The sequence below is a fragment of the Streptomyces sp. NPDC002476 genome (genome assembly GCF_042889785.1).
Lineage (GTDB): Bacteria > Actinomycetota > Actinomycetes > Streptomycetales > Streptomycetaceae > Streptomyces.
This window is the reverse complement of record NZ_JBIARH010000007.1, coordinates 162,763-219,163: the sequence shown is the minus strand read 5'-3', so window position 1 is coordinate 219,163 and position 56,401 is coordinate 162,763. Positions and strand designations below refer to the sequence as shown.

Here is a 56,401-nt window from a genome sequence, read left to right as displayed (position 1 = left end):
GTGCTCCGACCATTGCTTCTTCTCGGTGGGGACGTGCCATTTCCCGCCCCTGCCCGAGCGCACCAGGCCGACCGTGGCCTCGGTCACCGCCGGGAGCGCCATCCCCAGCCGTTCCAGGTCGGCGCGCGTGAGCACTTCGAGGTCACGCCGGGCCATCGGTTCCCCGCTCCTTGAGCTCGTTGTTGTTCTCGTCGCCGTGCTGGCGTCCGTGGAACATCATCGAGGTTCCGCCTTCGGGCAGGTACCAGCCGTCCGCGGCCATGTACGGCGGGATGTAGGCCGGGTTGGTGTCGGTGTTCAGGGGCGAGTCGGCGTCGGTGACGTCGCGGATCACCCGGCGCTGGACCTCCCGGAAGTCGTAGCCGTCGACTTCCCAGGTGATGTCCCGCAGCGCGGCCCGGCCTTCCTCGGGCGTGCCGCCGGTTTCGACCATGGGGTGGGCCTCGATCAGCCCCCCGTACAGGCACAGGACGATCAGGAGCTGGTGGACGCGGTCGGAGAACTCGCCGTATCCGTACCCCTGCCCGCAACCGCAGGACGGGTCGTGGGCGTGGACGTCGAACTCCACCTCGTAGGGCTTGCCGGTCAGCGCGTAGGCGGGAAGGGGCCGGTCCGGGCCGCTGAGGCAGGGGTGGGTGGTGTCGAACAGGTTGATCCAGACCTTGACGGACGTGGCCGCGAAGCCGGTGTACTCGGCTTCCAGGGCCTTCTCCAGGCGCTGGTGGGCCGCGTACGCCTTCTCGTCCACGCTCTTCCAGTCCTCGCCGAGCCGGTGCCCGGCCAGGTGCAGGAACCGGTTGGTCAGCAGGGACAGCTCCTCCAGAGTCGGCAGCGTCCCGCCTGCCCCGCCATCCGCGCTGGACGCGTCTGCGCGCATGGCGGCATCGCCCTGGTGGCCGGTATCGGTGTCGTCGTGAGCTGGCCAGACCTGGGTGAGTTCCTCACCAGGTTCGGCGCGGCGGACGAGCGCGAGGTCGGACAGCGTCATCCCGAAGAAGGAGTGCCCGTCCCACACGCTCAGCCAGGGCACGTCCACCGGGCCGGTGCTGCGCGGGTGGACATCGGTGACCTCGACGCAGACCTGTACCGGCTCGGGGAACTGGGCGCCGGGCCCGTACCACAGGGCCAGCACCCGGGTCCGGGAGCCCAGGAACTGCCGGGCCTGGCGCACCGCGTGCAGGCTGTGGTCCGAGGGGATCCACCAGCCGTCGCGGTCCCAGGCGTGGTCGGCGTCGACCACCAGGGGGCCGCCGGCGTCGTAGAGCGTTTCGGCGGCCTGCTGCCGGGCCTCCTGCCGCAGCGCCGCGCACTGCTCGCCGGCCGGTGCGGTGCTGCCCAGGCCCTCAGCGTCAGCCCCGGTAACCGGCGCGCCATCCCAGACCGGGACACCGGGCGGGGTGAAGGGCAGCGTGCCCAGGATGACGGCGACCTGGTTCGCCCGGTCGATGCCGTGGCTGATCCGCGCGTCCGAGCCGGTGGCGGCCGGGCGCTCGTCGCCGTCCTGCGCTCCGTAGCGGCGCCGGGGGTCGTCGGGCTCCTCGTCCAGGCTGTGCCCGAGCAGCATCGGAAGCAGCTGGTACCGGAGGAGTTCCTCAAGGCCGCTCTCGACGTTGGAGGCGTCCCCGGTGACCGCAAACGGCTTCATGGTCTGCTCAAGGCCATCGCTGAGGGAGTGGACGAGGTGGTAGGGGGTGCGGTGACGGTCCCGCTCGCAGGCCTGCGTGGTCAGGGCCACCGCGTAAGCGATCGCGGCTGGCCACAGCGCGTCCCTCCAGCGCACGTCCGCCTCGCGGCACAGGGTCTTCGCCTCGGTGCGGGCGGTGGGGGCGTGGTGGTCGACGGCGTCGACGAGCGCGGCCAGATTCGCACCGGCGCCCAGGTGCCGGAACATCGGGTGGCGGTCGGCGGGCGGCGGCAGCCAGATCCAGGAGCGGGTCAGCGGCTCGCCCCAGCGTTCCATCACGAACGGCCAGCCACCGCGCTCCCCAAGCGCGCGGTCGAGCCGGGCGCGCAAGTTCGCCCCGCAGGTCAGCGCGAGGACGGCCGCGACCGCGTCCCATCCCGCCGGGGCGGACAGGTCCTCGTGCAGGAGAAGGTCAAGCTGGACGGCGAGGTAGGGCAGGTCGGTGCGGTAGTGCTGGTCGCCGTCGAAGACGCACGCGGGGCACACCGGATCGGCGCTGGGCGAGTTCCCCAGCAGGTGATGCTCGGGATAGCGGTCGCCGCAGATCGGGCACGGCATGGTGGAGCGCTCCTCCATGCCCCGCACCCTGGCCAGCCGGGTCGCCCCGAGCCCGGTGTCCAGGCGCCGCGCGGTGGCACGGACCGGCTCGGTGGAGCAGTCGCCGAGGCCGTCCTCGAAGTCGTCCACGGTCGCGTTCCCGGCCGGGCACATCGCCGTCAGATACAGAGGCTTGCCCAGATCACACTGCCCGGGATCGTCCGGGTCACGCTCCTCACCTCCGTCGTCCGCTTCGTCGGCGCGCCCCACCGACAGGCTCAGCCCGGCGACGGGCCCGGCGTACGCGGTCAGGCCGAAATGCTCCAAGTCGGTCTCATCGCCCGCACCCCAGCCCAGGCGGCGGAACTCCGCGACGAGGGCCTTCAGGTAGTCCTTCGCGAGGACCGGGCCCGGATCCGGCTCGAGTGCGCCCTGCTCGGCGAGGAGGCGTACGGCCTCGGCGCGGCCGGCCTCGTCCAGAACCTTGGGCAGCAGCCCCATCTCGGCGGCGTCGACGACGCGCTGCAGAGCGCGCTGGTAGCCCATCCGCGTCTGCGCGTCGAGGGCCCTGGCGATCTGCCGGCGGTTGTTGGGATGCGTACTGTGCTTCGGTGACACGACAGCTCCTGCGCGCTCTCGGTCCGTGCCGCCCCACCACGACACGAGCCAGAGCGCGTACAGGGGCGGTCACACGATGACTGGAAGCGCCAAGCATTACCACTGCATCACCCTCCAGCGGCAGCTGGATTCGCCAAGGCTCGGAGGTGGGTCCGGGCAAGGCACGTCACGGTGAGGTGCGTTTCCCCTGATGCTACCGGGCGACCAGCCGCCCAAAGACGCGGTACCGCGAGGTGAAGGGCTACAGCCGCGGCCCCGAGGGCGCGCCGCGGTTCGACCGCTCGCAACGCGTACGCGCTGCTGGTGCCCGGCGCCGGCCGAATGGGGACTCTGATGGGTGACTATGACCTTTCCGCAGACCTCCGCCGGAGGCATTCAGCTCCGACGTGCTTGCTTTGCCCTTACGGGCGACGGAACAGCCCACCTCTGATGCCCGCGAAGAAGTCACTGATCTCGGATTGAGCGAAGAACAGGAATCGTCGCTCCTGACCGGCAGGGCTGCAGAACGCAGTGACCGCATGGGGAAGGGCGGCCACACCGATGCTTTCGGGTCCGCCGAACCGCCACGGAGAGAGGCGGAGTTGAGACGTCAGCCATTCGGTGGTGAGGGTGTTCTTGCCGACTGCGGTGACCGGGTCTGTGTCGAGGTGAAGGGGCCTATTGAAGAGGTTCATGGCGACCGCGTCCGCGAACTGACCGAACCCTGTGTCGGACATGATCAAGGGGGTTCGATGAGGGTTGACGGAATCACGCAGAGCGGTGATCTCACGCGGCAGGAGGGCGACCTCGGCGCAGTTCGATCCGCCAGTGCTGGCAGACCGCCATTCAGCCTGGGCGATCTGTCGGGCCAGCCATGCGGGATCGGCGTCGATATGCCGGATGTTGGGGACAGCGCCGCCGACGTGCAGGGTCATGCGTATTCCTCAGCGAGTTGATCTAGGAAAATCAGGGAGTCCTCGACGGAGAGGGCATCGTCCACCATGCGCTCGCTCACGCGCTTGTACTCGGCGACGACATCGGCCTCGTGGATCTGGAGAGCTGCACGTCTGCCTTCGATGGTGATGCTGGTACGGCCTGTCGGGAACGTCATCAGCATGAACGGGCCGTCTATCCCCGTGTGGGCACCGGCTGAGAACGGGATCACCAGGATGGTGATGCCTGGGACGCTCCTCGCCAGGTCGGCGAGGTGCGCGGCCTGCCGGTGCACGCCGACCCGCCCCCCGATCTCCTGCCGGAGCTGGCCCTCGGTGAGGACGGAGGTAATCGCGGGCGGCGGCTGCCGGGAGAGGACCCGTTCGCGCAGTTCAGCGCGCACGCTGACGAACTTCTCGACGTCATCCGCAGTGCTCCAAGCAAGGTCCGCCTCGATGATCGCCCGTTCGGCGAGCGGGTGCTGGAGCAGGCCGTGGGGCGCGGTCGGGGACCAGAGGAAGGCCGCTCTGGCGAGTTCGATGTCGGTGGCGTAGCTGCCGAAGGGGTCATCGGCGTCGCCGGGGAAGCGTTCGTGCCAGTCGTCGCTGTTCGCGCTCACCACCAGTTCCCGCCAGAACTCCTGGGCGGCCGGCTCGGTGACTCCGAGGACTGCAAGGAAGTGGGGGAGCTGCTGGAGGGTGATCTTCTGGTGGCCGGACTCGATCTTGTGGGCGGTGCTCGCCGAGCCGTACCCGAGCTGCTTGGCCGACGTCTCCAGGGACCATCCGAGCTCGACGCGGCGGTGCCGCACTTCGGCGCCCAGCCTCCGGCGTCGAGGGTTGGGTTCTCCGGGCATCGTCACCTCCCAAGCGGTCGGATTGATCGTAGTGGTTCGGTTGCTCCGCGCCCATACAGCTTGGCGTACAGGAAAAATTTTCCAATCGAGAACCCTTGCCAGTGCTCGGCCTGCCGGTCATCATCTTGCGTGCGGTCAGTGTCCGTTGGGACACGGAACGCAATGGCCGGTAGTGCGCCTCCTCTTCGGCATGCCCTCGGCCTGGCTGCTGAGTTTCGGTGCGAACAGGGCTCGTTGACCTGTAATCGGCTCGGTGGCACGGCCGCGCGGACGGTCCGCGACGGTGTTCCGGCGGGGAGGGCAGGGCTGATGGCTGCTGACGTTGTGCACGGTGATCGCGTGGCAGGGGCCACTGGGCGGGATGGCCACGGTGCTCTTCACCTGGACGGCATCTCGTTACACGTCCTGACGCCGAACGCCGAGGTACTCCAGGCCGTCATGGGCATGCTCGTCCCGGCCTGCTCGGTGGCCGAGCCGGCTGCGGCGGTGCAGTGGACGCTGAGGGTGGAAGAGCACCACAGGGGAGCGGGAGCCGGTGCTGGCGGCGATCTGTTCCAGGGCCGGCTGCTCCTCGAACTTCCCTACGGAGGACGCCGCCTGGCGGTAGTGGGCATGGACGGCGGTGTGATGCGTCTGATGGCGGTCTACCGCCGGGGCGCGCTGCCGGTGGTGATGGAGGTCGACGCGCGGCAGCGGGTGACGCGGTTGCTGGTGACGCCGGGCGACGCGGTCGGGCTGCGGTGGGCGGACTACCTGGCGAGGGTGTTCTTCGCGTCCCGTTTGCTGGGATCGGGGTGGCGGATGCTGCATGCCTCGGCGGTCGCCGTCGACGGCAGGGCGCTGGTGTTCCTGGCGGGCAGGCACGGCGGCAAGTCGACGCTCGCTCACCGGGCGGTGCGAAACCTGGGAGCAGGGTTCCTCGCGGACGACCTGGTGCTGATCGGCCCGGACGGGACGGTGGTCGGGTGGCCGACCCGCGTCGCGGTCCCCGCGCAACTCGCCGGTGATTCCGACGGGCGGCGCGAGCGCCGGGTCGTGGCCGGTGTGGTGCGTGAACGGGTGCTGTTCACTCCGGCGCAGCACCGCGCGACGCTCGGCGTCGAGTACTCGCCGCCTGTTCCCCTGGGCGCCGTGGTGATCGTGGAAGGCACCGGAGCGGCTGAGGCGGGCGTCCGGGCGCAGGCCGCGGACGCACAGACGCTAGATCGGGCAGTGGCCGGGGCGGCGGACGTACCGCAGCAACTGCTGTACGTGAGTGATCCGCTGGGGCTGATGGGCGGGCCGCGGCTGGCGGACCAGGCCGCCGGGGCAGCGCCACCCGTGGGGCTGTTGGCGGCGGTACCCGCCGCGGTCCTGCGCGTGGCCGTGGAACAGCTGCCGCAGGCGCCCGTCTGGCAGGCCCTGGAGGGTGTCGTCCCCTGGCTGGGGCGACGCCGATGAACACGATCGGCCGTGGCGTCTACGAGATCGTGAGCGCGGGCCGGAGCCTGGTGGTGGGCGCCGATGTGACGCTGGAGCGGCGGTGGGAGTCGATCGCGCCGCATCTGCCCGGCGTGCTGCCGGCCGGCCTGCGGTCCGGCGCCGGTCCGGTGACGGCTCGACTGCCGGCCGGAGCGGCGGATGGGGACGCGCGCCGGGTGCTGAACGCCCATCTCCATCTGCTGCACCTCTCCCACAGCACGCTGTGCGTGCATGCCGTCGCCCTCCAGCATCCGGGCGACGGCCGGGTCGCGGTGCTGCTCGGCGGGCACGGCGCGGGCAAGACGCTTGCCGCTCTTGCCCTGGCGCGCCGGGACTGGCGGGTGCTGGCCGGTGACGTGGCGCTGGTGGAGTGTTCCTCGCCCGGCGGGCAGCCCCGGGTGCTGGGCGGCACGGCCGCGTTCCTCGCCCGGCGCGGACCGACGCGCCGCTGGTTTCCCGACCTCGAACTAGCGGAAGGCGGCCCCGACCGGGTGGACTTGAGCCTGCTGCCGGGTCTGTGGGAGCCGCTGCCGCTCGACCTGGGCGCTGGAGGGGTCGCGGTCGCGGCAGTGGTGGACGTGGACGGGGACCCGGCTGCCGGGGCGGGGATGGTCGAGGTGCTCGACACGCACACGGCGGCGACTGTCTGGTGGCGGGCCAGCGGTCACCTGCTGGAGCGGCTGCTCGACAACCGCGCCGTCGTGCTGCGTCAGTTGGAAAACGCCGCGGCCGCCTCGCACCGCCTGGAGCGGGTGCGGAACCTGGCCGGCGTGATCCGGCTGCACGCGGTGTGGGGCGCTCCGGAGATGATCGCCGACCGGATCGAGGACCTGGCCCGCACCGGCACACCTGCACAGACCACGGAGGTCAACTGATGCCGGGAGGGAAGTCCGCGCCGCGCCGGTACGCCGGAGCCCGGGTGCGGATCGGCAATGGACGAGCACGTCTCCTGCCCGCAGCTGTGCCCGGACCAGGCCTGGTGGCGGGCCAGTTCAGCGTGATCAGCCCCGGCACCGAGCGCCGGCACCTTGCCGGTCCGGACCGCGAGGCCGGCTACATGACCCTCGGCCGGACCGACGACACCGCGGGCTGGATGCTGGCCCCGGTGCCTCACGGAGCCGCCTTCGACCCGGCCTGCCCCGGGGCGGTGACGGCCCCGCCGGGGATGGAGCCGCGCCTGGTGGCGCTGGCCCGGTTCCAGCAGATGGCGAGCCTGGGCCTTGACCGAGCGCCCGCCGCCGACCTGGATGACACGGTGGTCGTCGGCTCCGGACCGGTCGCGGTGGGCTGTGTGCTCGAGCTGTGCCGCCGCGGCGCCACCCGGATCACGGTGGTGACCTCACGCCGGCACGCCCCGATCGGCCGCGCCCCCGGGGTACGGTGCGTGCCGCCGGACGCTGCAGGGCGCGGGCAGCTGGTCATCGACGCGGCCGGCACTCCGGCATGCGCGGCGGAACTGACCGCGCCCGGAGGCACCCTCGGACTGCTCGGCACCCCCAGGCCCGGCGACGTCCTCCCGGCGCTTCAGGTGCACCGGGGCGGCTGGACGGTGGTGGGCATGCACGAGCTGGCCCCAGCGGCAGACGGCGCGTACCAGGACGCCTTCACCACGGTGGCTCTCTGGCTCGCCGGGAACCTCGATCCCGCCCTCGCCGATGCGTGGTGCCGCACGGTGCCCGGCGCGCTCGCGCCGGGGCTCTTCGCACTGCTCGATGCGCCCGGCCGACCGGCCGAACCGGTCCTGCTGCTGGACTGGAGGACGCCGTGACCGCGCCCGGCGGGGTGGGGCTCTACAGCATCGGCGTGCGAGGCATGGACGTGCCTCAGCTGCTGGAGTGGGCCGCCGAGCAGGGAGTTCCCTTCGTGCATCTGCGGGGCGGGCCGCGCGGCTTCGACCTGGCCCGGCAGACCTCTGACGTGCTCGCATACTGGCGGCGGGCGGCGCAGCAGTGGGTGCCGGTCACCGGGGTGACGGCTGACCTGGACCTGACTGACCTGTTCGCCCCCGCGGCCCCCGAGCGGGCGAGGGCCCGGGTCGAGCTGGAGCGCCTGGCGGCCGCGGCCGACGCGCTCGGCGCCGGATGGGTGCGGCTACTGGGCCGCACTGTGCCGGAGGGTCCGCTGCTGGAGGCGATGCTCGGCTCCCGGCTGCCGCAGGCCCGGCTGCCGCTGCTGGTCGAACTCCACCACCCCGGCTGGCTCGCCCCCGAAACGCTGGACGCCCTGGAGAAGATGCTGGGGCGGTGGCCGCAGCTGCGGCTGCTCGCCGACACCACCCAGCTCGCCGCCGCCCGGCCGACGGCGAGTGGCGATGCAGACACGGCGCTGGAACGGGTCCTCCACTTCACCCGGGTGCTGCACCTGTCCGACGACGGCACCGGCCTGGACGCCGCGGGCCGGAACCTGGTCGCCGGACGGGCCCGCAGTCGGATCGCCGACGGCCAGCACATGGAGGTCGCCCTGGAGTGGACCGGCCAACCCCGCACGCCCCAGGCGTGCTTGAGCCGCTACCGGGATGCCTGCCGCGAGTGGCCGCAGCGCGTCGGGCCACCCCCACGCAGGCCATAGGGTGTTCACCCGATCACGACAAGTCACAGGAGGGGTCGTGTTGGACCCGCAAACGCAGCCCGAACTCACCGCGGTGCTGGCCAGCGCCTACGGCCTGCCCGGCATCGAGCTGGAGCGGCTCCCGGTCGGCCAGGTCACCGTCAACTACCGCGCCCGCATCGGCGACCAGGTGCTCTTCGTCAAGCACTACCAGGGCAGCGAGAGGGACCTGGCCGCCGAGCAGGCCGCGGTCGACCAGACGCAGCTCGCCGGCCTGCACCAGGTGCCGGTCGCGACGCCCAGGCCCTCGACCGACGGCGACACCGTCGTGCGGCGAGGCGGGATCGCCGTCTCGGTGTGGGAGTGGGTTCCCGGCGTGGTCGTCGAGGACGGTCTGAGCCCCGCCCAGCAGCGCGCCGCCGGACATGCCCTGGGCCGCATCCACACCGCGTTCGCCGACCACCCGGCCGGATCCGGCCCGTCGGCCCGGCTGGAGAAGTGGATGACCCCGGACCTCGACAAGCTCGACGCCACCACCGGCAAGCTGCTGGGCATCGCGGGCGAGCGGGCCCAGCGTGACGAGTTCGACGAGCAGGCGCTGCAGACCCTGACCGAGCGGCGCGCGGTGCTGCCCCGGATCCCCGAGCTCCTGGCCGGCCTTCCGCCTCTGACCACCCAGGTCCTGCACGGCGACTACTCCGCCGTCAACCTGCTGTTCAAGGGCGACGAGCTCACCGCCGTGCTGGACTTCCTGCCCCCCGACCCGTTCCTGGTCGCCTACGAGCTGGGCCGGATCGCGTTCGACCCGCGCACGGTCGTCCTGGACCAGGACTGGATCACCGCTGGGGTGAACCTGGTCGGCGCCTACCTTCAGACCAACCCGACCCTGCCGGCAGGCGACGTGACCGCCTGCGCCCGGGTGGCGCTGCTCCAGCTGCTGACCAGCCTCTACGGCGTCAAGCAGCACTACCTCAAGCCCGGCCTGATCCAGGAGGACCTCGACCAGTTCTGGCTCCTGCGGCACGCCGCCGCCAAGCGCCTGCTGGATCACCTCGGCGACGTCGAGAGCGCCCTGACACAGGCGGCGCACCACCGTTGACCGCGTCCGCCCCGCCGGGCGGACGACGAAGAGAGGGAATGGGGATGACCACGACGGCCATATCCGGGGACCAGTGGACGGTCCTGCGCGGACCGATCAGCGGCGAAGCGGTCACCACCGCCGCGAGGGCGCTGGCCGCGCGCCACCAGCTGGACTGCGAGCACCAGGAGCCCGGCACGCTCCGGCTCACCGCCCCGGAAAGCTCGCGCACCCTGGTCACCGTGCGCTTCAGGAGTGTGCCGCCGCAGGCGCCACGCACCCTGGGCTTCCAGGTGCCGCCGCCGGCCGCCGTGGACATCCTGATCGACCCGCACCCCGACGGGATCCAGATCGCCGCCGAGCTCCACGACGCGATCGCCGCCCGCGTGCTGCCCTACACCCGCAGCGAACTGGACGGCATCCGGGCCGCCATGCCGCTGCTGGAGCACTACAGCCGTCCCCACCCGGCCTTCGAGGACTGGGCGCTGCTCTTCCGCGATCACTACCTGGAGCACAGCACCGGCTTCGTCCTCGCGATGGAGCGCGCCGGAATCCCCGCCGAGTGGATCTTCACCCTGGACAAGGGCGACCGTACCTGGAACCGGGACCGAGTCCACGCCACCTTCCTGGCACGCGGGTATCGCAGCGACGTCCTGGACAACACCGCCATCAACGACCCCGAAGCCCACCAGGACCAGCTCGCACGGGTCGGCGCCGACATCGACACCTTCCTCGACACCGCGCACGCGGCCGGCCGGCGGGTCCTGGTCGTCGACGACGGGGGACTGCTGGCCCGCGGCTACGGCGCACTCGGCGCGCCCCGCACTGTGGACGCCGCGCTGGAGCTGACCGTCAGCGGCATCAAACGCATCGCCACCGCCGGACAACTCGCGATCCCCGTGCTGAACCTGGCCCGCTCCCAGGTCAAGTCCCGCCTGGGCTACCGCGAGATCGCCGACTCCTGCCTGCGCAGGCTGCGCGCACTGCTCCCCGACCGCAAGATCATCGGCCGTCAGATCCTGCTCCTGGGCCACGGCACCCTCGGCTCCCGCCTCGCCGCCCAGTTACGCAATCTGGGCTGCCGCGTCGACATCGTCGACACCGACCTGATCGCCCTCATCGACGCCGCCGAGAACGGCTTCACCACCTACCGCACCGCCGGCCAGGCCCTGGCCGCCTCCCACCCGTTCCTCATCATCGGCACCACCGGCGAACTCGCCCTGACCGACACCGACCTGGCCGCCCTGCCCGACGGCGTGCTCCTCGCCCCGTTCGCCACCCGCGACTTCTCCGCCCTGACCGAAGGCACCCACCGCCAGGACGCCACTGAAATCCCCGGCGTGGGCCTGCGCTTCGGCCTCCCCGGCAGCCGGACGGTCACCGTGCTGGGCAACGGCCGCTCCATGAACCTCTTCGAGGCCGACTCCATCCCCAGCCAGGGATACGACGCCTACCGCGCCGGCACCCTCATCGCCGCCACCGCCCTGTGCGCCGACCCCAGCCGCGTACCGGCCGGGCTCCACACCGCCCCGGCCGACGCCGCCATCACCGACGCCGGACTGTGGGACGCCTACTACGACCTGTACGCGGCCCCGGGCGCCACCGGGCAGCCGGCCGCGAAACCCGCCGGCCCGACGGACGGGGGCGCTCAGGCTGTCCTGCGGCGGGCAGCGATCGTGGGATACGGCGTCGCCGGACGCCTGCACACCGAAATCCTCACCGCCCTCGGTGCCAACCCGGCCGTCATCGACCCCAAGCACCAAGACCTGCCCGCCTCGCTGCGCAGCTTCCCCCACCAGGTCAGCGACCTGCCCGAGGCGGTGGCCGCGGACATCGACCTGTGGTCGATCTGCTGTCCCACCGCCGAGCACCTGCCCGTTCTGCGCGCGGTGCTCGCCCACAACCCGGCCGCCCGCGTCCTGATGGAAAAGCCGGCCTGCCGCGGGCACGAGATCGACGCCTTCACGCGCCTGCTGGCCGACCACCCCGCCGCCCGGATCGTCGTCAACGACCAGTACCGGCACTCCACCACCCTGCCCGCGTTCACCGAGCTCATCCACGCGCTCGAACCCGGCGCCCCCCTCGACAAGGTCTCGGTGGTCTTCACCAAGGACCGGCGCCCCGACAGCGCCTCCGGCCGCTTCATCGACCGCGACTACGGCGTGCTGGGATACGAATGGCTCCACATGCTCGCCGTCACCCGTGGCATCCTGCCCGCACCGGCATGGGAGCACTACCTGGCCTCAGACCCGGCCACCACCACAACCGAGCCGGTCTACGACCCGCGCCTGTTCGTCGCCGCCCTGACCGAGCGCACCGACCTGCCCCGCCCGGGGCTCCGGAGCGGCCTGCGGCTGGAACTGACGTCCTCGATCCTCGGCCCAGGCCAGGCCGAGGACATCGCCCCCGCCCCCCGCCCGCCCTGGCGCCAGGGCCTGCGCGCGGCCGACGACCGCTACCGCCACATCACCGTCCACGCAGGCCGCACCCGCTTCACCCTCCACCTCGAACCCGTCACCGCCCCCGGCGGCTGGCAGCTCGAACGCAACCACCACCGGATCACCGCGGTGCGCGACGGAGCCGTCCTGCACGACGAAGTCCTCGCCGACTCCCCGCTCCAGACCTCGGTACGCCACGCAGCCACACTCCTGTTCGCCGACACGCCCCCACCCGCACCCGACCTCGCACCGCTGCGCCGCATCGCACGGCTTGCCGAGATCCTGCGCGAGAGGGCACCGCACGACTTCGGGGCCTCGAGCGAGTCCCGGCCCAGCGCATAGCCGCCCCTGCCCCGCCCCCGGCCGCCTGCCGGGCCGACCGGAAGGCCCCGCCGTGATGCACACCCTCTCCCTGACCGCCGGCCAGCAGACCGTCACCATCCGCTCCAACACACCCGGCGTCACCGACTGGGCGACCACATACTTCGGACGCTACTGGAAGGCCTCGCCGACCCAGGACACCACCGCCGGCCACGGCCCGGTGGTCACCGCCATCGACCGTGACGACCAGGCCCCCGCCGCCATGGCCCACACCCACCACGCCGTCTTCGCCCGAGAACCCATCGGCTACACGCGCCACCCCGACAACACCGTCACCGCGCACACCCTGACCGACCCCGTCATCGCCTTCCGGTACACCCCCGACGCGCAGCACCTACAGATCAGCAGCCGACAACCCCTCCAGCCGACCGCCCGCCCGGGCCGACCGACACGGCTGGCGACCGCCACCACGCGCTTCACCCGCGAGATGATGCGAGCCCGACTCATCGACGACGGATGGGTCCTGCTCCACGCCTCCGCCGCAGTGCTCCCCGGCGGACGCACCCTGCTCACCCTGGGCGACTCCGGCGCCGGCAAGACAACGACCGCGCTCACCCTGGCCTCCACCGGCGCCGAACTACTCGCCAACGACTGCTGCTTCGCCCGCCCCAACACCTCCGGCAGCCTCGACCTCCTGCCGTGGCCCGCAGCAGCCGCAGTAGGCCTCGGACTACTCCACGCGCTCCACCTCGCCGACTCCGCACGCGCCCACCTCAAGACCGGTGAACCACCTCACCCCACCCAAGACCAACGAGTCACCGACGCTCTCACCACCGGCCGCACCGGCACCCTGACATCCGCCTCCGGCCGGGAACTGAAGGCACACATCTGGCCCGAGCAACTCACCCGCTGGTTCGAGCTGCCCCTCGCCACCACCGGCATCGCAGCCGGTGTTCTCCTCCCACACATCGTCTCCTCCACCAGCGCCCCGGCCTGCGTGAACGACCACCGCAGCACAGAAGTCACCACCAGCGTCTTCGTCACCTCGGACGAGGAGCGCTACCCCGACTTCTTCGGCTTCACCAACGGAAGCAACGCCGGAATGCCCACGGCTCGTCTCGAAGTTCTTCAGCACCTGAACCGCCTGCCACGGCAAGCCGTCGACCTGAGCCACGATCAGACAGCCAACACACGACTGCTCACCGCGCTCACTGCATCACTACAGAGCGGTCAACACCATCACCCGCTGGCCATCGGCACAGCCGCAAGCACATTCCCGTGACGATCGAGCCCGACCGCGGGCTGCTGGCCGGGCCCTGACCGACGCCGGACAGACCGCCGTCCCATTTCGTCGTTCCCTGTGCACGCCGGGTGGGCGCGGTGCTACATTGCGTCCAGATCCGATCCGGGTGGCTGGCCGTACCAGCCACACCAGTCGTGGCCTTCACCAAGTCGATGTTCCTGTGGCGCACGGGTGTTGCTGTGCGTCGTCGTCATCGTGTCCACGGCGCCCGGTCGGTGCGTGCCCATTGCGGCGCTGTCTGTTCCGGTCGCCTCGTCCCTTCTGGAGCCGGACGTGTCTGATCGTTCCACCGCCGCCGATACGCGTGAGCTGGCGGTTCTGCGTGACTTCTACTGCGAGCACACCCCCAGCAAGAGCCGGGTGATGGCCCTGGTCGCCCACCCGGACGGGCCACCCTCGCTGAAGGCCGTGCTGACCTGCCGCGACGTGGACCACGCCCAGCAGGCCGCCGAAATCCTCAAGGGCGTACTGGCCTGCGGTTCTCCCGTCGCTCCCGAGATCGCGAGCCAGGCTGATGCTCTTGCGCTGGAGTTGCCCGACGCCGTGCTCGCTTCCTTCCGCGAGGCCATCGACGCCGCGCGGACCGGCGGATGGCTGGTCGAGGAGGACCAGCTGTCGTGGCGGCCCGACGAGGAGGCCAGGGCCGCGCTGGACGCCTGGCGCACCCGCGTCGAAGACAACACCCTGGAGCGCCTGGAAGCGCCGGTGATCCGGCAGGTCCGGTTCACCGAGTACCTGCTGACCGACCCGGTGGCCTTCTACAACTCCGCCACCAGCATGGGATGGCAGCCCGCGGGCCCGTTCGCGGCAGACAGCCTCGGCGACCCGCTGCACCTGATGCAGGCCGCGTTCCACCTGACCGCGCCCGACCCCGATCTGCCGGGCGCCCAGGTCATCAGCAGGGGCAGCACGATGAAGGTCCTCGACTCCGACCGGGGTGATGAGCTCGCCGACTGGAGCCCGGACGGGTTCACCGCCGACTTCGGTCCGGGCTGGCGCCTCGAAGACGACCCCAACGGACCTGGAATGGGCGAGAAGGAATGGGAACGGATCAACCCGCTGCCCGACTTCGCCTCCCTGTTCCCCCTGCAACGCGCCACGGACGAATGGCAGGTCACCCCCCGCACGGCGTACGTCCTGCACATGGCACTGTCCGTGATCGGCGACGAGGGCCACGAGGCCGCGCACTCCTTCGGCGACGAAGTACTGCGGCCAGAGCACGAGCACCACGCCACCATCTACACCGAACTGCCCGAATCCACCTGGGCGCAGGGGTACTCCTGGCGGCGCGACTTCGCGCGTGCCGCCCACGACCTGGCCCAGGAGGTCGCCGCCGGCCGCCGGCCGAGCCCGCGCTGCGTCGGCGAGCGCGTCGCCCTCGACTGCGCCCTCGACTGCGCCCTCGACGAGGCCCGCGACCAGGCCAAGGCGCTCGCGGGCATGGCAGCCAGCTACGACCGGCTCCCGAGGCACCGTGACGACGCATGGGACCGGGTAGAGGACGCCCTCCTGGACGACGGCGACCCCAGCGACGACGGCCTGCCGCCACTGTGGAACACCCCGCCCGCGCAGTGGTTCACCCCCTTCCCCGGAACCGAGCCGCGCGACGCGGACCGCGGCTACCCACAGCATTGGGCACGGACCGGAGCCACGTACGAGGCGTAGCCCGCAGGCTGGACGTGCGTACCGGCCGGCCAGGCCGATCAGGACATTGAACGAAGACAAGGGAGCAGTTCCTCTTGGCTGTACAGCACCATCTGTCCGACAGTGGGGCAGACCTTGATCAAGAGGTGGACGGGGCGGACGGGCCACCGTGGCACGAGCGGGTCGCCCCGGTGGTGGTGGCCGGCGGGTTCTCGCCCGACCTCGCAGAGGAGGCCGTACGTCTGGCGCGGACGGAAGCACTGGGGATGCGGGATCTGCGGATGCTGCTGCTCGTGTCCGGTGACCATCAGGGCTGGCACACGGCACGCCGCGCGGCGTTCGAACTGGTCCGCCGGCAGCCCGAGTTGGCGCAGCAGGTGCTCCAGATGCACGTGCAGATCGAGGCGTGGCCGAAGCTGGAGTATCAGGAGGCGGCGGTGCAGGGGCCGCTGGGCCATCCTGTCCACGAGGCCGCAGTCCGCATCGGCCCGCCCGCCCGCGAGGTGACCGGGCCCGCTGTGCGGGCGTCGGCCCGCAAGGACGCCCGGCGTCAGGCCAGCGTCGCCTTGCTCGCGCAGATGGCCGGAGCGGGCCGACACAGGACAGGGGCTGACACAACCGGGCGGCTGGCTCCCGCCGTCATGGGAATGGAGGCATTCGAGGCCCATCTGGAGGACCGGCTCAACGATCACCACGGCCCTGGCACCGGCCTGGAGGCAGAGATCCTGCGCCGGGCCGAGGACGACCGACTGCGCCGCCGCGACATGCACCGCCTGCTCTTCCGCGCCCGCGGCAGCGGATGGGAACCGGTACGGCGTGTGGTGCTGCACCAGGCCGCGTCACTGTCCGGACTGGCCGCAGCGCTGCTGCACATGGAGGCCGGTGAGCCGTCCGGCACGGCAGAGTTCTCGTTCACGGAAAGCATCGACGAGGGCGGTCGGCACGAGGTGACCGCCCGGTGGGAGTCCGGACCAGGGGCAGCCGAGGCCATCGAGGCGCCGCCGCGGTGCGCGTACCACCGCAAGACGGCGCGCCACTACGCGGCGGTCGCGCTGCTCGCCCTGGTGTGCGGGTTGCCGGAGCCCGACCAGCGGGTCCCGGACAAGGAAGCACCGGATCCGGCCGGAGCAGGCACACGGCCCCGGATCAAGCCTCCGGAAGCGGGCCAGGACCCGGTGGCGAGGCTGAACAAGTACACCCAGCTCGCAGCGATCAGCAAGCCGCAGGCGCAGTTCACCGATGACGGGCAACAAAAGACTAGGTGCACGTACACGTGCCGTCACCTGGCGAGCGGCCGCGGCGTGAGCGCGCGAGGAAGCGGCCCCTCCAAGGACACCGCACGGCAGGAGGCGGCACGGACCCTGCTCACCCGCCTGCACACGCTGGACTCGGGCTGGCATGAGACCACGGGGACACAGGATCCCCAGACCGGGAACGGAGCACCGGCCCTCCCCGCACCAAGACGCCCGGACCCGATGCCGTCGGCTACAGCACCGGACGCTTCGCCGTACCCGGGCACGCAACCGGCGCGGGAGACCGTTTCCGGACTCCTGGCATCCGGCTGCGCACTGGCCTTCGTGCCGCCCACGCCCGGGCGCGCGGCGGGGATGTTCTTCTACCGCCCCGATCACCAGCCGGAGCATTCTGCCGAGCAGGCCGCATGCGGCCCGACGGCCGACTTCACCTTCACCGTCCTGTCCGGCGAGCACCGCACGCACGGAATACCGGCGACCGCGGCCACCACAGCCGGCCGGCTCGTCCCGGTGGGGGACACCCTGGCGCCCTTGCTCAGCGATCCATCAAGCCCCAGCGCCTCGGTGTGGGCGCACGCGGCACGGCTCGCGCTGGAGATGGTCGCGAAACGCCTGGTGTATCCGTCCGTGACGGTGGACGGGCTGGACCAGTGGCGGGCCGGACCGCTGCCGGACACCGCGAGCCAGACCCTCGACACCATGGCGGAGGCCCTGCCCGACCAGGCCCGCACCGTGGCGGACGACGGGCGGCTGCCCCCGGCACGGGAGACGGTCGAGGAGTTCGTGCACGCGGTCGCCGACACGATGCTCCGCTCCCCGGCCGCCGCCATGTTCGGGCCAGGACCGTTCACCCGGACGGCACCCGAACCACTCGGCCCCGCCGACGACGCGGTACGGGAGTGGACGGACACCGTCGAGGACCGCGCCGCAGGCGGCCCGCCGCCGCCCCTCGTCCTGGAGGTCACCGCGCCCGGAACCCGCCCCAGCGGCGAGGCGCTGACCGCCCGTCTGCTGCTCGGCGACGGCGAACAGCACGCCGTGGCCGCACATGTATGGTCCGGCGACGCGGACCTGGCCAGGTGGCCCCTGCACGTCATCCGGCCGCGCGTCATGCGCCACCTGCGGCACCTGGCCCGCAACTACCCCGTGCTCGCGCCGCTGACCGGACCACAGGGCCGGCTCGTGCTGTCCGACAACGTACTGCGGCAGCTGATGGAGCACGAGAGCGCCTGGACCGAGGCCGGGCTCACCGTGCGCTGGCCCGGACAAATGCGCACCGCACTGAAGACCCACGCGGTGATCGGGCCGCACCACAGCCACGCCCCGCGCTTCACCCTCCACGCCCTGCTCGACTTCCGCTGGCAGGCCGCGCTCGGCGACGACGCACTCAGCGACGACGAGATGGACGCACTCGCCGAGGCCGCCCGGCCCCTGGTCCGCGTGCGCGGCCAGTGGACCCTGCTCGACCCCCTCACCCGCGAGCGGCTGCACCACCGCCACCTGGGACAACTGAGCGGCACACAAGCCCTGACCGCCGCACTCACCGGCAGCATCACCGTCAACGGAGACAACGTGGCCTGCCACGCGGCGGGGCCACTCGCCGACATCATCACCGCGCTGCGCCAAGGCGAGAGCGCCCCACCCGTTCCCACGCCGCCCGGACTGCGCGGGCAGCTTCGCAGCTACCAGCAGCGGGCCCTCGCATGGCTCTCACACACCGGCCGGCTCGGCTTCGGAGCCCTCCTCGCCGACGACATGGGCCTGGGCAAGACACTGGCCGCGATCGCCTACATCCTCCACCGCCAGAAGCACCACTCCGACGACCCGGCCGCGCCCGCCGGGCCCACGCTGGTGGTATGCCCCTCGTCCCTCGTCGTGAACTGGACGCGGGAGCTCGCCCGCTTCGCACCCGGCGCGGACACCGTCACCTACCTGGGCAGCAGCCGCAGCCTGGATGGACTCACCCCTGGCACCATCGTGATCACCACGTACGGGGTCCTGCGCCGTGACCACGCCACGCTCGCCGCTCGCACATGGGACCTGGTCGTCGCCGACGAAGCCCAGCACGTGAAGAACCCGGCCTCGCAGACCGCCCGCCAACTGCGCACCGTGCCCTCGGCCATGCGCCTCGCCCTCACCGGCACACCCGTGGAGAACAACCTCAGCGAACTGTGGGCGCTGCTGGACTGGTGCTGCCCCGGGCTCTTCGGAACCCTGACCTCATTCCGCGCCCACTACGCCGCAGCCGCCGAACGCGACCCCACCGGACCCGCCGCCCAGCAACTCGCCCTGCTCACCGCCCCGTTCGTGCTCCGCCGCCGCAAAACCGATCCCGGCATCGCCCCCGGACTACCGCCCAAAATCCACCGCCGACGCATCGTCCGCCTCACCGGCGAACAGACAGCCCTGTACGAGGCGCTGGTCCGCGAAACGATGGACCAGGTCCGCGCCAGCCACGGGATCGCCCGCAGCGGCCTCGTCTTCAAGCTGCTGACGGCCCTGAAACAGATCGCCAACCACCCCGCCCACTACCTGCGCGAACCCACCCCCACCCCCCACCAGGTACACCAGTTCGCGAACCGGTCCGCCAAGCTCCAGGCCCTCGACGACATCCTCGCCCAGCTCGCCGAGCGCCAAGAAGCCACGCTCATCTTCACCTCCTACGTAGCCATGGGACGCCTCCTGCACGCCCACCTCACCCACACCGGCCACCACCCGCTCTTCCTCCACGGCGGCCTCACCCCGAGCCGGCGCCAGCAGGTGATCGACACCTTCCAGAACAACCACGACCACCGCGCACTGCTTCTCTCCCTGAAAACCGGCGGCACCGGCCTCAACCTCGTCCGCGCCAGCCACGTCGTCCACTACGACCGCAGCTGGAACGCCGCCGTCGAGGACCAGGCCTCCGACCGCGCACACCGGATCGGCCAGCAGCAGACCGTCACCGTGCACCAGCTCATCGCGCAAGGAACCGTCGAAGACCGAATCGACCAACTCCTGGAACACAAACGCGCCCTGTCCGACGCCGTCCTGACCACCGGAGACGCGGCCCTGTCCCAGCTCACCGACAGCGAACTGGCCGCCCTCGTCCGCCTGGAGACCCATCCATGACCTCCGCCCCGCACCACGACGGACCATCAGACCCGCACGACAACACCACGCCGCTCCTCGACGCCCTCGCCGAGCAGCCCCCCGACCCCATCCCCCTGCTCAGCACCCTGCGCCTCCTGTCCCACGACGCTGCCGCCCGCGCCGCCCGACTCCTCGCCGGCCAAGGAACTCCCCGCCTGGAAACCGGCCCCGACATCGCGCGCTTCCTCACCATGCACGGCACCACCCACCTTGACACCGCAGCCCGTCACCTCGGCCTCACCCCACCCGAAGTACGGCACCTCATCGCCGCCTACGAACACGGCGGAGAGCACGGGGCCATCGTCTACCTCACCCCCTGCCCCGCCTCACACGAAGCCCTCCAACAGGCGCGAGACGCCCTCCAGCGCCTCCGCCCGTCCCCCCACACCGCCCTCGACCAGCAGGACAACCGCCTCACCGACGTACCCGCGCGGGTCCAGATCCGCTTCGGCCCCGACCACCGCTGGTACCCGTACCGCAACAGCTTCAGCGCCTGGCAACCCGCCCCGGGGCCCGACCCGGACCCCGCCACCGCATACAAATCCGCCCGCGCCGCCCTGCGCAGCCGCACCCTTCGCCCCTGAACGTCGGCCGCACGTCGTACGGACAGACCGACGCCCCCACTCACCGGGTCGGGGACGCAAGCCAGTAGTTGGGCAACTCTGGCGCCGCGGTGGCCCGGACAGTTCAACACCTCGCAGATGGGTTTCCCACACCTGACGGCATGCGATGGCGGCTGCGACAGCGTCGGCCGGCAGGTCTCGGCTGGGGCGGAACCACAGGCGCGCGAAGTACATCACCAGGTCGGCGGCCGCACCGGCCATGCCTTGGCGCTCTCCCAACTCGCCGGTCCAAGAAGCGATGCCGTCCGGAACGGTGAGCTTCGACTGACGGCCGGATGCCGGCGGTTCGGTGCGTCCGCGGCTGAGCGTGCGTGACACGCCCTGGAGCGCTTGCAGGGGACTCTTGAGTTCGACCAGTGACATGGCCTGCACGGAACAGCGACAAGGCGGTCAGGGCCCCGCCGCGGCGAATCTCGTGTGAATCGAGTGGTCCAGGGCCAGGGGGCGGCGCCTCCTCCTAGGCAGGACAGAGGGACGCCGTCGCTTGGCATGCGCCCCGCCCCCGGACTGGCTTGCTGCACCAGTGGCCAGCCGGTGGCCCTACTAGCCTCTTTGAGCCCCCGCCGACGTCGGCGGGGGCTCCATCTGCATCCGCGCACCGCTGAGGCCGACGCCAAGGCTACCGCGACGACGCTACGGTCATCGTCATGGGTACGTACCGGCCCCGCCGGGCCCGGGAGGTCACCGAGGCTGATCGGGCTCCGTGGCATTGAGGAATTCCTCCAGAGCCTTGACGTCCACAAGGTCGATCCAGGCCATGTGATCGGGCAGGGGGCCGGTGTCGGCGGTCAGCATGTCGGCCGCCTCCCCGCCGGTGGCGAGGACTGCGCGCATCGCCCCCTCGTGACGTCGGGCCAATGGGAGTTCTCCGGGCCCGGCCTGGGAGAGTCCGGCCAGGTAGGTGCGGGCGGGCGGGGTGAGGACGACGGCGTGGGAGCGCAGGAAGTCCTCGAACGGGACATCGGCCGGGTCGGCGGTGTTCGCCGGGTCGCCGAGCTCGGGGTGGGGGAGGGAGCAGTCGTCGAGGAGGATTGTGACGAGGCTGCATTCCTTGCTCTCGTCCTGGTGCGGCACGATCCGCCACCCAGTCGCGTCCTCCGGTCGGCTCGTCTCGGTGCGGTACTCGTCGCTGACCGCCCGCAGCAGCTCCCGCAGTCCCAGAACCAGGATGGCGGGGTCGCTCATGGACAGCGTGCCGGGCTGGCGCGGCACCAGCAGGCGGTGGCGCAGCCGTTGGCGCACCGTCGATGCCTGCGCGGCGTAGGCGGCGAGGGTCTGCTCCGCGCCGAACCGCGCCGCCGCCTCGCTCGCCTCGGTACTTCCGGCATCGCTGTGGAACGCGCCGCCGGCGGAACGCCATCCCACCGTCCAGCGCCAGCACCCGGGTGACGCGGCCGTCTCGGGAGAGCCCCACATCGGCTCGCCCCACGAGGCGAAGAGGTGCGGCTCGACGGATTCAGCGGCTACCCGGGCCTCCAGAGGCTGGGGCGCTCCGGGCACCGGCACCAGCGCGGTGAGCCCTTCGCCCTCACTCTGCCAGTCCAGGCGGGCGGGCGGGAGCGCGGAGACACGCAGCAGAGCGTCGCCGAGGCCGGCCAGGCGGACCAAGATGGCCTTGCGGACGGCACCGGTCTGCTCGTCAGTCCACTCGCGCGGGTCCACGTGGTCGAACAGCTGGAGCAGCGCCGCCTCCCGGGCGCGGCGATCGCGTGGCAGTGCCGCAGCATCGGGCAGCGGTGAGTCGTCCTCCGTCCAGAGCCGGGCGAGGACGGGCTTGTCGTGGGCCAGGGCGATGTCGCCGCGGGTGAGGGCCAGGCCCTCGCCGGCCTCGCGTAGTTCGGCCCCCGAGAGGTCCGCGACCAGCACGGCCAGGTCGTCGACGAGGGTAGCGGCCTGCCACGGCGTCGGCGGCAGTGTGATCGGCAGAGCCGGCCACCTCTCGGCCGTCTGCTGAAGGTCATGGACATACAGGCGGACATCAAGGGGCACCTGGTCCAGCGCGGCGAACGTTCCGGCGACCAGGCGCTCCGCGAGGCCCTCGCCGGGCGTGGGGCAGCCGCGGAACGCGGACACGGCGGCAACCAGCTCCCGTTCCGTCGAAGGAACCGTGAAGGCGGTGGCGGCCAATTCAGTTCGGGACGTGGAAGCGTGCTGGGACATTGCCGCGGGGGCTCCTGTCGGTCAGAGGCTGCTGGATCCGGCACTGCGGGGTGCACCGACCGTACGCACCGCGGCATCGAGCATAGGAGGCGGCGGAGCAGCAGACGGCCACTTCGCCCAACCACCACCCGCACCCGCACCACGACGGGTGCCGACGACTACCCCCAACGGCCGCGGGGAGCCTGCGGCACGGGATGATCCGCGCGCCGCCGCAACGCCTCCCGGTCCAGCCGGGCCGCCTCCTGGCCGACCTCGTCGCGCAGTTCCGCCCAGCCCGCGGGCGGCGCGGGCTCAAGCACCCGCTCCCCGTCCCAGACCGGCCCCGGCCTGTGCAGCGCATCCAGTTGGGCCTCCAGGTCCCGCTCGAGATCGCTGGTGGCCCGCACGAGAAGGCGCTCTGGTAGTCGGGCAGCAGACGCCTGATGATCTGGCGGGCCTTGCTGTCGGCAGAGGTGTCGATCCCCACGGTCATGGGCTCGGCTCGCCATCCGCAGTACTCGGATGGGTAGCCGCCGCGCACCGTGAGCCGCCTACCGGCCGCGCCCTTGCGGTAGCTGCCCTCATGCGTGAGCGACAAGCTCATCCCGCTGGGGTGCGTGCAGGAGGACGCTCACGAAGTTCACGAAAGCGACCTGGTGATGCCAACCTCCGCCCTCGACCTGCCGGTCGTTGAACTCGGCAGCGAGCGTCCGGCCGATCCGATGGGCCAACTCCTGCCGCTCCCGGCGTTCGGCTTCAAACCGTTCGGCGCGGGCCATCGCGGGGGGCGTCCCCTGATGTTCACTCACAGCGGTCACGGGGAGCCCCCTCCATGTCGGCAAGGCCCAGAGTGGCTGAGTCGTAGATCGCCCCGTGGAAGGGCTTCTGCGCGAGGCGGTCGTATCGGCCCGGGTCGAACGAGGCGAACCGCAGGTTCAGCCCGTGGGACGTCAGAAGCCGGGCGAACTCCAGGTCGGTGCTCTCCGGGTAGACCCGCTTGTCAGGCACCAGGTCGGCCGCCTGCCAGTGGAAATGCCTCGCATAGCGCACCACGATGCGGGTGACGTGGTTGTACACCAGGACGTGCAAGTACGCACCGCGCACGTATACATGCCAAGTGTCCCGGTCGCAGGTGTAGCCAAGCAGAAGTGTGCGCTCCGGGCCGGGGATGTCCTGGGTGTCCACCGCGCGCAGCTGCTCGGCTTCTCCACGCAGACGGTCGAGATCGGCAAGGTTCATGACAGCTCCAATGGCGTTGGGGGAAGCGCCACTGAACCGCCCGGGGCCCGGCCCTGTCCTTCGTTGGCGAATTATTCACCGCCGCCCAAGCAGCCGGGAAGGCATCCAGGTCGGGGGCGTTCGGCCCCGTTGGTGAGCTCATCCCTGTGCAGCGTGCGCGGCTGGTTCTGTGTGGTGAGGAACGTTGGCCTGTACGGCATTCCATCGGCGTCCGAGGGCTGGTGGCGGCCGAACGGCTGCCACTGGGCGCACAACCCGTTCGGCCTGACCGGGAACCGCGGTAGCGGACAGCTGGAGGCCCGCCCGATGGGCGCGGATGCGTGGTGCGGGCTTGCCGTGCGGGAGCGCGATCACTTCGGCCCGGTCGTCGTTCCCGACGGACAACACAACGGTCAGGTTGAGGGGGCGCTGCCCGTAATCCTCGGGCCACTGGGTGAGGTCGTCCGAGGGGTTGTGCAGGACCTCAGAGTGCAGTTCGTGCGCCACGGTTCACGGCCTCCCGAGTGGATCCGACACCGCCACGGGGAGCGTCGCCTCGACCACCTGCAGCACTTTCCCGGACGTGGGGTCGCACACCCGGAAGCGCAGCCGGTGCTCGCCCGGTTCCGAGGCCGTGAACGTGAACCGCGCGGGCGTGTCGTCGTCCGTCGCACAGGACGCCGCGGGCGGTTCCAGCGTCGCGGAGGAGCACGACGTGGCGATCACGAGTGCGGACACCGGCTCCGTCCTGTCGAGTTCTGCCTCCCGGGGGTCGATGGCGGCCAGCGTGAACTCGACGGTGACCGGTGCGCCGATGTGCACCACGTCCTCGGCCAGGGTCAGCCGAGCCCGTCGTGGGGGCCGGGCTACCGCTGGCGCGGCGGGCACGGTCGGCTCGGGCGGGGGCGGAACGACAGGTGCGCGAGGAGGGTCGGGGGTGACAGAGCCCGCGAACGCAGCGGGCCCTGCGGGCGAGATGAGGGCGGTCAGTTCCGAGTGATTCATCGAACGCTCCGAGATATAGCGGCTTGTGGGGGAGCAGTGCACCTTGGAGTGGGCGTCTAGATCGCGCGCCCGCGAATCTGCGGATCTGTACCGCGCCGGCCTGGCCCTGGCCACGGGCAGTCGCCGCAGCGGAGGTCATCGTCCTCAATGAAGCTCTGGGCGTTCAGCGGGCACGGCCTGTCGAACTGGAGCAGCAGCTCGACTCTTGAGATGCGTCCCTCTGAGGGCGACGCCGGACAGCAGCTTCGAGGAGCAGCCGGTCCGCGTGGCGGCGCCGGAATGCAAACCCCGGAGCGGTGGGCCCGGGCAGCCTGTACGAGACGATGCGCTGCTGGCCCCATCTCCGCTCGGAGATGGGGCCAGCAGCGATGAGTGCGCGGTCGTTGGTCGTTGGTACGCGCCCGGTGGCTCAGTCGGTGACGCGGTACGGGTGGCCCACCTGCGGCTCGTCGCCGTCGGCGGTGACGTTGTGCGGCCATCGGCATGCGACGGTCTCGATGTGCACGCCGGGATGCTCCTCGCAGCGGACCCGGTTGTTCGGGGCGTTGGGCAGCGGGACCGGGATCACCACGGTCAGCACGGACCCGAGTTCGGCCTCGTCGTTCGCGTGCTTTTCCAGGGCGGCGGAGAGCGCGGTATCGCGGATGGTGAGGTTCTGGGTCTTTCCGTCGTGATGGGTGACGAGGACGGTGGGTCCGTAGCTGGTCCAGCCCGATTCGTCGGTGACTGGCTCGGCCGTGATCGAGGTGACGGCCCGGCCCGTACTTTCGCGCTCCTGAAGGGTCTCCACGGCCGCAGAGGTAAGCGTGCTGATGTCCATGCAGGGTGCTCCTGGTGACAACGAAGGGCACCCCGGCGGGGCGCCCAAGAACGGAGGAGAGGGCCGGGACGGACCGTCACGGCCCGTTGCCTGCCGCCCCGGTTCCCCTTCCAACCGAGGCTATGGGCCAGGTGGTCAGAGGGAGGACGAGACGGCAGGTGTAGGCAAGATCCGGTGTGGGGCGTGGCTGGTTCCCACTCACCGGGCGAACGTCAGGCGCAGGCCCGGTAGTCCTCGGCGTCGAGCAGTTCGGCGATGGCCCACGGCCCCTCGTAGTCCGGGGTGCTCATGGCGAGGGGCCGCGCCGTGTCCACCGCGTGTCGCAGGAGGGCGATCCACGCGTCCCAGGTCTCAGGCTTCGCCTTCCACTCGGCGAAGCGCTCCTGCACACGCCCGGCAACTTGGGTGCCGTTCGCGTCCGCGTGATCAAGGGTGCTCAGTGCGGCTGCGGCCTCGGGCACGCCGATGATCCAGCCCGTCGTCCGCAGCTTGTGCCACCCGATGCCGGTGGGATTCTGGGGGTGCCAGGCCTGGCGAGTCCAGAACGCGGAGACGTAGGCGCTGATCGCCTCATCGACGTTCACGACGGGCACACCGAGCACGGCCAGGTCGCAGTCCGTCTCCCGGCCGGGGACCGGCTCCGGCTGCTCGGGCACGGTCTCCGGGTTCAGGATCAGCATCCCGAGGTCGTACATGGTCATGGCGATCGCGCTGACATCGCTGTTGGAAAGGGGGATCTCCTGCAAGGTCGTGCTCCTGACTCGCGGTGGGCACCGGGGCTGTACTCGGTGATGACCGCATCCGACCGCGCAGACCGGGTGGTTGTCGCCGACTCGCGAATCCGCACCTCGGCCCCAGGCCGGCGACTCAGCCGCCCGCGAGTAGTGGCCGGGCAGGGCCTGGGAAGTGATGACGGGCCAGCGCCGCCAGGAGCGGACAGCGTGCGCCGAGACGGACCTCGAACCGGACCCGACATCCCGTCGGGTCCGGTTCGAGATCAGGCCGCTGTGACCGTCGCTGCGGTGGCGGCCCCGGGTGGCGGGGCCCACCAGATGCGGCTGCTGGGCGTGAGTGCCGCGTACGAGGTGTCCGTCGCCGGGTCCCAGAGGACGTAGATGTCCTCCTGCGTGCGCAGCACGTGGACGACCGGGGACGTGCCCGGTGTCGACGGGCGCTCGGCACCGGTGCCGCCGTACACGATGCGCGTGGCGTGGCTGCTGGCCGTGACACCGGGGACGTCGCACAGCGTCGTGTTCAACCACGGGTCGGGTTGCGGCTCCGGGACTCGCTCTACGGTGCCCTCGTCGACGAAGAGGGTGGTCCAGGTGCTGCGCTCCTGCGGGTCGGCTCCCTGTGTGCCGATGGCCAAGCGGAGAGCCTTGGTCGGGACACCGCTGCGCCTCGATGTGACGATCTTCGGCGCGGCGAGCAGGTAGCCGGTGCGAAGGGTCTGCTGACCACGCGCGTCTCTGCCGGTGGCTGCGATGTGGTCGTGGACCCTCAGGTCGCTGACCTGCTCCGTGAGGGCGACGGTCGAGCGGGCGTTTCGTCGCCGTGTGATCTGGGCGAGCTCATGGTCGGGGATGTCTTCAAGGACGGTGAGCTGTGGGGCGTGCAAGGTTCCGTCGCACACGCCGCAGTCGCAGTCGTGGCAGCAGTAGCGGCAGTTCATCACGTCGCAGAACGGGGCAGGGCCGTGCGCGTGGCTCGGGTCGGGATCTTCGCAGCCCCAGGTAGCGCAGGACCGGTCGCCGGTCTTCGGGAAGACACGGTGCTCGGGGGTCAAACCGTGCGCGAGAGGCTCACCCGGGCAGGGGAAGGAGGAGCGGCGGCCGTCCTCTTCGCACCGCCACGCCGCCCGGCATCCCGTGCACTGGTACCGGCCTTCGGGGCGAAGGCGCAGAGTGTGGCTCATCGGAACACCACCGGCAGGCCTTCGGCCGCGCACAGCTCCAACAGGGCGATGAGCTCCTGGGCGGCTCGGCCGTTGCTGCTGGCGTCGGTCCACATGAAGCCCTCGGGGTCGTGCTGGGCGAGGGAGGTCACGGCCGTGCGTACGGCGGGCGCGAGCTCCTTCACCTGCCACGCCTCCAGCTGGCCAGAGTCGTCCGGGTGCTCCAGCAGATGCTGCAGCGGACTGGAGACGCGGTCCCACGCTGTACAGCCGCCGAACCCGTGCATCTGGTCGAGGTCGATGTCGATGTGTGCGGCGAGCGCGCGGCGGAAGATGCCGAAACCGCCCCAGGACCACTGGGGAGTTGGTTCTTGGGGACGGGGACCGTCCGGGCGCCCGGCGGTCAAGGAGAGGCCCATGTCGAAGCTCCGTTCTCTGCGGCAGTGAAGCGGAGCTGATCGTCGTACGGTGCCCTGGCGCCGGCGCACTGGCCGCGAATTCTCGGTTCCGCCTGGCCCTCGGCCGAGCCCGCTGGCCGGCGCCCGCGGTTCGGCATCACCGCGTTGTCCGACCCTGTGCGGGCGCCGGCGTGGCGTCAGCGGTTGACGAGGTAGTCGCCGCTCTCGGTGTACGAGAGCGTTCAGCAGGACCTGCGTGCTCGGGGTGGCACCTCCCGTGGCGAGCCAACGGCGGGCGGCGGCCGCGTCGCTGAGGTTGCCGTCAAGGTGCAACGGCCCGTCGACGCTGGTGGTTGCCACATAGCTGCGTCCGCTGAGCTGCAGGACGAGGTGCTCGAGGTCGGCGGCTAGAACCACCTGGTGGGTGATCTGATCTCCGTGGTGGGCAGGTGCATGGCTACCTCCGAAAGGGTTCGGCTCGCCTGCTCTGACGCGCAGGCGAGTGCTGACGGAGGCAGGGTGTCGGCTGGAGCGGACAGGTCATGTGAGCCCAAGGCGCCGCCGGCGGCCGAGGAGTGCATCACCGCGGTAGCGGAACCCCCGGAGCCCGCTCTGGCCTGCGGAATCTGTCGCAGGCCAGAGCGGGCTCCGGGGTATGAAGCAGCCGCCCTGCGGCTGCTTCATACCCCCAGGCGTACAGGGTGGGCGGTGATGGCGCCCTGGATCGCCTTGACCGACGGGGTGTCGTAGAGACCCCTGCGGTCGGGCGACTGGCTCAGCCCGAACCGGGTCCGACGCGCGACGCCAGGTGCACAGAAGTACGACAGGTCGTACTTCCAGGGCAGGCCGTCGTCGCCCGCACGGCTCACCCGGACGTTCAGGGTGAACCCGTCCTGGTATGGAGCCCACGCCTGCTGGGCGGTCCATCCGTGCTTCTCAGCGTCGGCGAACAGCCTTGTCACGGCCTTCGGCAGGGCGTATCCGCTCGGCTCGGTGAACACGACCCCGGCTTCCAAGAGCCGCTGCGCCCTGTCACGGGCGTGCCGCTCCGCCGGGGTCGGCCCGTTGTCACGCGCCAGGGCGGCGGCCAGGGTCACGGCCCTACCGCTGTAGCGGCAGGTGAAACCGGTGCCGTACGCGTCCGTGATGACGGCCCGCCGCTGACCGTTCGCGGTCCATTTCGCCTTCGGCTCGTGTGTACCCAAGACGCCCGCACGGACGTCCACCCGGGCCGCACTGCCGCACGGGCACAGCGCGACGACGCATCGCTGCACGTCACACCACACGTTGGACGGGATGATGGACGCATCGTGCTTCGGCTCGGCGGCCAGACGCTCCAGCGTGGTGGTCATGCTGCACTCCTCAGACTCCGGGTCGGGTACGGGCAGGCAGCACTGAACGTTCCGCAGGCCCTTGCAAGCCCGTTCCGGCGAGAGTCAGCGTCGGGGTTCCGCTGCGAAGAGCACCTCGTGAGGCCGGCAGACGGACAGCGGCACGTCCCGGGATAGGCCGGCCCCGTACGGATCCGGCGGCTCGAGCAAACCGAGTTCGCGCCACCTGGAAGGCGCTTCAGCCGGTACGGGGCGCCGGTCGCTGCGGATCTCGCCGTACGGGGATTCGCAGCGTGGCCAGGCTGTGCGGGGTCACGGCCTACGTTCCGGACTCGTCAGAGCACGACGAGCACACGCCGCACCGCGGAACACCACGAAGGGGCCCCACCATGACCACCGACCTCAGCACCGACGTACGGCAGCTGGCCATGTCGCTCGGGAACACCGTCGTCGCCAGCCTGTGGGCCCACGACGACGACCTTCCCGCTCCGCTCCAGCGGGTGCAGAAGGGCAAGGGCCTGCCACCTGTTCCCGTGGAACTGCGTGCCCCGGCCGTCACGTCCTCCGCCGCCGTCACCGTCGACGACCTCGTGCTGATTTACGACCAGCGACGCCGCGCACGCCCCTTCGACATGCTGCGACACTTCACCGTCCGCGAAGCGATCGCCTCCGGGGAGACCGTTCTCGCCCGGGTGACAGCCACGACGGCCGCGACGATCACCGTGACCCAGATTCAGACCCCGACCCCTTGGCGCTCCTTGGATCTCACAGCGTTCGGAGAAGCAGCACCGGATGCGCGCGGATGGACGCTGCGCCCGAGCATCCCCAACCGGCACATAGGGCGCCTCGGCTCTCTCGCTGATCTCCGCCGTCGTCTCGCCGCTCACCCGTCCTACCCGGACTGGCAGGAGAGCTTCACCGCCGCGCAGCGCATGAAGAAGACGCAGGCCGAAGCGCGCGCTGAACAGTGGCGGCAGGAACAGGAGCGCCAGGCGCCGCTGCGCGATGCCACCGAGCACCTTCAGCAGCTGCTGGGCCGTGGCCTGATCCACTGGGAACCGGTAGCAGGCCGAGCCGTCGTGGCCCGTGACCTTCGGGCACCGGGCCGTCTGCGCACCTACGTCGCGGGCCTCCGCTACACCGGGGCGATCGACACCAGGTCGTACACGGGCATGCAGAAGCAGCTGGCCCTTCTCGGGCTGTGACCCGTGTCAGCACGCCCGGCCCCGGGAGATCGTCAGGGCCTGGCGTGCGACGTCACTACTGCAGTGCGGCGGCGACGGCGTTCGCGCACGCCTGCGTGTCCTGCGGGTGGTCCTCCACCGGAGTCATCGGGTAGGCCGGCGAGGTGTACACCTCCGTCACCGTTCCAGCGACGAGCAGCCGCGCCCGCCAGCCGCGGTGGACCCGCACCGCGTGCGAGATGCTCCCCCGATGGTCGATCAGGACGTACGGCAGCCGCGCTCCGTTCACCGAAGGCGACTGGTACCCGGCCATGAGCGCGACCGGACGCTGGCGGCGGCGGTCGGTGGGGCGGTAACCGGACTGCACGGGGACGCCCTGGTCCTCAAGTAGCGCGCGGAGCAGCCGGTCGGCTCGGCACTCGCACACCGACATCCGACAGTGCAAGGGCTCCACCCAGGACTGGAGCGCGGCGACTCGGCTGGTGATGTCGGACACCTCCCGCCTGCCCAAGACCTCCAGAGGGTCGTCCGGGTCATCGGAGAGCCCCAGCGCGGCGGAGGTGGCCAGCGCGTCAACACGCAGGTCCGCGAGCCGTATCCGCAGGCGAGCGAAGCAGTCGGGGACGGTCCCCCCGGCCAGCGTGGCCAGCGGCCCAGTCGGTTCGTCGAAGAACCGCGCGGCCTCGACGGCCGCGTCGGCGGTGTTGATGGTGGAGGTGGGCATGTCGAAGGCTTTCTGTGCGGCGGACCGGGGCGTGGGTATGAGGAGACGCTCTGGTGGTTAGGCGCAGGAGGGCAGCAACCACCCAACGTCAGAGGCGGATGATTTGGGGTGCAGGCGGCAGCTCGGGGCAGTGTCGCCCGAGCTCGCGGGGCATGACGCGCCCTTCGAGGACCGGCTGGCCGTTGACCAGGGCGAGGATCTGCAGTAGCAGGTCTTTCGGCACGCCGGTCAGCTTCAGGACCTCGGCCGACTCGGCGTGATCGGCGAGCCGCACCGAACCGGTACAGCGGGCGTGCGGTGCGGTGGACCCATCCGGCCTGAGCTGCTCCGTGGACCAGTACGACTGCTTGCGGGCATCTGCGTCGTGCGGCTGGTCCCAACTGGCGGCATGCAGAGCGGGAAGGACCGTACGCATCCGGCGGTTGAGCACCCGACGGGCATCGGTCTCCCGCAGAACGCGCTGCTGAACGTCCCGCGCGACGGTGAAGGTCTGCTGGTACTCCGGCATCAGCCGCCGAACGATGTGCCGTGCCTGATAGGCGGGCGAGGTGTCGATGCCGATCGTGACGGCTTCGGCTCGCCAGCCGATGTACTCGCTGGGATAGCCGCCCCGTACCGTCAGCCGCCGTCCGGCCGCCCCTTTGCGATGGCTGCCCTCGTGGACCAACGACAGACTCATCCCGCTGGGGTGCTCCAGGGTTAGGCTCACGAAGCACACGGGCGCGATCTGGTGGCGCCAGCCTCCACCCTCCACTCGCCGGTCGTTCAGTTCGACAGCGAGCGCCTGGCCCAGACGGTCGGCCAGCTCGTGCGTCCCACGGCGCTCCACCTCACGCCGCTCAGCCCAGGTCCGAACGAGGGCTTCGGATTCGGCAGCCGGCTGCGGGGCGACGGCTTCAGCCATCTGCTGCGCAGGGTTCATGACACCTCCTATGAGTGATTCGATGCGCTACTCAACTGCCGCGGCCGGTACCTGTCGCCCTCTCGCGAAATCCCCTCAGGCAGCTCAGCCGCACCCAGCTGGGCTTAGGACGTTCATGCGGGACTGAAGGGACTGAGAATCGAGATTGCCGACGGATCCCCGGTAGGCGAGATCGGAGATCGGGAGGTGTCCGCTTCGCTGCCTACGTTTCCCCTGTCCCGACCACCGACGTGCAGGAAACCTCAGCATGACGACGCAGCCCCAGAACCCCTACGGCCACACTCCCACTTCTGGGATCAGCAGCAGCCCACACGGTCCGGCAGGCAACGGACCCACCGCCTACGCGACGTATCCTCCGGGCCAGTTCCCTGCCGGACAGGCGTACACGGGCCAGCCGGCCGGCCCGTCGCTCGCCAACATCGGAGCGCGACTCGGCGCTCGCCTCTTGGACCTGGTGATCTGGTACGTCGCCTACTTCCTGACGGCGATCCCGCTCATGATCTGGATCGACTCCGGTGGTGGCGCCGCCGCCCAGACGATCCTCGTGACCTGGCTGCTCGCCACGTTCGTCCTCTACTTCCCCTTCAGCATCTGGCGGTTCGGGTCCACCCTCGGGAAGCGGATCTGCAATGTCCGCGTGGTACGCAGCCAGTCGGCGCAGCCGGTCGGATTCTGGCGGGCCGTGGGCCGTGAGACGTTCTTCTTCGTCGCCGCGGTGATCCCGGTTCTCGGTCTCCTCAACCCGCTGTGGTGCTGCTGGGACAAGCCTTTCCAGCAGTGCCTGCACGACAAGATCGTTGACACCATGGTGCTCACACGTCGGCCGTAACGCCGTGGCTGTGCCTAGACAGAGGCAGGGGACCCGGACGGTGCGGTCAGCATGCCCGCCGCCGTCAGCTGCGCCGTCACCAGCTCGCACTCAACGTCGGTCAACTTGCCCACTGCGCGCAGCCCTGCGAGGTGGATGCGGAGGTTCTCCTCTCGCCGGAAGAAGGCGCGGTAGGCACCGCCGAAGCCGAGTTCCGTGTCATGGAAGCCGAGGCCATCGATCACCTCTACCCCCATGGCCCGGTTGAAGATGCCTGCCACGCGCTTGAGCGCCTGCTGCTGCAGTTCCTTGGCCGTCGTCGCCGCCGCGACGGCGGTCTGAAGCTCCTTCCTTGCGGTCTTGGCGCTCTCGTAGGCCCGCCGCCATTCACTGAACAGAGCGTGGCCGGTGATCTGCTGCCGGATCTCCGAAGCGGTGCCGAGGCGGCCGACGCGCCGGGTTTTGGTCCGCAGGGTGAGCGTGACGACGCTGGGGTCGAAGGCATGCTCGGCGAACCCTTCGAGATTGCACGCCCACCCGTCGCTCGGCGTGGGAATGGTGACGACCGAGACGGTCTTTGCCGTGGTGGAAACGACCTTGGCTACCTTCAAGGAGGCCGATTCCATCACTTCCCTGCCGGTGAGAACACCGAAGATGTCCACCGAGGTGCTGGACGTACCCGCCGTGTCCACGATGACCAGGAGATCATCAACGCCTACCTGCGCCACCTCGGTGACCGCCGGGATGCGGGCCTCGGGATCGGGGACCTCACTGAGCATCACCCGGCTCTTCGCGTTGCCGCGAGGCTGGGCGTCGTCGGGCCACAGGGCACGCCACAGCATTCCGGAGAGGGTCCTGACTGCCCCTTCTGCGTCCTGCGCCCTGCGCTGCGCCTCGTACGTGCCGGGGAGGTTGGAGTACATGTGCGGCCCTTCACTGGTCTGGGAGGCACGCTGGTACTGGCGTGCTGGGCTGAAGAGTGCGCTGCCGCTCCCCGGAAAGCTCTCCCGCGCGAATCTGCTGCGGCCGGGCCGCGCCGTGGTGAACCCGGCGCCAGGCGCCAACCGCAGAATGGGCGGACAGCTGAGTGCCGGCCCGCCGGAATCGGAGGCCCTGGGGAGCCGGAGGAAGCCGACTCCCCAGGGCCTCGTCCGTCACCGCGATGCGGAAACGATCGCCCCGGCGTCCAGATAGGCGCGCAGGCGCTGAATCCGCCCATCGAGATCCGAGGCCATGCGCTCGGCGTGCCGCAGATCGCTCAGTGCCGACTTACGGCGATCCGCCGCTCGGTGCTGCGCGTAGAGGACGTCCATCCGGTCGACGAGGGAGGCGTCTTCCTCGTGGAACGCCAACACGGCGTGCACGACCTGCAGGGTCTTCGCGGCGACCAGCGCCGGAACCGGAGCGCTCGCGAACGCACCTGCCCGCCGGGTCACCTCGAAGTCGGTCCGGCTCCCGCGCGGCAGCGATGTCAGCGGTGACAGCACTTCCGCGCCGTCGACGACGAGCACCGGATCGGTCTTCGGAACCGTGCCGTCGAACCGGGCACACAAGCTGCCGCTGCGGCCGCAGCGCACGGAGAACTCCGTCGGGTGCGCGGCGAACCTGCGTTCCGCGCCCAGGAAGATGTCACCGCACTTCGCATCGTTGAAGGACGGGTCGACAGCCAGACATCCTTCGATGCCTCGGCCGCTGACCGCGTAGACGGTACGAAACGAGTAGACGCGCACCGCGCGGAGGATCGTCTCCGTGTGGTCGACGCGTCGGATGTGCAGCGCGCCGAAGTCGGTCTCCGCGGTGTACTCGGTCATGCGACTCGTCCTCCCCAAATTGGCCCCTGGAGCGGGGCGATGGAGAGCAGGAAACGGCGCGCACCGCCCTACTGGCGCGCGATGGCGAGACGTGAGGCGGGTCGACTCCCAGGATGCAGCCGAACATCCTAGGCGAGCCGGACAGCGTGGGCGCCTGCACCAGTCCTCCCACCGCCGATGAGGGGGATCATCCTTACAGGCGCCCACCCGAGCCTCTCGACTCCCATGGAATCGGAGGACGTTGCGTGGGTCTGCGTCTGGGAAACGAAGGTAAAGAACGGGTGACGGGTCACATGTGACCCGGCCGCGGCGACCAGCACCCCGCATGACCAACCGCACCCGGTCACGTGCGCACGCGCTGGCGAGGACAGAGGCGCGGCAGCTCCCTGCGGCATCGACCGCAGAGGCCACCCTGTCCTGCCCGGTCGGGAGGCGAGGTCACGAAACAACGTCGCCGAGGGGCTATGAGCCTTCGGGCGGAGCGACAAGACCTTCCCGGATCTCCTGGATGACGTCGTACAGCCGCTGCGCCGGTCCGCTGCTGGGGGCGCCGAGATCCTCACGGGCCACGTCCAGGAGCACCGCCAGGTGCTGCCCGCGGATCTGCCCGGTGGCCGAGCGCCGGGCCTGGACGATGGCCTGGTGCAGCTCCCGCCGGTACGCGCCGGGCTGCAGCTGGGCCAGCCGGCCGCGCCGCAGGTCGATCCGCCCGGCCGCACCGTAGAGGTTGCTGCGCTGCCAGGCCGGGATCCGCCGGAAGGCGTCGTCGTCCAGCCCCGGCAGCGGCACCCAGACGGCCTCGGCCCCGGTCACGGCGCGCACGGCGGCGTCCCGGTCGGCGTGCGACGGACCGCGGCCGAGGGCACGCCGCCGGTGCTCGGCGCTCCACCTCACGGTGCCGCTCTTGCGCCGCCGGACAGGGGCCACGGCGCCGATGTCCGCGCCGTCGACGAGGACCCGAAAGCCTCCGGTGTAGTGCGGGTCGGGCTCCAGCTGCCACGCGCGGCCGTCGATCGTGCCCAGGTCGACCGGGCCGTCGTCCTGCGCTGCCTCCTGCTCGTCGTCGAGGCGCAGGCACTGCAGCGCGGCCAGGAGCTGCTGTGCGTCCTTGCTGCGCCCCAGCGTCTTCGCGTCGAGTCCGGCCAGCTGCTGCAGGTCGTCCTCGGTGGGGATCCGCAGGGCGGTGCTGAGGGCGGCGTCCCGGACAGTGGCGGGCAGCTTCGCCCACCGCGGCGCGCTCGCGGTGGCCAGCGGGATCACCGCGATGACCAGAGTCGTGCGGGTGTCGTCGGCCAGGGCCGTGAAGGGGTGCGCGGCCGCTGCCTGCGCGGCGGGGGAGGGGGTGCGGCGTACGCAGTCGCGGATCAGCGCGGCGGCGGCCTTGTCCCGGCCGGTGAAGTGCTTGGCACCGGAAGGCTTCACAGGCATCAAGTTGGCGGTGCGCGCGGACCAGCCCGCCCGGGAGGTGCCGTAGCCGGGGTACTCCGGCCGTACGGAGCCGGTCCGCTCTCCGTCGCGCAGCAGGAACCAGCAGTTGTCCGTCTCGTCGTCGTAGCGCACCAAGGCCCAGCTGGAGCCGGCGTGGCGGCCGAGGTCGACGATGGACAGAGGGCGCCGTCGGACGCCGTCCGCCTGGTCCGGCCCGACACTGGCCGCCGCTTCACCGGCCTGCACGTCGGTGACGGACGCGCCGTCCTCGCCAGGGTCCTGCGTACCATCCGCCGCCGTGCTGGGACGCAGGGCCGCGGCGAGCTCTTCGCGCAGCGCGGCGAGTTCCCGGCGGTACTCCGTGTACACCTGGTCGAGCTGCGCGGTCAGCGCACTGTTCTTCGACTCCAGCTCGCCCTGGTGGCTCTGCAGTTCCTGCAGCCTGCTGGTGAGGCCGGTGTTCTCGGTCTGGGCCGCGGCGAGGGCGGACAGGTTCTCCTCGTGCCGCCTCTGCAGCTGCGTCAGAGCCTCGCTCTGCTCGCTCACGCGCCCGCGCAGCGACTCGGCCTCGCCCTGGAGCCGTCCGTGCGCGCCCACCAGGTCCTCGTGCTCGGCCGTGAGCTGCGCGTGCGCGCCGGTCAGCGTCTCGTGCTGCTCCGCCAGCTGCCGGTGGGAGGTCTCCAGGTCCTCGTGCGCCGCGCGGAGCGCCTGGTGCTCGACGTCCAGCGCGGCGTGCGCGGCCACCGCCTCGGAGGCACGCGCGTCCGCCGCGCCCGCCTCTCCCAGCGCGCAGGCCGCCTCAAGGACCGCCGCTGCTTCCTCGGCGCGCGCCTGCTCGGCAGTTGCCGCGCTCTGCTCCGCCTTTTCGACGGCCTCCGCACGGGCCTGTTCCGCCTCCTGCACCTGTTGCTCGGCCGTGGTGGTGACGTCCTGGATGTGGGCCGCGACCGCGGCGGTGTCCGCGCCGGCCTGCTGCCCCTGCTGCACGGTCTCCAGAGCCGTCAGGACCCGGGGCAACAGCGAGGCGAGGACCTGCTCCTCCCGCACGGCCCGGGCGACCGCCGTCTGGACGGGCACCGGAGCGGGCCGGGCGGCCTGCTCCTTCTGCAGAGCCTTGCGGGCGCGGTAGGCACGTTGCCGGTCGCGCGGGTTGTTGTGCTGCACGCAGAACTTGGTGGGTGTGCCCGACTTACCCTCGGTGCGCGGCACGCGGGCGTTGGTGCACTCCGGGAAGTCGCAGTCCGCGCCCCCGAACCCGGCCTCGATCAGCTTCCGGGCCAGCCACTCGTCCGTGCCGGCCGTCTTGCCGAGCCGAACGGTCTTCGTGCTCATCGGTCCTCGTCGGTGCGCTCGGCCAGGATGCCGTCCAAGGCCTGGGCCGCAGAGCGGGAAAGCTGCGGCCGGTACAGCGCGGCCCAGGCCCGGACACCGTCGAGGGTCTGCACGGCGTCGTCCTGCCAGGCGGCGACGACCTCCCGCGCCCGCGCGCTCGCCAGGGCGGCGTAGGTGGCGGGGACCTCGTTGGCGATGACGTCGCTGATGCGCTCGGCGAGCGTTCCGGTGGTGCCGGGGACCGTTTCGGCCTCCAGGCGGTCGGCCTCGGTGCGAAGTGCGGCGGCCTTCTCCAGGAACATGTGCTCGTCGTCGGTGCGGGGGCCGGCGGCGGCCGGGGGGACGCGAGCTTCCAAGTCGGCTGCTTTGGACCGCAGTTCAGCAGGGGTGCGCATGGTGCCCCGTTCCGGGTTGAGGTGGACGGTGTCGGCCGGTCGGTGTCCGGCGTCAGGTGAGGTGCCGGGTGAGGAGGACTGCGGCCACCAGCACGGGTCCGAAGATCCCCGCCAGGTTGACCAGGTCCATCAGCGGGCCGTCCCCGCCGCCGCGCCATCGCTGCCGTCGTCGCACGGCTCTTCCCCCGCTTCTCGTCGGTCCGCGTTTTCGGCGCCCGGAGATCCCGGGTCGTTCTGCACGCTAGAGCATGGATCTTGAACATGCAATTCAACTCAAACATGATGAAGATTGAGTCGTAACAGCGTGATGCGTAACAGCCTCTGATCTGCGCGAAAGCTCTCTGTACGTCTCTGAGGGTTGATGTGTATTCCCGGCCCCCTCATACCATCAGGGCGCGTCTGCGCTCAGATCGCCTCCTGATCCCTCGGAGCTCGCCGTGCGCCCTCCCGGCCCGCACTTTCGTTGAATCCCGGACGGTCCGGTGTCGGCCGTGCGCCGGGTCCTGATTCCGGATACGCTCCCCTTAGCCGGAATCAGAAACCTGCGCGGACACGACAACACGCGTCAGCGGGCATCCAGCGGACGCAACAACTTCGCCAGGACGGCCCGAGAGCGCAGGGGGAGAAGATGACGGGGGAGATCCCGCAGGAGCAGGTGACCTCGCGGCGCACCGCGGTGCGCCGCGAGGTCACCTACGCCCGGCCGGACGCCGACCGGCTCCGGGCCCAGCTCACGGCCGAGGGCATCTCCTTCCGGGAGGAGACTGCGGTGCGCGACGCCCGAGAGGTCACCGAGTTCCACATCGAGCGGCCGGAGGCCAGCCAGTGACACCCCAGCCCGACCCCGCCGCCCGCCGCCTCCCGGCCCTGCCGCCCGCTCCGGCCGCGCCCGCCCGGCCCGCCGTCCTCTTCAGCGACGAGATGTCCGCCGTGGCGCACGCCGTGCGGATCCCGCAGTGGGTGCGGACGACGCGTTCGCCGCTGGAGACCCTGACCTGGCAGGCCCCGCCCACCCCGTACGAGGAGCCGTAGTCCATGGCGTCGACCGAACTCGTCCCCGCCGCCGGGCCCGCCCCGGCCGTCCGCCGCCGCCCCCGCGCCGAGGCCGACGTGCGCCTGCCCGGCGGCGGGCGCATCACCGCCTCGGCCGCCCGCCGCCTGAACAATGCGGTGCCGCGCAACTCCCGCAGCGCCCGTGACTCGCGCTGGAGCGCCTATCAGGACTGGTGCGACACCTACGGCTGGGACACCGCCGAAGCCAACGCCGTGCTCTGCTTCCTCGACGACCTCGCCGACCGGGGCCACCCCGCCTCCACCTTGGACGCGCACTTCGGCACCCTGCGGATGCTGCGCGCCATGCACCGCACCACGCTGGACAAGGTGGAGATCAAGAGCTGCCTCGCCATCATCTCCCAGCGCCGCGGCGAGGAGGCCGACGACCCGCTGGTGGAACCCGGTCCGCTGCAGGCCGACGGCGTCGACCTGAACGAACTCCGCCTGATGGTGCGACAGTTGGACCGCACCACTGTGCGCGGCAAGCGGGACGCGGCGGTGCTGCTGCTGGACTGGTGGATGGCCGGCCGAGCCTCCGAACCCGCCCGGCTCAACCTCCACGACATCACCTTCACCACGGTCAAGGTCACCGACCCGACCACCAAGAAGAAGACCCAGCGCCCGGCGCTGATCGTCAAGATCCGCCGTTCCAAGGCCGACCAGCAGGCCCGCGGCCAGGAGGTACGCATCCTCGCCCCGGACGACCAGGAACTGTGCCCGCTGTTCGCGCTGCGCGAGTGGCTGGACGTGCTGGCCGACGACGGACAGCTCACCCCGGGCCCGCTGCTGCGCCGCATCGACCGGCATGGCAACATCGGTGCCAAGGCCGCCGGCCGCCACACCAAGGACGAAAGGCGGCGCGGCGGCATCACCGCCGACACCGTCAACGACATCGTCAAGGCCGCCGCCCGCGCCGCTGAACTCACCCCGGCCCCGACCCCGGAGGAGCGGGCGGCCGAGGTGCTGGCCGCGCGGGAGGCGAAGGAGGCGGCCGAGAAGGCGGCCACCGCCGAGGAGTCCAACGCCATCATGAAGGCGTGGCGTACCACCCGGCGTGCGGCCCGCGCCGCGATCCGCCGGATCACCGGGCACTCCATGCGCCGCGGCTGCATCCAGGCCATGCTGGACGCCGGGAATCCGCCCGAGGCGGTCGCCGTCCACTCCCGGCACTCGCCGCGCTCGGCCGCGTTCGACGCCTACCGCAAGAAGAAGCTGACCTGGGACCAGAACCCCACCGCCGCCCTCGGGCTGGCGGCCTGACCCCGCGCACCGAGGAGAACCGTGCCCCACCGCCCTGCGGCTGGGCACCGCCGAGGCTGAGCAGGTCCTGCGCCGCTTCACCAAGGGCGGCCCCAAGCACCCGACCTACCAGGCGATCGAGGAGCTGGGGCGCGTGGTGCGTACGGCGTTCATCTGCGACTACCTGTCGGATGCGGAGATGCGCAAGGAGATCGGCGAGGGCTTGCAGGTGGTGGAGAACTGGAACTCGGCGAACTCCGACCTGTTCTACGGCAAGGACGGCGACCTGACGGGTGCGGATAAGGAGAGCCAGGAGGTCTCGATGCTTGCCCTGCACCTTTTGCAGAGCAGTCTCGTGCATGTCAATACCTTGCTCGTCCAACAGGTTCTGGCTGACCCGAAGTGGGCGGACACGCTCACCGAGGCGGACCGGCGGGGGCTGTCGCCGCTGTTCTGGACGCACGTGAATCCTTATCTGGACGAATTCCGTGCGCGGGTCCGGCTCAACTTCAAGTGCACCCTGATCAGACTGGCTCCGACTCCCGCCGCCTCCAAGCCACCGGGGCCGAGCACCAGGCCCGCAGGATCGGGATCCGACCGGGCCGCTCTCCCCGGTGCAGTTCGGTCGTGCCGCCCCGTGGTCACCGACGCGACTGGTCCTCGCCGTCGAGCTGATCGTCGAGGCGGACAGTCAGGTCGGGCCAGTGCTCGGACCACCGCGCCAGATCGCCCGCGGTCAACGACCACCGCGAACGCAGGGCTTCGTCCGGCAGGAAGCGGACGCAGGTCCCCGTGGTCCCGTCGGCTTCGACGGGCTGCAGATCGGTCACCGGGACGCCGTGCTCATAGCGCTGGCTCCAGGATCTGTTGAGGCGGCGGTTGGTATGAATCAGCCACTCGCTGAGCGCTGCGACGACGGACATGCCGCGACGCGGATGTCCGTCCGGAAGCCGCTCCGCCTCCGGGAGGTCGAAGAACCGAAGATCCTTCGTGGCCATGACCGGCTTCTTCACCACCCGGCCATGCTCGTCGACCCGAGTGTCGGTGCCCCGGCCGTCGTCCTTCACCGACACCGAGCCGTCGGTATGCAGCGTGACCACACACCGTCCGCCGCCCCGGCTCGCTGCCTCGTCAGCGGCGTAGGCAACGATCTCAAGAACAAGGTGTTCTGGCCCGCCCGGAGCGAACTCTGCGGATCCCTGTCGGATCTGGCCGAGATGGTCCGCGTCCACGATGCCAGCCCAATCGTGCGTGGTGTTGACCCAAGAGGCCCTTGATCCGTCCATCCGACAAGTATCCGTCGGGCTCTCGTTCAGGCTGCCGGAACGAACCGCTCAGCAGTGATCGTCAGGGCCGGGCTCGGCGCTCTCTCCGAGATCGGCGAGGAGGCCGCGGATTCGGTCGGCGATGGCGTTGTGCCGCTCGACCTCGCGGGGCCAGCCTCGTTCGACGGCATCCCGGGCGAGCTGCTGTTCACGGGCGAGCCGGGACCGCAGGCGCGGTGCGTACTCGCTCGTGGTGAGGAACTTCGAACAGCGGAGGTAGAGGTCGCACTCGCAAGGCCCCTCGGCGGGTGCCCGCAGGCAGTGGCCGAGTTCGAGTTCCGTCTTGAAGAAGTTGGTCTTGAGCCAGTTCAGAGTGTCCTCGCCGATCCGCCTGGTCAGCACTTCCTCGGCGGCCGGGCCCGCGATCCGTCCGCCGGCGGCGATGACCTTCTCGTACTGCTCCTTCAGGACGGGGTCACTGATGTGGGAGTAGGTGGCCGACATCTGCGCGTTGCGGTGCCCGAGAATCGCCATGATCGTCTGAATCTGGGCTCCGCCTTCGGCGAGCTGGGTGCCGACCGTGTGGCGAAACCGGTGGGCGGTCACGGTGGGATTGCCGTCGCCGTCGACGAGCCCGGCCTTGCGGCAGGCGATCTCCAAGGCGTCCGCATAAAGGAAGTGACGGCCCATGGGCTTGCCCCGTCGCATGAACACGTAGCGGACCGGGCGCTGGGCCCATGCGTCGTGGCGGGCCGCGGCGTTCGCGGCCTTGGCCGCGTCGATCAACTCACGCAGGGCGTCCGCAGCCTGGGGGTGCAGGGGAACCATGCGCTCGGTGTAGGTCTTGCCGACCGGGATCCGCAGCCGCGGATAGCCGTCGGGGTAGGCGTCCAGGCAGTCCAGGGTCAGCCGTGCGATTTCCCCGCGCCGGGCACCGCTCCAGCGCAGCAGGAGCAGAGCCGCTCGTTGGTGCGCATCTTCGAGTCCCTCGACCGCTTCCATGAGGCGGTCCAGCTCGGCCCGGGGGATGAACCGCAGCAGCGCGGAGGGGAGTTTGGGCATGTCTGAGCGGCCGAGGAGTGGTCGGCCCGGGACGTCGCTCCAGCCCCACTGGCTGGTCTCGCGGAAGAACTGCAGCAGCGGGCTGAGGTAGGTGTAGCGGGACCGTGCCGTCAGCGGCCGTCCGGTGCGGGCGTTGATGTGTTCGCGCAGGTGGGCCATGAAGCCCTCGACGTGCCGACGCTCCAGCTGGGTCATTGCGTCAATGTCGGGGTGGGCCTGGGCAAGCCAGCACAGGAAGTAGCGGAAGGCGTCGCGTGAGTGGCGGACCGACTCCGCGCGGTCGCTGGTCTGCAACCGTCCCGACAGCCAGCGCGTCACCGGAGCGGCGAGCGCCGGCGGTGTCTCGGGAGGGGTGAGTTCGGTTCGCCAGAGTTCGGCGGTCTTCAGGCCGTGGAACGGCGGCTCGGGGACCTGTCCGATGTTGAACAGCAGCACATGGACGCCGTGCAGCCTGGTCAGGCATGCCTTCTGGTAGATCTCGGCGAGCTGGTCCATGGGCATGCGGCGGCGTGCGTTGGAGACATGGCTGGCCCGCACAAACCCGGCTTCCGGCCGGGCGCAGTAGTGCTTGATCTCTTCGGCGAATGCGGTGAGGTCGTCGAGCCGGATCGCGCGCAGATCGGGGTCGCCGCGCATCAGGAGAAGGCGGGTGAAGGTCCAGGTGAGGACGGACCGGCCGCTGACAGGCGCATAGCCGAGCTGGAGCATGCGGGCCGAGAGCGAATCGAGCAGATCCAGGTCGAGTCCGAGGCCGGCGGCGACCTTGGGGGCGAACAGGCTGTCGAAGTTGCAGGACCACGCCCTCGCCGATCGCGCTCATTGTGCGTCTCCTCGTCTCGTACGGGTGCACGCGGCCGCCGTTCGGGTCCGGCCTGCGGGCGGTGTGCCGCCGGGGTCACTTTCTACGTCCAGCCCTTGGGGCCGGGCCGGTTCGTGCGGTTGGTGAAGTAGTCCTTGAGCCGGTCGTCGAGGGGGATTTGCCAGTAGGCGCCCACGCGGTGCCATTCGGTGCGGGGGACGGGCCAGTCCGGGTCGGTGTCGGCGAGCTGCATGACGCGCTGGCGGGTCATCGACGTGGCCCAGCCGTTCCTGACGACGATTCGCGCGAGGTCGGTGGGGGTGACGCATGCAGCTGGTGGCGGGGTGTCGGGGGAGGTCTGGGGGTTGGGCGGGGGCTTGGGGTCTGCGCTCATGGGGACGACTATAGGCAATCTCTTGCGGTAACGAAATGGAGCCGCTAGATTCTCTTTCGCTATCGCAAGAGATTGTGGCGCTCAGAGGGTGCTGCGACCGGAGAAAAGGGAGTCCCATGCTGCGGATGTACGGCTTCGACGGGGGGACGCCGACCCACCGCGCGTACCGCGCGATCACCAAGGCCGCCCCGGAGATCCTGAGGACCGGGGGCGAGCGCCTCGACCTGACGGCTCTTCCGCGCTGGACGGAGTACCGCGCACCCCGCCCGGCCCGCGGGGACGCCTGGTACGACCTGCTGTGGACGGACCCGGCCGACCGGGAAGCGGACGAGTTCGACGACGGACGCGGCCGCACGGCGGAGCTCCTGCGCAGGCGGGCCGTCGCCCCGGCCGGTCACCTGCCCATGCCCCCGGTGATTCCGGTCGAGACCCGGCTCGCCGGGGCCACCCCGGTCACGCTCGACGGGATGAGCGTGGGGCACGTCACCCTGCTGGGCGGGCCGGAGCGGGCGCTGGAGGTGCTGCGGCGCCGCCGGCGGCTCGCCGTGAAGGGCGACCGGAGCACCGACATCTACGACTGGGACGCCTGGGGCCGCAACGCCGTCGCCGTGATCAGCGGCCTGACGATGCCGAAGGAGTGGTGATGGCGCGCTACCGGATCAGCCGCTCCTGCGGCCACGTGGAGACGGTCGAGCTCTTCGGGAGCCGCCGCGAGCGCGACCGGCGCGCCGAGTGGGAGGAGGAGCGTCCGTGTCGCGCGTGCTGGCAGGAGGAGCGGGACCGCGAGCGTGAGGAGGAGCGCCGGGCCGCCGTCGAGGCCGCCGGGCGGGAGGGGCTGCCCGAGCTCCAGGGCAGTCCCAAGCAGGTCGCCTGGGCCGAGACCATCCGCCACGAACTCCTCTCGCAGCTGAAGAAGTACGTCGACGGCCTCCAGCGGGACCGGGCGCGGCACGGCGGCGGCACGGCCCCGGACGGGGCCGTGCCCGCCACGGAGGGGAACATGCAGCGTGCTGCGGGCCGGGCGGCCGAGGTGGCTGAGGTGGCGGAGGCCGGGCGGACGGCGCTGGCGGCGTTGCGGGAGGTGAGTACGGCCCGCTGGTTCATCGACAACCGCCACGCCTCGGTGGCCAGGCTGGTGGCGCTCGCCAGGAGAGGGGAACTCGCCCCGCGCACCCCGGAGCAGGAGGCCGCGGGGTTCGACCCGAACGGGTACAACACCTTCACGCTTCCCAGGGAAGAGGTCAGGATCGACCGGGACGGGGACGCCGTCGTGACGCTCCGGGGCTCGCGGTGGGAGGGCTGCGCCTTCACTCATCCCGCAGCCCTGACCACCGTGCACGACGGGCACACCGGCACCACCGGTGCGGGCGCCGGCACGGAACAGACCGCCGGCGCCGGGATGGTGGAGTTGCGGTTCCACGGCGAGTGGAGCTTCGCGGTGTCCGACGGGCGGCGGGTGAGGCGTGTGGCGGCGCAGGAGATGCACGCCGACCGCACCACCGGCCGCCGCGAGGGGCCCGGCCCCCGGCACTACCTGCTCCCCGCCCCCTGGCGGCAGGAGGCGTGGAACGAGATCGACGTCCCCGAAGCCGACGTCGAGGACGAGGCTTTCAACATCTTCGGGGAGCGCCTGGCCGGCTACGTGCGGGTGACGCTGCGGTGCTCCCGGTGGGAGGGGCTGTATCTGCACCACCGTCGGAGGATGGTGGTGCGGCACCGGCCCGGGTACGTGACGCTGCTGGTCCCGGCTGACGTGCCGCAGCTGCGGCTGCACGGAGGTGCCGGCGAGACCGTGGTGCAGGCCGCGGAGCTCGCCGAGGACCGGGCCCGTCCTCTGGACCGGCCGGGGGAGTCGCTGGCCGTGCCGCAGGAGCGGTGGCACCGGGTGGTCTTCGACCCCTCCCGGGTCCGGCGGGTGAAGGACGCGAGCATGTGCCGCTTCGGCTGGGAGACGCAGGACCCGAAGGCGGTCGTCTTCCACCGGTGGACGATGTGCCGCACTCTCCAGGACGGCGCGGTCGTCTGGCACTTCCCCGACCGCTGGGAGTTCAGGCTCCGCCTCCCCGAGGGCGGCACGCGGCCCCTGTCCGCCACGGAATTCGTGGCGGCCACCGCTTCCTGGGCCGACACCGAGCCCGCCCCCGGGACCCACCGGCGTGTCCCCGAACCGCTCGACCCGGTCGTGGCGGAGATCGACGCCGAGCTCCTCGACGACGACCTCGGCATCCCCGAGGAGTGGGACATCGACGACGCCGACCGGGAACCCGGTGACGATCAGTCCGGCCCCGACGGCACCGGCATCACCGGCGCGGCAGGGCACGCGGCGGACGAGCAGGAGAGGACCGCGGACCGGTGACGGGGGAAGCGGGCGGCGCGCCCGGGCTGCCGGGGCTGACGATCGAACAGACCGGCGCCCTGCGCCGCTTCGCCCGGCTGAAGGCGGGCGCGGTCTTCATGGAGCAGGGCATGGGCAAGTCCCGGGTCGCGGTCGAGCTGGCCAATCACCGGGCCCGCGCCGGACGGGTCGACGCGGTGCTGTGGGCGGCGCCCTACTCCGTGCTGTCCACCGTCCAGAACGAGGTCGAGCGCTGGGGCTGCGACGTGCCCGTGCGCTACCTGGGCTACCAGACCCTCTCCCAGTCCGACCGCGTCTACCTCGAAACCCTCGCGTGGGCCAAGACGACTCAGAAGCTGCTGATCGTCGCCGACGAGTCGAGCTTCATCAAGAACGGCTGGTCGAAGCGGCATCAGCGGATGCTCGAACTGCGTCGGCACGCCGCGTACGCCCTCGCGCTCAACGGCACGCCCCTGACGCGCGACCTGTGGGACGTCAAACGGCAGATGGACTGGCTCCACCCCAAGATCCTCGACACGAGCGACCGGCAGTTCAGCTACCGGTACTTCACCCTGATCGAGCGCTCCGACCCCCATCGCGGCCGCCGCGCCTGGTACGAGGTCTACGAACCGAACGTGGCGCACCTGCGCGGTCTCATGGAGCGCTACATCTTCGAGGCGCGTCTGGACATCGGCCTGCCCGAGGCCGAACTGGAGATCTCCCACGAGGCCGGAGCCGCCGCCCGCGCGGCGTACGAGACCGAGCGCGACGAGTTCTTCGCGGCCTGGGAGCGGTACGGCGAGGAGATCGCGCTGTACCGCATGCTCGGGAACCTCAAGCGCATCGCCGCCTGCTGCCCCGTCAAGTGCGCCTCCATTGCCGAACGGGTCGACGGCCGGCACACGATCGTCTTCTGCCAGTACCGCGACGAGCAGAACGCGATCGCCGCCGCCCTCAGGGGCGACCACCTCGTCATGTCCGGCGACGCGCCCGACCGCGAGCGCGAGAAGATCTTCGCCCGCTTCCGCGCCGAGCGCCTGCCGCTCCTGGTCACCTACGGCACTGGCAGCTTCGGTCTGAATCTCCAGCACGTCAGCTCGGCGCATTTCGCTTCGCTGCCCTTCGACTTCGGGCAGGTCGAGCAGGCCCGCAGCCGGATTAGGCGCCTGGGCCAGAAGAATCCTCTCGTGTACACCACGCACACCTCCGACCTGGGCATCGACGCCCTCGTCGCCCGCAACTTGCGCAACAAGGAGTGGCTCGCGCAGCTGGTGCGCCGGGAGATCGACCCGTCCGGAGTCCTGTAGACACCACGCCGTATCCCAAAATGGGATACAGTTGGAGGTGCGAGGCCCCCGGCCCGGGGAGGCCTTGCACCTCACGGCTCCTGCGCACGCAGTCCGAGAAGGGAGGAAGTTCTCGTGAAGAGCAAGGACGTGGACGTCTGGGAGATGACCCAGCGGCGACTGAAGATCATCTTCCGGGACTTCGACAACGTCGCGGTCGCGTTCTCCGGCGGCAAGGACTCCGGCGTGATGCTCAACACCACCCTCGCCTACATGCGCGAGCACGGCATCACCCAGAAGATCACCGTGGTCCACTTCGACTACGAGGCCCAGTACCAGGCCACCACCGACTACGTCACCGAGGTCATGACCTCGAACCCGGACCTCGTCGACCCCGTCTGGATCTGCCTGCCGATGGCCGTGATCAGCGAAGTGTCGATGTATCAGAGCCACTGGAAACCGTGGGACCCGGAACTGAAGGACGCCTGGGTCCGCCCCCTGCCCGACGCCCCCGGCGTCATCCACACAGGGAACGTCCCCGAGGACTTCCCGGAATACGACGGCGTGTGGGACTACACGCTCCAGGAACAGGTCTCCCGGTGGCTGCACCGCCGCTCCGGCGCCGCGCGCACCGCCGTCCTCGTCGGGATCCGCACCCAGGAGTCCCACCACCGGCAGGCGGCGATCCACCGCCAGGACAAGCACGCCATGTGGCAGTCCTACCCGTGGACCACCCGGATCAGCGACGGCGTCTACAACGCCTACCCGATCCACGACTGGAACGTCGAGGACATCTGGACCGCGAACGGCGACCACCAGTGGTCCTACAACGAGCTGTACGACCTCTTCCACCTCGTCGGCGTCCCCCTCAGCGACATGCGCGTGGCAAGCCCCTTCCGCGGCGAGGGACAGGAATCCCTCAAGCTCTACCGGGAGATCGAGCCGGACACCTGGGGCCGCCTCGTCGGCCGGGTCAACGGCGCCAACTTCACCGCCATCTACGGCGGCACCGGCGCCATGGGCGCCAAGAAGGTCAAACTCCCCGAGGGGCACACCTGGAAGTCCTACGCGGTCTTCCTCTGGAAGACCCTCCCCGAGGAACGCCGGAAGGAGATGCTCCCGAAGATCCGCACCACCATGCGGTACTGGACCGTCACCGGCGGCGCTTTGAGCGCCGGCACCGTGGCGAACCTGCGGGAGAACCCGCCCGAGGACGCCGAGGTCGAATTCCTGGGCCCGCCCACCGACAACCGGAAACGGAAGACGCCCATGGAGGTCGTCCGGTTCTCCCGCTACCCCGACGACCTCTCCGGCCGGGGGCCGGCGGCGGAGATCCCGGACTGGAGGCGCATGGCCATCTGCTTCCTCCGCAACGACTGGCAGCTCAAGGGCATGGGCTACGGCCAGACCAAACTGCGGCACACCCAGAGGGTGCAGGCCCTGGAGAAGCTGAAGGAGACCCTGTGACGGCCGCCCGCACGAAGAAGGAGCAGGCGCAGCAGCCGTTCCGCAGCCCCGTCTACGACGTGCGACCGGTCCCGCTGGACCAGGTCCAGGCGAACAACTACAACCCGAATGTGGTCGCGCCTCCGGAGCTGACGGGCCTGGAGAACTCGATGTGGGTGGACGGCATCACCCAGCCCGTCGTCACCGTCCACGACGACGCCACCGGCATCTACGAAATCGTCGACGGCTACCACCGCTGGCGCACCGTGCGGGAATCCTCCCGCCTCCGCGAGCGGGAGAAGGACATGCTCCCCGTCGTCGTCCTCCACGGCAAGGACGCGGACGAGCTCAGGGCCTCCACCGTGCGCCACAACCAGGCACGCGGCGAGCACGACGACGAGCTGATGTCACGCCTGGTCGCCATGCTCATCGACTCCGGCATGACGCCCAAGTGGACCATGCGGCAGCTGGGCATGGAGCCCGACGAATTCCGTCGGCTCCTGCAGATGACCGGAGCCGCGCGGTACTTCTTCGGCACCGGCGCCGTGGACATCGAACCCCCCGCCCGCACCCCCCACTGGCAGGAGGAGCCGGGACCCGACACCCCCGTGCAGCAGGTTCTCCCGCTGCACACGCCCCGCGCGAGCGCGCCTTCGGACAGCCCCGTCTACCGGGTCCAGGCCGTCCCGATGACCAAGATCCGCGCCAACAACTACAACCCCAACCAGATGACCGCAGCCAGGCGCCGGCTTCTGCGGACCTCGGTGTGGCAGGACGGCTTCACCCAGCCCGTCGTCGCCCACTACCTCCCCGACGAGGACATCTACGAGATCGTCGACGGCTACCACCGCTACCTCACGATGCGCGACACCCCCCGCATCCGCAGGCGTGAGGACGACCTGCTGCCCGTCGTCGCCCTCGAAGGCGACCTGCCCCACATGATGAGCTCCACCGTCCGCCACAACCGCTTCCGCGGCACCCACAGCATCCTCCTCACCCGGGACCTGGTCCGCGCCATCACCCGCAGCAAGTCCGACGCCTGGGTGATGAAGAACATCGGCGTCGGAGCCGAACAACTGCTGCGGCTCAAGGACGACAGGCCCCTGGCCTCCGCCTACGCCGGCCGCGGCTACAGCGAAGGACACCCCGATGCCTGAGAGCCCCGTCACCCTCCGCCTCGACGAGCGCGCTCTCGCCCTCATCGACCACTCCGGGAACCGCTCCGGAGCGCTCCGGGCAGTCCTCGAACAGATCGCCCGCAGTGACCTCCCCGACCACCGCCGCCCGGTCCTCAAGCAGATCTCGGCAAGGCTCCCGCACGACCTCGTCCGCCGGGCCCGCGACCGAGCCGCCGCCCACGGCATCGACCTGGCCGAAGCCGTCGAAGCCGTCGTCCTCGGCGCCACCCCCCACCCCGACCTCGACCTCACTCACCGGAGGGACCCCAGATGACCGCTCGGACCGTGAACTTCCTCGGCGGCCCCCTCGACGGGCACGAACTCGACACCACCGACTGGCCCATCGACGACATCACCACCGGCGTCTACCACGTCGTCCACGGCTGGGAAGCCCGCGCCGAGTACACCCCCGACCCCGACGGCGACCCGCACCGCTGGCACTACCGCGGCCCCGTCTGGGACTGACCAACCCGCGGAGCCCGGCGGAACGACTGAGTGGTCGGGTCGCCGCTTTCCCCTCGGCCCGGCCCCCCGACTTCCCCCCGCTGATCCCGGCCCCGGCAACGGGCGGCAGCCGGTGACCGGCGGCCCGTCCGCCCATGACGAAGGCCTCCAGGACACGTTCCCGGAGGCCTTCGTCATGGGCGGGGCGGTCAGTCGGCCTTGACCACGTACACCGTGTCCAGGAACGGCTTGTCGGCCGGGCCCTTCGGGTAGTCCAGGACGGTGATGTCCTGGTGGGTGCACCCGCCGTCGCGGTGCAGCGCCGGGCTCGCCGACGAACGCCTCGGCCACGCCCTCGACGACCTGCGGCGCAGGGAACGCGGCCAGGTGGTCGTCCGGGGCGGTGGCGGGGGCGTCGTGGTTTCGGTCATACGGGTGACCGTAGCGGCCCGGCCCCGTAGGGTCGTGGGATGAGCCAGAGGAACGTTCTCGGGACCGTGTACGACGGCATCCCCGGCCCCGCCACCGCCATTCCGACCGGGTTCCCGACTACGGAAGGGTCGCTGGTGATGGCCATCGTCCTGTCCGTCGACGAGTCCGCGGACCGCGACGAGGTGAACACGTTCGTGGAGCGGCACCACTTCGTGACGCGGGACGAGACGTCCCGGGCGGCCGACTCTCAGGCGCGGTGGACCAGGGAGCGCGACGGCCGGGTGTCGGTGACGTTCCTCGCGGACGACGGGGTGTCGTCGCTGCTCATCCCGGCCATGCCCGAGATGGACCGCTGGGCGGCCCTGGCCCGTACGTCCGGGGGCACGGTGTCCGTGATGATGACGTACGGCGTCCCGGCGGACATGGACGTGTTGCGCCGTCACCTGGGCCCCCAGGGCGGCCCGTACTGGCATCTGTCCGTGGGGTGCGTGCCGGTGTAGACCCGGCTGCAGAACGGACGAGGGCCCTCGGGGACGCGCTCCCCCGGGGGCCTCGTCGTGCCCGGTGATCGACGTCACCGGCGGTGTGCCCAGGTCTGGGCAGAGGCCGGCGGCCGTTCGCGGAACAGTGAGAGCCACGTCACGCCCCGTGTGCTCCTCGGGAGCGGACGCGGCCGTACGGCCGCGGAACAGTGAGGACCGGCCCGGCCGGCGCCTTCACCAACACCCCTTTTTGACCTGGAGGTCAGCCATGTTCGCGTCTGTTTTCGTGCTGCTCTACGTCGCGCACATGCTTTCGGACTACCCCTTGCAGACGGACAAAATCGCAGATCACAAGGCCGACCGGACCGTGGCCGGGTGGGCGTACAACGTCCTCCACGCCGGGACCCACGCCGCGGTGTCCGCGGTCGCGCTCGGCGCCGGCGACGTCGTCCTGGACCTGGCGCTGAGTCCCTGGGCGATCGCCGCGGTGGTGGCCTGGGTCGGGTGCTCCCACGGCTTCATTGACCGCCGGTGGGCGATCGTCTGGTGGATGGAGCACACCGGCCAGCGGGAGTACGCGAAGGCCGGCGGCGCGGCCACCGTCGACCAGGCCGCCCACTTCGGAGCCTTGGTGATCGCCGCCCTCGTCGCCGCCGCCTGACCGTACGAGGGGTACCGCCCGGAACCGGTCCGCCGGCCCGGGCGGCGCCGCTACGCTGTCGGCCATGACGCAACAGGAAGCCGCCTTCGACGACTCCGCCGTGGAGCGGCCCGGCGCGGCCCGGATGATCGAACAGGCGCTGACCGCGATCGGCGTCGACCCCCACGGGGGCGGCGCCCTGGAGTCCCCCGCGATCGCGGCCGGGCGCCTTCTGGCTGCCGCCGAAATCCTCGCCCGGACACTGACGTCCGTTCCGGACGACCCGGACGGCCACCAGAGCACGGACGACGTGATGCACGGCTGGTACGGGACGGTGGTCGCGTTCAGTGCGGGGATGCCCGAGAACACGTCGTCCGCCTTGCGCGGCGCGCTCCTCGAGGACCGGCTACGCCGCTCCGCGAACCAGGCCGACGTCACAGGGGAAGAAGCGGATCAGCTCGGGTCCGCGCTGAACATCGCCGCGGCGGAGACCCGGCGGCTTCGCACGAAGGGCGGCGTCCTCTGACGGACCCGACAAACCGCCAGATGAACGTAGTTGCAGCTACAGCCGTCGTCGGTGCATGAAGCAGCGCCAGGGCACATGTATGGATCCCGCCCGGGCACCGGACGCGGCAGACGCTCCCCCGGGGAAAGAGTCTTCAGGTAGGCACGGTAAACCGGGTTCTCCCGCGTCGGGCAGCCCTCCGGACACGGACCGGACAGCCACAGGTCATGCCCTGGGATCGGGTCAGTCACTTCGCAGCGGGGAGCGATCCACGGGTCCCAGACGGCGCGGTTGTACGCACTGCGCTCGCGCCGCACGGCCTTGGCAGCATCGGTGTACGACTCGCCGGTGTGATCACCGCGGCGGCGTACGAGGCTTTTACGGGCGTGATCAGCAGGCATGGTGGCTCCGTAGGCGTTCAGAAGGCCTGGATGCGCTGGTGCAGAGCACCTTTCCGCAGCGCGTCAGCCGGGCCGACAACGCGGGCCTGCGCCCGGCCCGCCCCACGAGACTCTGGAGCGGGCCGGGCGTAGCAGCCTCCGGGAGCCGCGTCAGGCGGCGCCACCCGCACCGGGCAACGCAGGGCCCAGGGGCCCTGGTGCCTCTGCAGGATGGCGAACTGCCGGAGGGGTAGGCGCGTTGCGCCGCCGGGGATCGCCTTGGACGACAGACTTCGCGCCGTGCCGTTGAGGAAGAGGAGCGGTAGCGCGTGCCCCAGTCGGACAGGAGGGAGTCACAGGGACCGCATCACGGCAACGACCTTGCCCAGGATCACCCCGTCGTCTCCCAGCCTGATCGGTTTGTGGGCCAGGTTGCACGGCATCAACCACGCTCCGTCGTCCGCGATACGGAGCGTCGAAGAAGACGGCCCAGCGCGCCTCCAGCCGTGAGCGGAAGCGGTATCCCTGGTAAGAGGTCTCTTTTGCTTTCACCATGGGGGCTTCTCTACCAGGCAATTCCAAGGGCAGGCGCGGGGAACGGCCATTGCTGGTTCTCGCCGCACGCCTGCGTTGCTTCGGTGCGGAGCCGGCGGCAAGGCGCGGGCCTCCCAGGTCGGCTGCCTGTCGTCAAACGAAAGAATGAAGACAGGAACGGCGGGCGTCCAATGAACCCGGACTTTCCGGGGCCTCGCAGCGCCGCGAATCCAATCGGATCCGATGGCGGATGAAGACAGGGTTTGCTGACAGCTAGGGTCAATGCGACCACCACAACGGGGAGCGGCATGGCCAACCTGGTCTACAAGCGGGTGTCGACCGACCAGCAGTCGACCGACCGTCAGAACCTCGTCCTTCACGAGGCCGGGATCGAGGACCCGGTGACGTTCGAGGAAGAGGGCGGCACCTCCAGCCGCCTCCACCCTTTGGAACGGCCGAAGTTCAGCGAGCTGCTCACGTACGCGCGGCCTGGCGACACCGTGCACATCTCCGAGATGTTCCGCCTCGTGCGCGGCACCGGGCACATCCTCGACGTGCTCGACGTCCTCCACCGCGACCGCCTCGCCCTGCGCATCCACGACGGCGCGTTCTCCGCCATGGACCTCACCGCCCGCCACCCCCGCACCGGCGAACTGCTGTCCACCGTGAAGTTCATGGTGCAGACCCTCGCCGCCGCCGGCGAACTCCAACGCGACCTCCAGCGCGAGCTGACGTACGACGGGCTGCGGGCCGCGGAGGCGAAGGGCAACAAGGGCGGGCGCCGCCCCGCAGTCCCCGCCGACAGGACCGACGCCGTGCGCACCGCGTACCTGGAAGGCCGGTCCATCGCCGCCCTCGCCCGCGACCACGGCGTCAGCCGCGGCGCCATCCGCACCGCCGTCGCCGACCTCCTGCCCGAGCACACGGCCGCCGACCCGGGCGCCCCGGCCCCGGGGCTGCCGGTCACCCTCGACATGCCGGGCAAGGTCGCCGACTTCCTCCGTGCCGCCGAACTGGACGACGCCGAGCGGGCCGCGCTCGACCAGGGCGTGACCGTACGACGCGGCCAGGGCTACACCCTGCGCGTCAGCGCCACGCCCGCAGTCCACCGCGAACTCCTCGCCCGCTGCCAGCCCCTCGACGGCAACCCGGCAATCCCGGCACAGCGCAAGGCCCGGCGGGAGTACGAGAGCCGCGTCAGCTCCCTCGTGGCCGATGCTCGGCGGTAAAGGACCGTCACACGCTTCGGCCATCCGTGATCAAGTGCTTAGCGTTACTGGTTGTCCCGTTGGTCCAAGCGCCCATGCCGGTCACGTACGGGCGAGCGTCGCTTCCTCCGCCGCGTAGACGGCCAGGCGTCGCGCGACGTCCTCGGTGAGGGCCCCGCGGTCCACTGCAACCTGCTGGGCGGAGGTGAGCCGGGTGCCGACCGGTACCACGGTCTCCGCCGCGCGTAGCGGCAGCTCGTCGAGCCGCACCAGATACTGGAGCCGGGCCCCGGCCACCACGGCGTCGGGCCGGGGAACTACCGCCCCCTCGATGAGCTGGTGGGCCTGGTCGAGCACGCGGTCCTCCGAGTCGACCCCGTCACAGAACCACCCGCCGGCGAACGGGTTCCAGAAGAGCACGTGTGTGCCGCTCAGGCCGATGCAGAGCGCCACTTCCGGGTCGGTCACGTACCGGTCCGGCCAGGTGAACCCGCTCGTAGATCCGGCATCCGGGCCGAGTCGGGCCACTACCGCACGCAGGTAGGCGAGGGCAGGCCCGTCAGGCAAGAGGTCATTCATGTCCCCATCGTGCCGAGCAGGAGCACCCGCAAGCCTCGGACACGCCGCCCCGGCGATCCCAGCACAACGCAAAGCCCGCCGCGAGTACGAGAACCGAGTCAACGCCCTCGTGGCCGACACCCTGCACTGAGCGCGATCCTGGAGGCATGGCCCGCCGCCGGTACTGCTACGTCTACGGCGCCGTGCTCCCGAAGAACGCGACACGGCGGCGTCTGTACTGCGGCCCGGCCTGCCGGGCCCAGGCATACCGGGACCGGCAGACCACCGAGCGGATCGGAGCGCTCGGCCGACTGTTCCTGAAGGCCGTGGCCACCGACGACAGGCGCCTGCTGCGACGGCTGACGTGTCCCGTGTGCGGACACATGACCTACGCGGCTGGGTCCCGCCGCCGGGACGCCCGTTACTGTTCCGCGCGCTGCCGAGACCGCGCATACCGGCGCCGGCACCGCCAGTACGGTGACGTGAAGGCGTCGGAAAACCGACGCGTACCGACGGGTACGACGCGCTGACGTCACGTAACGCCCAAGGACTTCGCGGACCGTCCCAGGTCAGCGATGGCACTGGAACCTACCGGCGGGTTATGTGCCCGGACTCCTGTCCACGTCGCCGCGAGCGACCCGGCAGCCCGGCGCCGCGACTGACTGCGGTCACGCTGTCCGCCCTGTAGCTGACTCAGTCGTAAGGCTGGCTCTCGTGGCGCAGACACGGACGGCACAGACCGTACGGAGGGTTGGGGTCGTTGGTGCGCGCCCCGCAGGCCCAGCAATGCCCGTGGTCGCACGCGGTGCACGAGTCGGGACACTCGTCAGGATCGGGTTTCCCGATCAACGGGTTCCGGGTGTCTCGGCCGTCTCGCTCCACGGCACCAGTCTGCGACGGCCTGCGGCCACGCGCACGGCCCCCGCCGCCCCAGTCGCCACTCACGACGGCCACCGGCAGAGCCGAGCTACAGCAGTTCGGCGTACGCCCCGCCATTGAGGACCCCGAACTCGATCCGGCAGGGGAACACCGACGGGTGACCGGCTTGCCGGTGGGCGAGGTGCATCGCCACCAGTGCGCTCGCCCACTCCCGCAGCGACTCCGGGAGCCGGTAGACCTTCGCGTCGGTGCACCGCACGTACGCCGGCTCCGCCCCCGTGACCAGGCCCGCCCCGTCGACGCCGACAGCCGCAACGTCCAGGACCAGGCCCGTCTCATACTCGGAGGCGATGACCGGCAGCTCCAGCACTTCGGCCGCCGCGATGGCCCGCCTGTGCTCCGCCGCCTCTTCCGCGGTGACGACCGTGTCGGGGATGCCGGGGCCCTCGCGTCGCGGCTTGTTCTT

At 70.8% G+C, this 56,401-nt stretch carries 55 protein-coding genes and 2 pseudogenes (2 of these 57 running past the window's edge); 29 read left to right on the top strand and 28 right to left on the bottom strand.

What is annotated here, in order from left to right; translation table 11 throughout:
* The 4 genes from ACFYXM_RS11590 to ACFYXM_RS11575 all read right to left on the bottom strand — a co-directional run.
* Positions 1–156, bottom strand: partial view of a hypothetical protein gene (locus tag ACFYXM_RS11590; protein ID WP_389288800.1) — the 5' end (the start) only. The gene continues 393 nt to the left of window position 1, outside the view; 156 of the gene's 549 nt are visible here — the first part of the coding sequence; the start codon lies at positions 154–156; its stop codon lies beyond the left edge, outside the window.
* Positions 143–2,839: a hypothetical protein gene (locus ACFYXM_RS11585; protein WP_389288799.1), complete on the bottom strand. Its 2,697-nt coding sequence runs from the start codon at positions 2,837–2,839 to the stop codon at positions 143–145. The genes ACFYXM_RS11590 and ACFYXM_RS11585 overlap by 14 nt, the downstream gene beginning before the upstream one ends.
* 401 nt (positions 2,840–3,240) lie before the next feature.
* Entirely contained in the window at positions 3,241–3,753 is a 513-nt protein-coding gene (locus tag ACFYXM_RS11580; RefSeq protein WP_389288798.1) for a DUF397 domain-containing protein, read from the bottom strand.
* Positions 3,750–4,607: a helix-turn-helix domain-containing protein gene (locus ACFYXM_RS11575; protein WP_389288797.1), complete on the bottom strand. Its 858-nt coding sequence runs from the start codon at positions 4,605–4,607 to the stop codon at positions 3,750–3,752. The genes ACFYXM_RS11580 and ACFYXM_RS11575 overlap by 4 nt, the downstream gene beginning before the upstream one ends.
* A 438-nt stretch (positions 4,608–5,045) precedes the next feature.
* Between ACFYXM_RS11575 and ACFYXM_RS11570 the strand changes: the two genes are divergently transcribed.
* From ACFYXM_RS11570 to ACFYXM_RS11525, 10 genes are all read left to right on the top strand, one after another.
* On the top strand, positions 5,046–6,047 hold the full coding sequence (locus tag ACFYXM_RS11570) for a hypothetical protein (protein WP_389288796.1): 1,002 nt from the start codon (positions 5,046–5,048) through the stop codon (positions 6,045–6,047).
* Entirely contained in the window at positions 6,044–6,943 is a 900-nt protein-coding gene (locus ACFYXM_RS11565) for a hypothetical protein (RefSeq protein WP_389288795.1), read from the top strand. The genes ACFYXM_RS11570 and ACFYXM_RS11565 overlap by 4 nt, the downstream gene beginning before the upstream one ends.
* Positions 6,943–7,836, top strand: coding sequence for a hypothetical protein (locus ACFYXM_RS11560; RefSeq protein ID WP_389288794.1), 894 nt, complete (start codon positions 6,943–6,945; stop codon positions 7,834–7,836). Before ACFYXM_RS11565 ends, ACFYXM_RS11560 begins: the two co-directional genes overlap by 1 nt.
* Complete coding sequence (locus ACFYXM_RS11555) at positions 7,833–8,636, top strand: AP endonuclease (RefSeq protein ID WP_389288793.1); 804 nt, start codon at positions 7,833–7,835, stop codon at positions 8,634–8,636. The genes ACFYXM_RS11560 and ACFYXM_RS11555 overlap by 4 nt, the downstream gene beginning before the upstream one ends.
* 37 nt (positions 8,637–8,673) lie before the next feature.
* The gene (locus ACFYXM_RS11550; protein WP_389288792.1) at positions 8,674–9,714 is read left to right on the top strand and encodes a phosphotransferase enzyme family protein; all 1,041 of its coding nucleotides are present in this window, start codon (positions 8,674–8,676) and stop codon (positions 9,712–9,714) included.
* A gap of 44 nt (positions 9,715–9,758) precedes the next feature.
* Positions 9,759–12,473, top strand: coding sequence for a Gfo/Idh/MocA family oxidoreductase (locus ACFYXM_RS11545; RefSeq protein WP_389288791.1), 2,715 nt, complete (start codon positions 9,759–9,761; stop codon positions 12,471–12,473).
* Positions 12,474–12,528: 55 nt separating this feature from the next.
* Positions 12,529–13,734 carry a hypothetical protein gene (locus ACFYXM_RS11540; protein WP_389288790.1) on the top strand — a complete coding sequence of 402 codons (1,206 nt, stop codon included), beginning with the start codon at positions 12,529–12,531 and terminating at the stop codon, positions 13,732–13,734.
* Positions 13,735–14,028: 294 nt separating this feature from the next.
* Positions 14,029–15,420, top strand: a complete 1,392-nt coding sequence (locus tag ACFYXM_RS11535; RefSeq protein ID WP_389288789.1) for a hypothetical protein — start codon at positions 14,029–14,031, stop codon at positions 15,418–15,420.
* Positions 15,421–15,494: 74 nt separating this feature from the next.
* Positions 15,495–19,763: an SNF2-related protein gene (locus ACFYXM_RS11530; protein ID WP_389288788.1), complete on the top strand. Its 4,269-nt coding sequence runs from the start codon at positions 15,495–15,497 to the stop codon at positions 19,761–19,763.
* The gene (locus ACFYXM_RS11525) at positions 19,760–20,368 is read left to right on the top strand and encodes a hypothetical protein (protein WP_389288787.1); all 609 of its coding nucleotides are present in this window, start codon (positions 19,760–19,762) and stop codon (positions 20,366–20,368) included. The genes ACFYXM_RS11530 and ACFYXM_RS11525 overlap by 4 nt, the downstream gene beginning before the upstream one ends.
* Before the next feature lie 720 nt (positions 20,369–21,088).
* On the opposite strand, the gene ACFYXM_RS11520 is transcribed toward ACFYXM_RS11525, so the two are convergent.
* The 10 genes from ACFYXM_RS11520 to ACFYXM_RS11475 form a co-directional block, all read right to left on the bottom strand.
* A complete protein-coding gene (locus ACFYXM_RS11520; protein ID WP_389288786.1) occupies positions 21,089–22,567 on the bottom strand; it encodes a hypothetical protein in 1,479 nt (492 codons plus the stop codon).
* A gap of 158 nt (positions 22,568–22,725) precedes the next feature.
* Complete coding sequence (locus ACFYXM_RS11515) at positions 22,726–22,953, bottom strand: hypothetical protein (protein ID WP_389288785.1); 228 nt, start codon at positions 22,951–22,953, stop codon at positions 22,726–22,728.
* Between the two features lie 174 nt (positions 22,954–23,127).
* Complete coding sequence (locus ACFYXM_RS11510) at positions 23,128–23,325, bottom strand: hypothetical protein (RefSeq protein ID WP_389288784.1); 198 nt, start codon at positions 23,323–23,325, stop codon at positions 23,128–23,130.
* A gap of 22 nt (positions 23,326–23,347) precedes the next feature.
* Positions 23,348–23,785, bottom strand: coding sequence for a hypothetical protein (locus tag ACFYXM_RS11505; RefSeq protein ID WP_389288783.1), 438 nt, complete (start codon positions 23,783–23,785; stop codon positions 23,348–23,350).
* Between the two features lie 489 nt (positions 23,786–24,274).
* Positions 24,275–24,769 (bottom strand): hypothetical protein, encoded by a 495-nt coding sequence (locus ACFYXM_RS11500; protein ID WP_389288782.1) that lies wholly within the window; start codon positions 24,767–24,769, stop codon positions 24,275–24,277.
* A 409-nt stretch (positions 24,770–25,178) separates the two neighbouring features.
* Positions 25,179–25,589 carry a hypothetical protein gene (locus ACFYXM_RS11495; protein ID WP_389288781.1) on the bottom strand — a complete coding sequence of 137 codons (411 nt, stop codon included), beginning with the start codon at positions 25,587–25,589 and terminating at the stop codon, positions 25,179–25,181.
* Between the two features lie 212 nt (positions 25,590–25,801).
* Positions 25,802–26,335, bottom strand: coding sequence for a hypothetical protein (locus tag ACFYXM_RS11490; protein ID WP_389288780.1), 534 nt, complete (start codon positions 26,333–26,335; stop codon positions 25,802–25,804).
* Between the two features lie 251 nt (positions 26,336–26,586).
* Complete coding sequence (locus tag ACFYXM_RS11485; protein ID WP_389288779.1) at positions 26,587–27,375, bottom strand: hypothetical protein; 789 nt, start codon at positions 27,373–27,375, stop codon at positions 26,587–26,589.
* 125 nt (positions 27,376–27,500) lie between these two features.
* Positions 27,501–27,902, bottom strand: a complete 402-nt coding sequence (locus tag ACFYXM_RS11480) for a hypothetical protein (RefSeq protein WP_389288778.1) — start codon at positions 27,900–27,902, stop codon at positions 27,501–27,503.
* A 659-nt stretch (positions 27,903–28,561) separates the two neighbouring features.
* Positions 28,562–29,233, bottom strand: a complete 672-nt coding sequence (locus ACFYXM_RS11475) for a hypothetical protein (RefSeq protein ID WP_389288777.1) — start codon at positions 29,231–29,233, stop codon at positions 28,562–28,564.
* Positions 29,234–29,601: 368 nt separating this feature from the next.
* Between ACFYXM_RS11475 and ACFYXM_RS11470 the strand changes: the two genes are divergently transcribed.
* Entirely contained in the window at positions 29,602–30,417 is an 816-nt protein-coding gene (locus tag ACFYXM_RS11470; RefSeq protein ID WP_389288776.1) for a hypothetical protein, read from the top strand.
* A 55-nt stretch (positions 30,418–30,472) separates the two neighbouring features.
* On the opposite strand, the gene ACFYXM_RS11465 is transcribed toward ACFYXM_RS11470, so the two are convergent.
* Positions 30,473–31,120 carry a hypothetical protein gene (locus tag ACFYXM_RS11465; protein WP_389288775.1) on the bottom strand — a complete coding sequence of 216 codons (648 nt, stop codon included), beginning with the start codon at positions 31,118–31,120 and terminating at the stop codon, positions 30,473–30,475.
* 88 nt (positions 31,121–31,208) lie between these two features.
* The gene (locus tag ACFYXM_RS11460; RefSeq protein WP_389288774.1) at positions 31,209–31,799 is read right to left on the bottom strand and encodes a hypothetical protein; all 591 of its coding nucleotides are present in this window, start codon (positions 31,797–31,799) and stop codon (positions 31,209–31,211) included.
* Positions 31,800–31,850: 51 nt separating this feature from the next.
* Between ACFYXM_RS11460 and ACFYXM_RS11455 the strand changes: the two genes are divergently transcribed.
* Both ACFYXM_RS11455 and ACFYXM_RS11450 read left to right on the top strand, forming a co-directional pair.
* Positions 31,851–32,060, top strand: a complete 210-nt coding sequence (locus ACFYXM_RS11455) for a hypothetical protein (protein WP_389288773.1) — start codon at positions 31,851–31,853, stop codon at positions 32,058–32,060.
* Between the two features lie 229 nt (positions 32,061–32,289).
* A complete protein-coding gene (locus ACFYXM_RS11450) occupies positions 32,290–32,871 on the top strand; it encodes an RDD family protein (protein ID WP_389288772.1) in 582 nt (193 codons plus the stop codon).
* A 14-nt stretch (positions 32,872–32,885) separates the two neighbouring features.
* Here ACFYXM_RS11450 and ACFYXM_RS11445 read toward each other — a convergent pair whose 3' ends face one another.
* The 5 genes from ACFYXM_RS11445 to ACFYXM_RS11425 all read right to left on the bottom strand — a co-directional run bounded on the left by ACFYXM_RS11445 (position 32,886) and on the right by ACFYXM_RS11425 (position 37,991).
* A complete protein-coding gene (locus tag ACFYXM_RS11445) occupies positions 32,886–33,629 on the bottom strand; it encodes a hypothetical protein (protein WP_389288771.1) in 744 nt (247 codons plus the stop codon).
* Positions 33,630–34,004: 375 nt separating this feature from the next.
* Positions 34,005–34,661 carry a hypothetical protein gene (locus tag ACFYXM_RS11440; RefSeq protein ID WP_389288770.1) on the bottom strand — a complete coding sequence of 219 codons (657 nt, stop codon included), beginning with the start codon at positions 34,659–34,661 and terminating at the stop codon, positions 34,005–34,007.
* 462 nt (positions 34,662–35,123) lie between these two features.
* Positions 35,124–37,421: a hypothetical protein gene (locus ACFYXM_RS11435; RefSeq protein WP_389288769.1), complete on the bottom strand. Its 2,298-nt coding sequence runs from the start codon at positions 37,419–37,421 to the stop codon at positions 35,124–35,126.
* Positions 37,418–37,777 (bottom strand): hypothetical protein, encoded by a 360-nt coding sequence (locus ACFYXM_RS11430; protein WP_389288768.1) that lies wholly within the window; start codon positions 37,775–37,777, stop codon positions 37,418–37,420. The genes ACFYXM_RS11435 and ACFYXM_RS11430 overlap by 4 nt, the downstream gene beginning before the upstream one ends.
* Positions 37,778–37,868: 91 nt before the next feature.
* Positions 37,869–37,991 (bottom strand): hypothetical protein, encoded by a 123-nt coding sequence (locus ACFYXM_RS11425; protein ID WP_318314396.1) that lies wholly within the window; start codon positions 37,989–37,991, stop codon positions 37,869–37,871.
* 453 nt (positions 37,992–38,444) lie between these two features.
* On the opposite strand from ACFYXM_RS11425, the gene ACFYXM_RS11420 reads away from it, so the two are divergent.
* The 4 genes and pseudogenes from ACFYXM_RS11420 to ACFYXM_RS11405 form a co-directional block, all read left to right on the top strand.
* Positions 38,445–38,645 (top strand): hypothetical protein, encoded by a 201-nt coding sequence (locus tag ACFYXM_RS11420; RefSeq protein WP_389288767.1) that lies wholly within the window; start codon positions 38,445–38,447, stop codon positions 38,643–38,645.
* Positions 38,642–38,848, top strand: coding sequence for a hypothetical protein (locus tag ACFYXM_RS11415; RefSeq protein WP_389288766.1), 207 nt, complete (start codon positions 38,642–38,644; stop codon positions 38,846–38,848). Before ACFYXM_RS11420 ends, ACFYXM_RS11415 begins: the two co-directional genes overlap by 4 nt.
* A 3-nt stretch (positions 38,849–38,851) precedes the next feature.
* Positions 38,852–40,129: an integrase gene (locus ACFYXM_RS11410; RefSeq protein WP_389288765.1), complete on the top strand. Its 1,278-nt coding sequence runs from the start codon at positions 38,852–38,854 to the stop codon at positions 40,127–40,129.
* A 34-nt stretch (positions 40,130–40,163) separates the two neighbouring features.
* Positions 40,164–40,571, top strand: a pseudogene (locus ACFYXM_RS11405) (Tn3 family transposase); the annotation flags it as partial.
* A 178-nt stretch (positions 40,572–40,749) separates the two neighbouring features.
* Here the strand turns inward: ACFYXM_RS11405 and ACFYXM_RS11400 are convergent.
* From ACFYXM_RS11400 to ACFYXM_RS11390, 3 genes are all read right to left on the bottom strand, one after another.
* On the bottom strand, positions 40,750–41,208 hold the full coding sequence (locus ACFYXM_RS11400; protein WP_389288764.1) for a hypothetical protein: 459 nt from the start codon (positions 41,206–41,208) through the stop codon (positions 40,750–40,752).
* Positions 41,209–41,442: 234 nt separating this feature from the next.
* A complete protein-coding gene (locus ACFYXM_RS11395; protein ID WP_389288763.1) occupies positions 41,443–43,143 on the bottom strand; it encodes a tyrosine-type recombinase/integrase in 1,701 nt (566 codons plus the stop codon).
* 194 nt (positions 43,144–43,337) lie between these two features.
* The gene (locus ACFYXM_RS11390) at positions 43,338–43,628 is read right to left on the bottom strand and encodes a hypothetical protein (RefSeq protein ID WP_389288762.1); all 291 of its coding nucleotides are present in this window, start codon (positions 43,626–43,628) and stop codon (positions 43,338–43,340) included.
* 116 nt (positions 43,629–43,744) lie between these two features.
* Here ACFYXM_RS11390 and ACFYXM_RS11385 point away from each other — a divergent pair, with 116 nt between their 5' ends.
* The 7 genes from ACFYXM_RS11385 to ACFYXM_RS11355 all read left to right on the top strand — a co-directional run bounded on the left by ACFYXM_RS11385 (position 43,745) and on the right by ACFYXM_RS11355 (position 50,338).
* Positions 43,745–44,272: a hypothetical protein gene (locus tag ACFYXM_RS11385; protein WP_389288761.1), complete on the top strand. Its 528-nt coding sequence runs from the start codon at positions 43,745–43,747 to the stop codon at positions 44,270–44,272.
* The gene (locus tag ACFYXM_RS11380) at positions 44,272–45,984 is read left to right on the top strand and encodes a hypothetical protein (RefSeq protein WP_389288759.1); all 1,713 of its coding nucleotides are present in this window, start codon (positions 44,272–44,274) and stop codon (positions 45,982–45,984) included. Before ACFYXM_RS11385 ends, ACFYXM_RS11380 begins: the two co-directional genes overlap by 1 nt.
* The gene (locus ACFYXM_RS11375; protein WP_389288758.1) at positions 45,981–47,270 is read left to right on the top strand and encodes a helicase-related protein; all 1,290 of its coding nucleotides are present in this window, start codon (positions 45,981–45,983) and stop codon (positions 47,268–47,270) included. The genes ACFYXM_RS11380 and ACFYXM_RS11375 overlap by 4 nt, the downstream gene beginning before the upstream one ends.
* 114 nt (positions 47,271–47,384) lie before the next feature.
* A complete protein-coding gene (locus ACFYXM_RS11370) occupies positions 47,385–48,716 on the top strand; it encodes a DUF3440 domain-containing protein (protein WP_389288757.1) in 1,332 nt (443 codons plus the stop codon).
* Entirely contained in the window at positions 48,713–49,852 is a 1,140-nt protein-coding gene (locus ACFYXM_RS11365; protein WP_389288756.1) for a ParB N-terminal domain-containing protein, read from the top strand. Before ACFYXM_RS11370 ends, ACFYXM_RS11365 begins: the two co-directional genes overlap by 4 nt.
* Positions 49,845–50,147 carry a hypothetical protein gene (locus ACFYXM_RS11360; RefSeq protein WP_389288755.1) on the top strand — a complete coding sequence of 101 codons (303 nt, stop codon included), beginning with the start codon at positions 49,845–49,847 and terminating at the stop codon, positions 50,145–50,147. Before ACFYXM_RS11365 ends, ACFYXM_RS11360 begins: the two co-directional genes overlap by 8 nt.
* Positions 50,144–50,338 carry a hypothetical protein gene (locus ACFYXM_RS11355; protein ID WP_389288754.1) on the top strand — a complete coding sequence of 65 codons (195 nt, stop codon included), beginning with the start codon at positions 50,144–50,146 and terminating at the stop codon, positions 50,336–50,338. The genes ACFYXM_RS11360 and ACFYXM_RS11355 overlap by 4 nt, the downstream gene beginning before the upstream one ends.
* A gap of 188 nt (positions 50,339–50,526) precedes the next feature.
* On the opposite strand, the gene ACFYXM_RS11350 is transcribed toward ACFYXM_RS11355, so the two are convergent.
* Positions 50,527–50,748: a hypothetical protein gene (locus ACFYXM_RS11350; protein ID WP_389288753.1), complete on the bottom strand. Its 222-nt coding sequence runs from the start codon at positions 50,746–50,748 to the stop codon at positions 50,527–50,529.
* Positions 50,749–50,787: 39 nt separating this feature from the next.
* Here ACFYXM_RS11350 and ACFYXM_RS11345 point away from each other — a divergent pair, with 39 nt between their 5' ends.
* The 3 genes from ACFYXM_RS11345 (at position 50,788) to ACFYXM_RS11335 (ending at position 52,397) form a co-directional block, all read left to right on the top strand.
* Complete coding sequence (locus ACFYXM_RS11345; protein WP_389288751.1) at positions 50,788–51,249, top strand: hypothetical protein; 462 nt, start codon at positions 50,788–50,790, stop codon at positions 51,247–51,249.
* A gap of 250 nt (positions 51,250–51,499) precedes the next feature.
* On the top strand, positions 51,500–51,892 hold the full coding sequence (locus tag ACFYXM_RS11340) for a DUF3307 domain-containing protein (protein ID WP_389288750.1): 393 nt from the start codon (positions 51,500–51,502) through the stop codon (positions 51,890–51,892).
* Positions 51,893–51,956: 64 nt separating this feature from the next.
* The gene (locus ACFYXM_RS11335; RefSeq protein ID WP_389288749.1) at positions 51,957–52,397 is read left to right on the top strand and encodes a hypothetical protein; all 441 of its coding nucleotides are present in this window, start codon (positions 51,957–51,959) and stop codon (positions 52,395–52,397) included.
* A 712-nt stretch (positions 52,398–53,109) separates the two neighbouring features.
* Here ACFYXM_RS11335 and ACFYXM_RS11330 read toward each other — a convergent pair.
* Positions 53,110–53,217: pseudogene (locus ACFYXM_RS11330) on the bottom strand (repressor LexA); the annotation flags it as partial.
* A gap of 381 nt (positions 53,218–53,598) precedes the next feature.
* On the opposite strand from ACFYXM_RS11330, the gene ACFYXM_RS11325 reads away from it, so the two are divergent.
* Entirely contained in the window at positions 53,599–54,519 is a 921-nt protein-coding gene (locus tag ACFYXM_RS11325) for a recombinase family protein (protein WP_389288748.1), read from the top strand.
* An 81-nt stretch (positions 54,520–54,600) separates the two neighbouring features.
* Here ACFYXM_RS11325 and ACFYXM_RS11320 read toward each other — a convergent pair whose 3' ends face one another.
* Positions 54,601–55,077, bottom strand: coding sequence for a hypothetical protein (locus tag ACFYXM_RS11320; protein ID WP_389288747.1), 477 nt, complete (start codon positions 55,075–55,077; stop codon positions 54,601–54,603).
* Positions 55,078–55,223: 146 nt separating this feature from the next.
* Between ACFYXM_RS11320 and ACFYXM_RS11315 the strand changes: the two genes are divergently transcribed.
* Positions 55,224–55,586: a hypothetical protein gene (locus ACFYXM_RS11315; RefSeq protein WP_389288746.1), complete on the top strand. Its 363-nt coding sequence runs from the start codon at positions 55,224–55,226 to the stop codon at positions 55,584–55,586.
* A 437-nt stretch (positions 55,587–56,023) separates the two neighbouring features.
* Here the strand turns inward: ACFYXM_RS11315 and ACFYXM_RS11310 are convergent, their stop codons facing one another.
* Positions 56,024–56,401 carry the 3' portion of a hypothetical protein gene (locus ACFYXM_RS11310; RefSeq protein ID WP_389288745.1) on the bottom strand. The gene runs 6 nt beyond the window's last position, so 378 of the gene's 384 nt are visible here — the last part of the coding sequence; the start codon falls outside the window, past its right edge; the stop codon is at positions 56,024–56,026.

Coding starts and splice junctions, on each gene's coding strand:
- ACFYXM_RS11450 (WP_389288772.1), top strand. CDS start 32,290: ATGACGACGCAGCCCCAGAACCCCTACGGCCACACTCCCACTTCTGGG.
- ACFYXM_RS11470 (WP_389288776.1), top strand. CDS start 29,602: ATGACCACCGACCTCAGCACCGACGTACGGCAGCTGGCCATGTCGCTC.
- ACFYXM_RS11495 (WP_389288781.1), bottom strand. CDS start 25,589: ATGGACATCAGCACGCTTACCTCTGCGGCCGTGGAGACCCTTCAGGAG.
- ACFYXM_RS11320 (WP_389288747.1), bottom strand. CDS start 55,077: ATGAATGACCTCTTGCCTGACGGGCCTGCCCTCGCCTACCTGCGTGCG.
- ACFYXM_RS11395 (WP_389288763.1), bottom strand. CDS start 43,143: ATGCTCCAGCTCGGCTATGCGCCTGTCAGCGGCCGGTCCGTCCTCACC.
- ACFYXM_RS11420 (WP_389288767.1), top strand. CDS start 38,445: ATGACGGGGGAGATCCCGCAGGAGCAGGTGACCTCGCGGCGCACCGCG.
- ACFYXM_RS11500 (WP_389288782.1), bottom strand. CDS start 24,769: ATGAATCACTCGGAACTGACCGCCCTCATCTCGCCCGCAGGGCCCGCT.
- ACFYXM_RS11570 (WP_389288796.1), top strand. CDS start 5,046: ATGGGCATGCTCGTCCCGGCCTGCTCGGTGGCCGAGCCGGCTGCGGCG.
- ACFYXM_RS11345 (WP_389288751.1), top strand. CDS start 50,788: ATGAGCCAGAGGAACGTTCTCGGGACCGTGTACGACGGCATCCCCGGC.
- ACFYXM_RS11580 (WP_389288798.1), bottom strand. CDS start 3,753: ATGACCCTGCACGTCGGCGGCGCTGTCCCCAACATCCGGCATATCGAC.
- ACFYXM_RS11325 (WP_389288748.1), top strand. CDS start 53,599: ATGGCCAACCTGGTCTACAAGCGGGTGTCGACCGACCAGCAGTCGACC.
- ACFYXM_RS11545 (WP_389288791.1), top strand. CDS start 9,759: ATGACCACGACGGCCATATCCGGGGACCAGTGGACGGTCCTGCGCGGA.
- ACFYXM_RS11540 (WP_389288790.1), top strand. CDS start 12,529: ATGCACACCCTCTCCCTGACCGCCGGCCAGCAGACCGTCACCATCCGC.
- ACFYXM_RS11575 (WP_389288797.1), bottom strand. CDS start 4,607: ATGCCCGGAGAACCCAACCCTCGACGCCGGAGGCTGGGCGCCGAAGTG.
- ACFYXM_RS11360 (WP_389288755.1), top strand. CDS start 49,845: ATGCCTGAGAGCCCCGTCACCCTCCGCCTCGACGAGCGCGCTCTCGCC.
- ACFYXM_RS11525 (WP_389288787.1), top strand. CDS start 19,760: ATGACCTCCGCCCCGCACCACGACGGACCATCAGACCCGCACGACAAC.
- ACFYXM_RS11440 (WP_389288770.1), bottom strand. CDS start 34,661: ATGACCGAGTACACCGCGGAGACCGACTTCGGCGCGCTGCACATCCGA.
- ACFYXM_RS11445 (WP_389288771.1), bottom strand. CDS start 33,629: ATGCTCAGTGAGGTCCCCGATCCCGAGGCCCGCATCCCGGCGGTCACC.
- ACFYXM_RS11380 (WP_389288759.1), top strand. CDS start 44,272: ATGGCGCGCTACCGGATCAGCCGCTCCTGCGGCCACGTGGAGACGGTC.
- ACFYXM_RS11520 (WP_389288786.1), bottom strand. CDS start 22,567: ATGTCCCAGCACGCTTCCACGTCCCGAACTGAATTGGCCGCCACCGCC.
- ACFYXM_RS11350 (WP_389288753.1), bottom strand. CDS start 50,748: ATGACCGAAACCACGACGCCCCCGCCACCGCCCCGGACGACCACCTGG.
- ACFYXM_RS11475 (WP_389288777.1), bottom strand. CDS start 29,233: ATGACCACCACGCTGGAGCGTCTGGCCGCCGAGCCGAAGCACGATGCG.
- ACFYXM_RS11315 (WP_389288746.1), top strand. CDS start 55,224: ATGGCCCGCCGCCGGTACTGCTACGTCTACGGCGCCGTGCTCCCGAAG.
- ACFYXM_RS11505 (WP_389288783.1), bottom strand. CDS start 23,785: ATGAACCTTGCCGATCTCGACCGTCTGCGTGGAGAAGCCGAGCAGCTG.
- ACFYXM_RS11340 (WP_389288750.1), top strand. CDS start 51,500: ATGTTCGCGTCTGTTTTCGTGCTGCTCTACGTCGCGCACATGCTTTCG.
- ACFYXM_RS11465 (WP_389288775.1), bottom strand. CDS start 31,120: ATGCCCACCTCCACCATCAACACCGCCGACGCGGCCGTCGAGGCCGCG.
- ACFYXM_RS11510 (WP_389288784.1), bottom strand. CDS start 23,325: ATGGCCCGCGCCGAACGGTTTGAAGCCGAACGCCGGGAGCGGCAGGAG.
- ACFYXM_RS11390 (WP_389288762.1), bottom strand. CDS start 43,628: ATGAGCGCAGACCCCAAGCCCCCGCCCAACCCCCAGACCTCCCCCGAC.
- ACFYXM_RS11385 (WP_389288761.1), top strand. CDS start 43,745: ATGCTGCGGATGTACGGCTTCGACGGGGGGACGCCGACCCACCGCGCG.
- ACFYXM_RS11480 (WP_389288778.1), bottom strand. CDS start 27,902: ATGGGCCTCTCCTTGACCGCCGGGCGCCCGGACGGTCCCCGTCCCCAA.
- ACFYXM_RS11335 (WP_389288749.1), top strand. CDS start 51,957: ATGACGCAACAGGAAGCCGCCTTCGACGACTCCGCCGTGGAGCGGCCC.
- ACFYXM_RS11355 (WP_389288754.1), top strand. CDS start 50,144: ATGACCGCTCGGACCGTGAACTTCCTCGGCGGCCCCCTCGACGGGCAC.
- ACFYXM_RS11460 (WP_389288774.1), bottom strand. CDS start 31,799: ATGAGTCTGTCGTTGGTCCACGAGGGCAGCCATCGCAAAGGGGCGGCC.
- ACFYXM_RS11560 (WP_389288794.1), top strand. CDS start 6,943: ATGCCGGGAGGGAAGTCCGCGCCGCGCCGGTACGCCGGAGCCCGGGTG.
- ACFYXM_RS11565 (WP_389288795.1), top strand. CDS start 6,044: ATGAACACGATCGGCCGTGGCGTCTACGAGATCGTGAGCGCGGGCCGG.
- ACFYXM_RS11410 (WP_389288765.1), top strand. CDS start 38,852: ATGGCGTCGACCGAACTCGTCCCCGCCGCCGGGCCCGCCCCGGCCGTC.
- ACFYXM_RS11435 (WP_389288769.1), bottom strand. CDS start 37,421: ATGAGCACGAAGACCGTTCGGCTCGGCAAGACGGCCGGCACGGACGAG.